This is a genomic window from Streptomyces sp. NPDC093065, from assembly GCF_044754585.1.
Classification (GTDB): Bacteria; Actinomycetota; Actinomycetes; order Streptomycetales; family Streptomycetaceae; genus Streptomyces.
On sequence record NZ_JBIVPJ010000010.1, the window covers coordinates 113,977 to 169,616 of the forward strand.

Consider the following 55,640-nt stretch of genomic DNA (forward strand, 5'->3'; position numbering starts at 1 on the left):
CATCACCTTCGCGGTGGCGGGGCCGAGCACCTTCTTCAGGGGTTCTCGCAGTGCGGGCACGAGATCCATTGCACACCACGCCACTGACAACGGCCCACAGCGGCGCCGCTCTACTCCACGCCGACCAGCAGCAGCGCGCCCTGCCGGCCGCCCCGGTAGACCACCGTGTCGACGGCGAGGTAGGCGTCACGGACCTGGGCCTCCAGGCGGTCGGCGACGCTCTGGGGCGCCTCGTCGCCGACGACGAGAGTGACCAGCTCACCGCCCGCCGACAGCATGCGGTCCAGGACGGTCGCGGCCACCTCCGAGACGTCCGCGCCGATCACGGCGACGTCGCCGTCGATGAGACCGAGCACGTCACCTGCCTGGCAGATGCCCGCCGTGGTCCAGGACTGGCGTTCGGCGACGGTGACCTCGGCGTGACGGGTGGCGCCGGCCGCCGAGGTCATGGCCACCACGTCCTCGTCGAAGCGCCGCCCGGACTCGTGCACGGCGAGCGCGGCGATGCCCTGCACCGCGGAACGGGTCGGGATGAGGGCGACGCGGATGCCCTCGGTGCGGGCCTGCTCGGCCGCCGCCGCGGCGGTGTGGCGCAGTTCGGCGTCGTTGGGCAGCAGCACCACCTCGCGCGCGTGCGCCCGCCGGACGGCCTGGACCAGTTCGCCGCTCGCGGGCGGCTCCCCGGGGCGCGCGAGCAGGGCGGTCGCGCCGGCCTCGGTGTACAGCGCGGCCAGCCCCTCCCCCGGCACGACGGCCACCACGGCGCGCTGGGTCCGCTCCCGGGGCGGGCGCTCGGTCCCGGCGGTGTGCGCGTCGCCCAGCCCGAAGTGGGTGATGCGAATCCGGTACGGCCGCCCGGCCTCGACGCCCGCCTCCACGGCGGCGCCCGCGTCGTCGACGTGCACGTGGACGTTCCACAGGCCGTCGCCGCCCACCACGACGAGCGAGTCCCCGAGCGCGTCGAGACGGTGCCGCAGCCGGGACACGGCCGCGTCCCCGGCCTCCAGGAGGTAGATCACCTCGTAGGCCGGGCCGCTCTCGCCGTTCTCCTCCCCGGCGCACGCCTCTGTGGCCCGCTCCTCCGGGAGGCCGCCACCGCCGTGCTCCACGCGCGTGCGGGGCACGCCGCCCGGCGCCCGGCCCGTGAACGTCTCCACCAGGGCCGCGAGGACCGTCACCAGGCCGTGTCCGCCCGCGTCGACCACGCCGGCCCGCTCCAGGGCGGGCAGCTGGCCCGGCGTGGCGACGAGCGCCGCGCGGGCGCCCTCGTACGCCGCGCGGGCCACCTCGGCGCAGTCGCCCCCGGCCCCGTCGGCCGCGTCGGCGGCGGCCGAGGCGACCGTCAGGACGGTGCCCTCGACCGGGTGGGCCACCGCCTGCCGGGCGGACGTGGCGGCGTGCCGCAGGGCCAGCCGCAGACCGGGGCCCTCGGTGTGGGCGGCCTCACTCCGCGCGGTGAGCACCTGGGCCATGCCGCGCAGGAGCTGCGCCAGGATCGTGCCGGAGTTGCCCCGTGCTCCGATCAGCGCGCCGTGCGCCATGGCGCCCACGGCGTCGGCCAGTGAGGGCCCGCCGCCCGCGATCCCGGCCCCCTCGCCCGCGACCCGAGTCGCCGCGTCCTCGGTCCCGGCGTGCTCGGCCCCCGCGTCCCCGGTCCCCTCGCCGGTGTCCGGGATCCGCCCGTCCGCACCGTCCACCTCGTGCGCCGCGAAGACGGCCTCCACCGCGGCGAAGGCCGACTCGACGGTCAGGTAGAGGTTCGTGCCGGTGTCCCCGTCGGCGACCGGGTAGACGTTGATCGCGTCGATCTCCTCGCGCGCCCGCCCCAGCGCGCGCAGCGACAGACCGCACCAGGTGCGCACCGCCAGAGCGTCGAAGAACCTCTGCGGCACCTGCGCCACCTGCGCCTCCCTGGACTGCGGACGTGGCTGGCAGCGTAGACCTTGGGACGCCGCCCGGCGGAAGAGGGCCGGGACGGGCCCCTGAGCTGCCGTGGTAGTTTCGTTGTACGGGAGCAGCCGTTGTATGCTGCTCCGGTTGCCCGATCCCGATCGGGCTCTCCCCCTGGCACCGCCACTCAGATCCCGGCCCGTTCGCGAGTCCGAGAGCTTGATCCCGGCATGCCGGGATCAACCGTAAGTGCATCTGAAGTCTTTGGAGTGACCCGTGGCTGCCAACTGCGACGTCTGCGGCAAGGGGCCGGGCTTCGGCAACAACATCTCGCACTCGCACCGCCGTACGTCCCGTCGCTGGAACCCGAACATCCAGCGCGTGCGTACCGTGGTCGGCGGGACGCCGAAGCGCGTGAACGCTTGCACCTCGTGCATCAAGGCCGGCAAGGTCTCGCGCTGACGCATCAGCTGAGCGCGCGGCCACTGCCTGGTCCGCTGCACGGAGCCGGTCCACCTCGTGTGGGCCGGCTTTTTGCCGTTCCCGCACTCTCCACCGTGCCAGACTCCCGGCCCCGGGCGCTGCTGACGCTGCTGCTCCTCGACGCCGGCCGCAAGGTCTCCCCGGCCCGGCTGATCGACGGCCTGTACGGCGGCGAGCCGCCCGCCGGTGCCGCGAACGCCCTGCAGTCGCGGATCTCGCGCCTGTGCACACGGCTCGCTCCGCACCCACCCGTCGGGCTCACCGAGAAGGCGGCCACCGGCATCGGGCTCAGGGAGTGTCCGGCCTGAGCGCCCAGCCGTGGTCCACCGGTCCGATGCCGTCGCCCAGCGCGAAGCCCGCCGCGATCGCCCCGGTGACGTAGTCCTTGGCCGCCCCCACCGCGTCCGGCACGGACTGCCCCTTCGCCAGCCCGCAGGCCACGGCCGAGGCGAGGGTGCAGCCCGTGCCGTGCGTGTGCCGGTTGTCGAGGCGGGGGGCGCGCAGCCAGTGTTCCTCGGAGCCGTCGGTGAGCAGGTCGACGGCGTCACCGGACAGATGGCCGCCCTTGATCAGCACCCAGCGCGGGCCGTACTCCAGCACGGCGGCCGCGGCCCGGCGCAGATCGGTGTCGGACTCGACCCGTACACCGGTGAGTTGGGCGACCTCGTCGAGGTTGGGCGTGGCGACGGTGGCGACCGGGAGGAGCCTGGTGCGCACCGAGTCCAGGGCGGAGGCGGCGAGCAGCGCGTCCCCGTGCTTGGAGACGCCGACCGGGTCGACGACGGCGGGCGCGTCGGTGCCGGCAAGCAACTCGGCGACGGTCTCGACCAGTTCGGCGGAGGACAGCATCCCGGTCTTGACCGCCTGGACGCCGATGTCGTCGACGACGCTGCGGTACTGGGCGCGCACCGCGTCCACCGGAAGCTCCCAGGCGCCCTGCACGCCGCGGGAGTTCTGCGCGGTGACCGCGGTGAGGACGCTCATGCCGTGGGTGCCGAGGGCGAGCATCGTCTTGAGGTCGGCCTGGATGCCGGCGCCGCCGCCGGAGTCGGAGCCGGCGACGGTGAGGACCAGGGGCGGGACCACGGGTGGGTTCGGCGCGCTCACGACTCCACGTCCCCGCCGAAGTGGTCCCAGCCGCCCTTGCTGGTCCAGGGTGCCCCGTCCACGGTCACCTGGGGCAGGGCGGAGGGGTTGAGGACCTCGCCGATGACCTTCCAGCGGGCGGGCAGTTTCACGTCCGGCGGGAAGGTCGCCACGATCGCGTGGTCCTCGCCCCCGGTGAGCACCCACTGCATCGGATCGACGCCGACGGCCTGTCCGATGTCGTTCATCTGGGACGGGATGTCGATCTGCCCGGAGCGCACGTCGATCCGGACCTTGCTGGCCTCGGCGATGTGTCCCAGGTCGGCGATCAGTCCGTCGCTCACGTCGCACATGGCGGTGGCGCCGAGGCCCGCGGCGGCCGGGCCCGCGTGGTACGGCGGTTCGGGGCGGCGGTGGGCCTCGACGAAGGCGCGCGGCGAGCGGAAGCCGCGGGACAGGACGGCGAACCCGGCGGCGGACCAGCCCAGCCAGCCGGTCACCGCGACGAGGTCCCCGGGCTGGGCGCCGGCCCGGGTGACGGGTTCCTGGTTGCGCAGGTCGCCCAGCGCGGTGATGGAGACGGTGATGGTGTCGCCGCCCACCACGTCGCCGCCGACCACGGAGGCGCCCGCGACCTGGCACTCGTCGCGCAGCCCGTCCATCAGCTCGGTCGGCCAGGTCACCGGCAGTTCGGCGGGCACGACGAGGCCGAGCAGCAGCGCGGTCGGCACGGCCCCCATGGCGGCGATGTCGGCGAGGTTCTGCGCCGCCGCCTTGCGGCCCACGTCGTACGCGGTGGACCAGTCCCGGCGGAAGTGCCGTCCCTCGACGAGGATGTCGGTGCTGGCCACCACCCTGCGGTCCGGCGCGGCCACCACCGCGGCGTCGTCGCCGGGGCCGACCCGGACCGCGGGGGTGGTGGTGAGACGGGAGGTGAGCTCCCTGATGAGCCCGAACTCCCCCAGCTCACCAACAGTGCCCTTCATCGCCTTGGCTCCCCTTCTGTCCCAGTCCCGGTCCGGGCCCGTGTCCGTGCCCGGTCGCGCGTCGTCTCTGTCCTCGTTACGGTCGAAATGACCGTCGCCACGGTCGGCGTGTTCGTCAACTCGGGTCCCGCGGGCACCCCGACGCGTGAGGCCCGCGGCCCGCGGGTCTCCCCGCGGAGAGCGGCTACGCGATACCGTGGCGTTCCTTTTCCCCACATGATCCTCGTGGCCGCTCTGGAGGTTCCGTGGTACAGGCGTACATCCTGATCCAGACGGAGGTCGGCAAGGCGTCGACCGTCGCCGAGACGATCAGCAAGCTCCCTGGAGTGATCCAGGCCGAGGACGTGACAGGACCCTACGACGTCATCGTCCGCGCCCAGTCCGACACCGTCGACGAACTGGGTCGCATGGTGGTCGCCAAGGTCCAGCAAGTGGACGGCATCACCCGCACTCTGACGTGTCCGGTGGTCCATCTGTAGCCCCCTCTCGCCCGCTCGCCGCACGCTCGTTGCCCACTTGCCCCCGCCCCGCCGATCGCCGTCGCGGGCTGTTCTCCGGCAGACGACAGCGGGTCGGCGGCGGTTCCCGGACTGGAAAACCCGCTGATCATACTGCGAGAAGGCGACCCCCTAGGGGATCGCCTTCTCTGCGCTGCACGGGACGGGCCGGCCAGGCGTCAGCGCAGTCCCGTGGACCGCCGCAGCGCCGCCTGGACCAGCCGGTCCACCAGCTCCGGGTAGCTCACACCGCTCTCCTGCCACATCTGCGGGTACATGGAGATCGGCGTGAAGCCGGGCATGGTGTTGATCTCGTTGATGACGAACTCGTCGTCCTCGGTGAGGAAGAAGTCAGCCCGCACCAGCCCCTCGCAGGAGGCGGCGTCGAACGCCGCCACCGCCAGCCGCTGGACCTCGGCGGTCTCCTCGGCCGTGAGCGGGGCCGGCACGACGCCGGGGGTGGAGTCGATGTACTTGGCCTCGAAGTCGTAGTACGCGTGCTGGGAGGGCGGCGGGATCTCGGCGGGGACGGAGGCCCGGGGGCCGTCCTCGAACTCCAGCACCCCGCACTCGATCTCCCGGCCGCGCAGCGCCGCCTCGACCAGGATCTTGGGGTCGTGGCGCCGGGCCTCCTCGATCGCCTCGTCGAGGCCGGAGAGGTCGTCGACCTTGGTGATGCCGATCGACGAACCCGCGCGGGCCGGCTTCACGAACAGCGGCCAGCCGTGCTCCCCCGCGAAGTCGACGATCCTCTTGCGGGCACCGGAACGGTCCTGCTCCCACTCGCGGGGCCGGATCACCGCGTACGGGCCGACCTTCAGCCCGTAGGAGATGAAGACCGCCTTCATGTACTCCTTGTCCTGGCCGACGGCGGAGGCGAGCACGCCCGCGCCGACATAGGGCACTCCGGACAGCTCCAGCAGGCCCTGGAGGGTGCCGTCCTCGCCGTAGGGGCCGTGCAGCACGGGGAAGACGACGTCGACCTCGCCGAGCGCCTTGGGCACCGAGCCGGGTTCGCTGTAGACGACCTCGCGGTTGGCGGGGTCGACGGGGAGCAGCACGCCGCCCTCGGTCGACTCGGCCAGTTCCTCGACGTCGGGCGTACGGCGTTCGGTGATCGCCATGCGTTCCGGCTCGTCGGCGGTGAGGGCCCAGCGGCCGTCGCGGGTGATGCCGATCGGCAGGACGTCGTAGCGCGTCCGGTCGATGGCCGCGAGGACGGCGCCGGCGGTGACCACGGAGATCCCGTGTTCGGAGCTGCGCCCGCCGAACACGACGGCCACACGCGGCTTGCGGGGCGGCCGCTGAGGGCTCTGCCCGGGGCTCTGGGGGAGGTTCTCGGTGCTCATATCGCGTCGAGAGTACCCGCCCTCGGTGCCGTGAGACAGCGTCGGCGGGGCCGCGTGGCGCGGGTGGCGGACGGGGTTCGGGCCCGGTCCCGCCGCGGTGCCGGCCGGGCGTCGCTCAGCGTCGTTCGGGCTTCGCGCTGCGCGACATCAGTTCCTTCACGGCGACCACCGGGGACTTGCCCTCGTGCACGATGGCGACGACCGTCTCGGTGATCGGCATGTCGACGCCGTGCCGGCGGGCCAGATCCAGCACCGACTCGCAGGACTTGACGCCCTCGGCGGTCTGCTTGGTGACCGCGATGGTCTCCTCCAGGGTCATGCCCTTGCCGAGGTTGGTGCCGAAGGTGTGGTTGCGCGACAGCGGCGAGGAGCAGGTCGCCACCAGGTCGCCGAGCCCGGCCAGTCCGGAGAAGGTCAGCGGGTCGGCGCCGAGCGCGACCCCGAGGCGGGTGGTCTCGGCGAGGCCGCGGGTGATCAGGGAGCCCTTGGCGTTGTCGCCGAGTCCCATGCCGTCCGCGATGCCCACGGCCAGCCCGATCACGTTCTTCACCGCGCCGCCCAGTTCGCAGCCGACCACGTCGGTGTTGGTGTAGGGCCGGAAGTACGGCGTGTGGCAGGCGGTCTGGAGGCGCTGGGCGACCGCTTCGTCGGGGCAGGCGACCACGGCGGCGGCCGGCATGCGGGCGGCGATCTCCCGGGCCAGGTTGGGCCCGGTGACCACGGCGATGCGCTCGGGGCCGGCCTCGGCGACGTCCCCGATCACCTCGCTCATCCGCATCGCGGAGCCGAGTTCGACGCCCTTCATGAGGGAGACCAGGACGGTGCCGGGCGCCAGCAGCGGTGCCCAGTCGGCGAGTCCCGCGCGCAGCGTCTGGGAGGGGACGGCGAGGACGGTGAAGTCGGCGTCCCGCGCGGCCTCGGCGGCGTCGGTGGTGGCCCGCAGGTTCTCGGGGAGCTCCACGCCGGGCAGGTAGTCCGGGTTGGTGCGGGTGGAGTTGACGGCGTCGGCGAGTGCGGCGCGGCGTCCCCACAGGGTGACGTCGCAGCCCGCGTCGGCGAGGACGGTGCCGAAGGCGGTGCCCCAGGATCCGGTGCCGAAGACGGCCGCCTTGACCGGCTTGCTCACGTGCTCTGCCCTTCTGCCTGCGGTCCTTGCGTCCGTGGCGGCGCCGACTGCGCCTGTGCCTGCTGCGTCCGGCGCCGCTGCTCGATCCGCTCGCGGCGCGGGTCGTAGGGGGTTTCGGGCGCCTTCTCGCCGCGGATCTTCTCCAGCTGGTGCGTGACGGCTGCCATGATGACCTCGGTGGCCTCCTTCAGCACCTCCGCGGTCATCTCCTTGTCGTAGAACCGCGACAGGTCGACCGGGGGGCCGGCGAGCACCTGGTGGGTCTTGCGCGGCAGGGGGTTCGGCTTCTTCGCGTACGGCGGCAGCAGTTCGTTGCAGCCCCACTGGGCGACCGGGATCACCGGGCACTTGGTCTGCAGGGCGACGCGCGCGGCACCGGTCTTGGCGGTCATGGGCCAGCCGTCCGGGTCGCGGGTGAGGGTGCCCTCGGGGTAGAACGCGACGCACTCGCCGCGCTCCACGGCGTCGATCGCGGCGCGGAAGGCGCTCAGCGCGTCCGTGCTCTCGCGGTAGACGGGGATCTGTCCGGTGCCCCGCATCGCGGCGCCGACGAAGCCCTTCTTGAAAAGGCCGCTCTTCGCCAGGAATCGCGGGACGCGTCCGGTGTTGTACTGGTAGTGCGCGTACGCGAAGGGGTCGACGTGCGAATTGTGGTTCACGGCGGTGATAAATCCACCCTCGGCCGGAATGTTCTCCATTCCCCGCCAGTCCCGCTTGAGCAGAACCACCAGCGGCGGTTTGCAGATCACTGCGGCCAAGCGGTACCAGAAGCCGATTCTGCGGCGGGGCACGCTGACACCTTTCCTCCAGGGCCTGGGGCCGGACAAGTGTCGCCCCGGGCCGCCCGTCTGTCGAGAACACCGTACGCCCCGAAGAGTGAACCGCCAGGTCTCGCAGGTGACAATGACGGCGACGAGAGAAGGACGGAACGCTCGTGCAGTGGACCTTGGTCGTGCCCGTGAAGACCCTCGCCCGGGCCAAGAGCAGGCTGTCGGACACCGCCGACGACGGGGTGCGGCCGGGGCTCGCGCTGGCGTTCGCACAGGACACGGTGGCAGCCGCGCTGGCCTGCCCGGCGGTCGCGGATGTGGCAGTCGTCACGGACGACGCACGGGCCGGGCGGGAGCTGGCGGCGCTCGGCGCGGGCGTCGTCGCGGACGAGCCCGGCGGCGGACTGAACGCCGCGCTGACCCACGGAGCCGCCGTGGTACGGGCGGCCCGGCCGCAGAGCCCGCTGGCCGCGCTCAACGCCGATCTTCCCGCACTGCGGCCGGCGGAATTGGCGCGGGTGCTGGCCGCGGCGACGCAATTCCCGCGCTCTTTTCTCCCGGACGCGGCCGGAATCGGCACCACCCTGCTGGCCGTGGCTCCGGGCCGGCAATTGGCCCCGGCATTCGGTACGGATTCACGGGCCCGCCACCGCGCGTCCGGCGCGGTGGAACTGTCCCTCGGCGCCGTGGATTCCGTACGGCAGGACGTCGACACCGGCGGTGATCTCCGCTCCGCGCTGGCGCTCGGCGTGGGGCCCCGTACGGCCGCGGTGGCCGCGCGGCTGCTGATCGCCGGGCAGTAGGCTGCGCGCATGCAGGCGACCGCGTACACGTACGACCCCGAGAGCCGCAGCGGGCAGGTGCTGCTCGACGACGGCACGCCCGTGCCCTTCGACGCGGCGGCGTTCGACGCGGGGGGTCTCAGGCTGCTGCGCCCCGGGCAGCGGGTGCGGATCGAGACCGCGGCCGGAACCGAGACCCGGGACGGAACCGAGGGTGCGGGCGCCGGACTCCGGATCACGCTGGTGACGCTGCAGACGTTCTGATCCGCCGGGCCTTTTTGGCAGGGCCTTTCCGACGGTCCCCCGACACGCCGCGGGCCGGACTCCGAGAGGGAGTCCGGCCCGGCGCGTGAGTGCCCTGTGCCCGTTCGCCTGCCGCTGCGCGTCGCCGCCCGCTACTTCTTGCGGGCGGTGGCCTTCTTGGCGGTGGTCTTGCGGGCCGTCGACTTCTTGGCCGGGGCCTTCTTGGCGGTCGCCTTCTTCGCGGGGGCCTTCTTGGCGGCGGTCTTCTTCGCGGCCGCCGTGGTGCTCTTGGCGGCGGACTTCTTGGCGGTGGTCTTCTTCGCCGTCGTCTTCGCGGCCCCGGTGGTCTTCTTCGCGGTCGTCTTCTTCGCCGCCGCGGACGTCTTCTTGGCCGCGCCCGTGGTCTTCTTCGCGGCGCCCGTGGCCTTCTTGGCGGCGGCCTTCTTGCCCGCGGCCTTGGAGATGGTGGGCGGCGGGCCGGACAGGCTGCCCTTGGGGGCCTTCTTGACCGCGATGTCGTTCTTCGGGAGCTTCTTCGACCCGCTCACCAGGTCCTTGAAGCCCTGGCCCGCGCGGAAGCGCGGCACGGAGGTCTTCTTGACCCGAACCCGCTCGCCCGTCTGCGGGTTGCGGGCGTAGCGGGCGGGGCGGTCGACCTTCTCGAAGGAGCCGAAACCGGTGACCGAGACCCGGTCACCCGCGACGACGGCACGGACGAGGGCGTCCAGGACCGCGTCGACGGCGTCGGCGGCCTGCTGCCGGCCTCCCAGCTTGTCGGCAATCGCTTCTACGAGCTGCGCCTTGTTCACGTCTTCCCCTTCGGAGACCTCGCCAGAACGAATGTGTTCAAGCTTTTTCGCACGTTAGGCAGATATATACCGCAAATCAAACACGAAACGGGCTAATCACCCTTGTGCCGCAACGGACTCGGGCTGTCCGGCCGGTTCAGCCTTCCTCTTCGGGGAATCGACCCGCGTCGAGGTCGGCGGTGAACCGATCCAGGCGCCCTGCCGCACCGGCGAGATCGTGTTTGGCCGCGGCCGTAATGACCAGCAGCTTCCGGGTCAGCGCCATCCGTACGCCCTCCGGGACTTGCAGTGCGCGCACTCTTGTGTGCGCTTCCTTGAGCCGGACCGCGACCGCCGCATAGAGCTCGAGTTGGCCGTCGTGTTCCATGCACAGATTGTGCCATCTGGGGCGAGTTGTCGCCTGCGCAGGGGGCAACTGCCGCCTCGAACGGCCTTCCTGGCACTGGCGAGAACCTGTCCTCGACGACACGCGTACCCCGGCAACAACGCCTCTAACGTGGGAAGTTGCGCGCCACTCCGGTGACGGGCGGCCGCGGGCGGAGCCGAAAACGGCCGTACCCCCGATCGGGCTGATCGGGGGTACGGCGGGGGTATTGGGTGGCCGAAACTCGACCTTGTGGAGCCCCGGGGAGACGCGTGGGGGCTCCGCGGATCAGACCTGGAGGGTCTGCGGCTTGAACGACGGGCGCTTCGCCTCGTACGCGGCGATGTCGTCCTCGTTCCGGAGCGTGATCGAGATGTCGTCCAGCCCGTTCAGCAGCCGCCAGCGGGAGTTCTCGTCCAGCTCGAAGGAGGCGGTGACGCCCTCGGCGCGGACCTCGCGGGCCTCCAGGTCGACCGTGATCTCGGCCTGGGGGTCCTGCTCCACCAGCTCCCACAGCGCGTCCACGACCTTCTGGTCGAGGACCACCGTGAGCAGGCCGTTCTTCAGCGAGTTGCCGCGGAAGATGTCGGCGAAGCGGGAGGAGACCACGGCTTTGAAGCCGTAGTTCTGCAGGGCCCAGACGGCGTGCTCGCGGGAGGAGCCGGTGCCGAAGTCGGGACCCGCGACCAGGACGGTGGCACCCTCGCGCTCGGGCCGGTTGAGCACGAACTCCGGGTCCTTGCGCCAGGCCTCGAAGAGCCCGTCCTCGAACCCGTCCCGGGTCACCTTCTTGAGCCAGTGGGCGGGGATGATCTGGTCGGTGTCGACGTTGCTGCGGCGCAGCGGGACGGCCCGGCCGGTGTGCTTGGTGAACGCTTCCATGACTCTCAGACTCCAGCGGGCGTGGGGACGTCGGCGGCGGACAGGTCGGCCGGGGAGGCCAGGTGGCCCAGGACCGCCGTCGCGGCCGCGACCTGCGGCGACACCAGGTGGGTGCGGCCGCCCTTGCCCTGGCGCCCCTCGAAGTTGCGGTTGGAGGTGGACGCGGAGCGCTCACCCGGGGCCAGCTGGTCCGGGTTCATGCCCAGACACATCGAGCAGCCCGCGTGCCGCCATTCGGCGCCGGCCTCCTTGAAGACCACGTCCAGGCCCTCGGAGACGGCCTGCAGACCGACCCGCGCGGACCCCGGGACGACCAGCATGCGTACGCCGTCGGCGACTTTGCGGTCCCGGACGATCCCGGCGGCGGCGCGCAGGTCCTCGATGCGGCCGTTGGTGCAGGAACCCACGAAGACGGTGTCCACCTTGATGGAACGCAGCGGCTGACCGGCCTCCAAGCCCATGTACTCCAGGGCCTTTTCGGCGGCGAAGCGCTCCGAGGCGTCCTCGTAGGACGCCGGGTCGGGGACGGCGGCGGAAAGCGGCGCGCCCTGGCCGGGGTTGGTTCCCCAGGTGACGAACGGGGCCAGCTCGGCGGCGTCGATGACCACCTCGGCGTCGAACTCGGCGTCGTCGTCCGTGCGCAGCGTCTTCCAGTACTCGACCGCCGCGTCCCAGTCCGCGCCCTCGGGGGCGTGCGGGCGGCCCCGGAGGTAGGCGAAGGTGGTCTCGTCGGGGGCGATCATGCCCGCGCGGGCGCCGGCCTCGATCGACATGTTGCAGATGGTCATGCGGGCCTCCATCGAGAGCTTCTCGATGGCCTCGCCGCGGTACTCCAGGATGTAGCCCTGGCCGCCGCCGGTGCCGATCCGCGCGATGATCGCCAGGATCAGGTCCTTGGCGGTGACGCCCTCGGGCAGTTCGCCGTCGACGGTGATCGCCATGGTCTTCGGGCGGGCCATCGGCAGCGTCTGGGTGGCCAGCACGTGCTCGACCTGCGAGGTGCCGATGCCGAACGCCAGGGCGCCGAAGGCACCGTGCGTGGAGGTGTGCGAGTCGCCGCAGACCACGGTGGTGCCGGGCTGGGTCAGACCGAGCTGCGGGCCGACGACGTGCACGACGCCCTGCTCGACGTCGCCCAGCGGGTGCAGCCGGACGCCGAACTCCGCGCAGTTCCCCCGCAGCGTCTCCAGCTGGGCCCGGGAGACCGGGTCCGCGATCGGCTTGTCGATGTCGAGCGTCGGGGTGTTGTGGTCCTCGGTGGCGATGGTCAGGTCGAGCCGGCGCACCGGGCGACCGCTCTTGCGGAGGCCGTCGAAGGCCTGCGGGCTGGTCACCTCGTGCAGCAGGTGCAGATCGATGAAGAGGAGGTCGGGCTCGCCCTCGGCGCGCCGGACGACGTGGTCGTCCCAGACCTTCTCCGCGAGTGTCCTACCCATCGCTTTCCCTTCGGTCGGCGACGAGACGCCGACCCAACTAGTGATCTTGGGGAAGCGGTGCCCGCACCCCTGTGTTTCCGGGCAACCGCCACCAGGCCCTTTCGTCACGGGCCGGTTGTGACTTCGTGCCATCCAGAGTGGCGCGTTCCACGGAAAATTGAACTTGCGTTTCACAGAGTGAGACGGGAGTATCGTTGCATGGACAACAGTAGCGGCGTCGGCGTTCTGGACAAGGCGGCCCTCGTCCTGAGCGCTCTGGAGTCCGGCCCGGCCACCCTCGCGGGACTGGTCGGCGCGACCGGACTGGCACGACCCACGGCCCACCGCCTGGCCGTGGCGCTGGAACACCACCGGATGGTGGCGCGCGACATGCAGGGCCGTTTCATTCTCGGCCCGCGCCTTGCCGAACTGGCGGCGGCGGCCGGCGAGGACCGCCTGCTCGCCACGGCGGGCCCGGTCCTCACCCACCTGCGCGACGTCACCGGCGAGAGCGCCCAGCTCTACCGCCGCCAGGGCGACATGCGCATCTGCGTGGCCGCGGCCGAGCGTCTGTCGGGCCTCAGGGACACGGTCCCGGTCGGCTCCACGCTCACCATGAAGGCCGGCTCCTCGGCGCAGATCCTCATGGCCTGGGAGGAGCCGGAGCGTCTCCACCGCGGCCTCCAGGGCGCCCGCTTCACGGCCACGGCGCTGTCCGGCGTGCGCCGCCGCGGCTGGGCCCAGTCCATCGGCGAGCGCGAGCCCGGCGTCGCGTCCGTCTCCGCGCCGGTGCGCGGCCCCTCCAACCGCGTGGTGGCCGCCGTGTCCGTCTCCGGGCCCATCGAGCGCCTCACCCGCCACCCCGGCCGCATGCACGCGCAGGCCATCATCGACGCCGCCGGCCGCCTCTCCGAGGCCCTGCGCCGCAACGGCTGACCTCCCCGGACACCTCCGACCGGCAACGGGCCCGCCTCAACGCCGCGGCGGGCCCTTCGCCGTTCTCAGGCCCCGTCCGCGGCCTTCCCCGGGGCGACGACCCTCTTCTCCGCCCTCTTCTCCGCCGCGCCCGCCGTCTTCTCCGCCGCGTCCGCCGTCTTCTGCGACCGGTACGCGAAGCGGTCCCGGGCGCGCTTGCCCCGCCGTTCGAGCGACACCCGGCCGTGCGCCGCCGCGAGCCCGAACGCGGGCATGTCGGCGTAGATCGACTCGTACGACCCCTCCGGCACGACGTACGCCTCGTGCCACAGCCCCACGTGCCCGCGCACCCTGCCCTTGCGCTCCTTGCGGTTGATGATCGCCCACGCCCGGTGGTGGAACATGTCGGGCGAGTGCGCGTACCGGTAGAGCTTCTCCTTGGACTCCCAGTACTGGACGACGTAGTACGTCCGCGGCGAGGCCGTCAGCAGGACGTGGCTCAGGAGCCCGCGCTCCGGGTCCTTCGCCAGCTCGCGGAGCATGCGCGGCATGGCGAGGAAGACCGGCACCCAGTGGTGCACGGCCCAGAAGTGGTTGATGCGCATGCCGATGAGCAGGACGGTCACGTCCCCCTCGGCGGCAGCGGTGGTGCGGGTCGCGGTCGCGGTCCTGCCCGGCATGACGCCTCCCCCTGTTGGTGAGCCGCACTGTCCAAGTGCTGCTGCTTAGATAGTGGCGCTATCCGAAGAAGGGCGCAAGGGATGCGACTGGCCGACCTGAGCAAGCGCAGCGGGGTGTCCACCGCGACGATCAAGTACTACCTGCGGGAAGGGCTGTTGCCGCCGGGCCGGCAGATCAACGCGACCACCGCCGAGTACGACGAGGACCATCTGCGCCGGCTGCGGCTGGTGCGGGCGCTGATCCAGGTCGGCAAGGTGCCGGTGGCCACGGCCCGGGAGGTCCTGGGGCACGTCGACGACGAGTCGCTGGGCCGCACCATCCGGCTGGGGGCGGCCCTGTGGGCGCTGCCGCAGGACGCCGAGCCGGACGAGGCGGACCCGGCGGTGGCCGCCGCGCGCACCGAGGTGGACCGGCTGCTTGAGCTGCTGGGCTGGGAAACCTCACGGGAGATGGCTCCGCTCTCCCCCGTGCACCGCTCCCTGGTGGTGGCGGTGGCCGCGCTGCGCCGCCTCGACTATCCGTGGGACGCGGAACTGATGGCGCCCTACGGCGAGTTGATGATGGAGGTGGCCCGACGGGACATGGACTTCATGGAGAGCCACGCCTCGGAGGCGGAGAAGGTCGAGACGGCGGTCGCGGCGGCGGTGCTCTTCCAGCCGGTGCTGCGGGCCCTGCACCGGCTGGCGCAGGAGGAGGAGTCGGCGCGGCGGTACGGCATCGAGTAACGCGGAAGGGGGCTCCCGCGTCAGCGGAAGCCCCCTTCGGACTTCGAGTACCCCCGACCGGATTCGAACCGGCGCTACCGCCTTGAGAGGGCGGCGTGCTAGGCCGCTACACAACGGGGGCGTGGATCTTGCAGGCGTTCAATGCCGCTTCGCCGCAGATCCGAGCTGGTCTACCAGGACTCGAACCTAGACTAACTGAACCAGAATCAGTCGTGCTGCCAATTACACCATAGACCAATGTGGTTTAGACCAGTTCGTACCCCCGACCGGATTCGAACCGGCGCTACCGCCTTGAGAGGGCGGCGTGCTAGGCCGCTACACAACGGGGGCCCTAGCGATCCTGCATCAAGGACAGTGGGAGCGACCCGAACTGTCCTCGCGGGAAGGATCTGTACCCCCGACCGGATTCGAACCGGCGCTACCGCCTTGAGAGGGCGGCGTGCTAGGCCGCTACACAACGGGGGCCTTGCGGATGTGCTCCGCGGCGCAGATAAGCTCTGCGAGCTGGCCTACCAGGACTCGAACCTAGACTAACTGAACCAGAATCAGTCGTGCTGCCAATTACACCATAGGCCACTGGAACGCAAGCCCCGGAGGGGTTCTTGTTCTAGCGTTGCGCTTCCGGTTTCCGGCCCTTCGGCCCGCTCTCCGGCGGCGCAGGAAGAACATTACCCGAAGGTCGACGGGGCTCCAAAACGGGTATCGGCGCCGAGGAGCGCGGGAAGTTCGGAGAGCGAGGCGATACGGCGCGGTCCGGCCGGCGGGTCGACGGCCGCGTAGACGCCGCCGCGGTCGATCCACACGGAGAGCAGCCCGGCGTCGGCGGCGCCGCGTCCGTCGATCTCCGGGTGGTCGCCGACGTAGGCGACCTCGGACGGGTGGAGGCCGAGGGCGTCGCAGGCGGCGAGGAAGGCTCCGGCCTCCGGCTTGGAGACGCCCAGCTCGGCGGCGCACAGGACGGCTTCGAAGCGGTCGTGCACACCGAGGACGCGCAGCTTGCGGTCCTGGACGGTGAGGCTGGAGTTGGAGAGCACGGCGTGCCGGTGGCTGTCGGCGAGGGCGTCCAGGACGGGCATCACGTCCGGGAAGAGGGACCAGGCGGCCTCGTAGTGCGTGACGTAGCGCTGGAACCAGTCGTCGGCCTCGGCATCCGTCAGCTCCGGCCGGCCGAGGAAGACCCGGGTGCGGTCGCGCCGCTGTGTGACGAAGTCCACCTCGCCCGCGGAGAAGCGCGCCCACTGCCGGTCGGTGATCTCCCGCCAGCGCACGAGGGCCTCCTCGGCCGATCCGTACCCGGCGAGCAGTCCCTCGGCGACCAGGTGGGCGCGCATGCCCGCGCGGTCGGCGGTGGTGTAGTCGAAGAGGGTGTCGTCGACGTCCCAGACCACGGCTTTGATCGGCATGGGGCCCAGCGTAGGCGCAGGGGGCGGCCGTGGTCCCGGCTACTGCACGGCCAGGCCCTCGATCTCGACCAGCATCTGCGGGTCGGACAGGGCCCGGACCTCGGCCAGCAGGCTGGCGGGGCGGCAGTCCGCGGCGGCCAGCTCGCTCAGTATGGCGTCGTAGTGGGCCGTCACCGCCTCGATGTCGACGGTGAGGATCCTGATCTGCACGAGGTCGCTCAGGGCGAACCCGGCCTTGTCCAGCGTCTCGGCCAGGCGCCGGAAGGTCAGCCGGATCTGGCCGCGGACGTCGCCCACGGCGGCGATGCCGCCCTCGTCGTCCCGGGCCTCGTGACCGGCGACCACGAGCCAGCGGCGCGGCTGTTCGACGAGTACGGCCCGGTTGTAGGCGAGCCGGTCCCCGAAGAAGCGTGGGTCGATGTCCTCACGGCGCATGCCGTCAGTCTGCGGGCGCCGGGTCGACGGCGCCGGTCGGAGGGGCCCGGGCGGGGTACGGAAAGGGCGGCGCCCCACGCGGACGCCGCCCTTCACACGCGCTGCCGGTTACGCGGTGAGTCGTGCCAGCGCCGCGTCGATGCGCGCCAGTGCCTTCTCCTTGCCCAGGACCTCCAGGGACTCGAAGAGGGGCAGGCCGACCGTGCGGCCGGTGACGGCGACGCGGACGGGGGCCTGGGCCTTGCCGAGCTTGAGGCCGTGGGTCTCGCCGGCGGCCAGGACGGCCTCCTTGAGGGCCTCCGGGGAGGTCCAGTCGGCCGCGTCCAGCTTCTCGCGGGCCGTGCGCAGGAGCGCGTCCGAACCTTCCTTCATGGCCTTGGTCCAGCTCGCCTCGTCGAGGACCGGCTCCGGCAGGAACAGGAAGTCGACGTTGTCGGTGATCTCGGAGAGGACCTTGAGGCGGGTCTGCGCGTGCGGCGCGATCGCCTGCCACTTGGCCTCGTCGAAGTCCTCCGGCGCCCAGGGGGCGACGGGGGCCTTCAGCCAGGGGCGGCAGCGCTCGGTGAAGTCCTTGGTCTCCAGGAGTCGGATGTGGTCGGCGTTGATCGCCTCGCACTTCTTCAGGTCGAAGCGGGCCGGGTTGGGCTGCACGTCGGAGACGTCGAAGGCCGCGACCATCTCCTCGATGGTGAAGATGTCCTGGTCGGCGGAGAGCGACCAGCCGAGGAGGGAGAGGTAGTTGAGCAGGCCCTCGGGCAGGAAGCCGCGCTCGCGGTAGAGGTTGAGGCTCGACTGCGGGTCGCGCTTGGACAGCTTCTTGTTGCCCTCGCCCATGACGTACGGCAGGTGGCCGAAGGCGGGGATCTCCTTGGCGACGCCCAGCTCGATCAGCGCCTTGTACAGGGCGATCTGGCGCGGGGTGGAGGAGAGCAGGTCCTCGCCGCGCAGGACGTGGGTGATCTCCATCAGGGCGTCGTCGACCGGGTTGACGAGCGTGTAGAGGGGGGCTCCGTTGGCGCGGACGATGCCGTAGTCCGGGACGTTCTCCGGGAGGTAGGTGATCTCGCCGCGGACCAGGTCCGTGAAGGTGATCGCCTCGTCGGGCATCCGGAAGCGGACGATGGGCTCGCGGCCCTGGGCCTCGTACTCCTCGACCCGTGCGGCGGTCAGGTCGCGGCAGTGACCGTCGTACCCGGAGGGCTTGCCGGCGGCGCGGGCGGCCTCGCGGCGGGTGTCCAGCTCCTCCTGGGAGCAGTAGCAGCGGTAGGCGTGCCCGGCGTCCAGGAGCTGCTGAGCGACGCCCTTGTAGACGTCCATGCGCTGCGACTGCCGGTACGGGGCGTGCGGGCCGCCGACCTCGGGGCCCTCGTCCCAGTCGAAGCCCAGCCAGCGCATCGAGTCGAGCAGCTGGTCGTACGACTCCTCGGAGTCGCGGGCCGCGTCGGTGTCCTCGATGCGGAAGACCAGCGTGCCCTGGTGGTGGCGCGCGAAGGCCCAGTTGAACAGGGCGGTGCGGACCAGGCCCACGTGGGGGTTGCCGGTGGGGGACGGACAGAAACGGACGCGTACGGAGGAGCCGGATGCGCTAGCCACGCTTGACAACCTTGTTGGTGAGAGTGCCGATGCCTTCGATGGTGACGGCGACCTCGTCGCCGACGTTGAGGGGGCCGACGCCGGCCGGGGTGCCCGTGAGGATCACGTCGCCGGGCAGCAGCGTCATCGCCTCGGAGATGTTGACGATCAGGTCCTCGATGGAGTGGATCATCTCGCCGGTGCGGCCGAGCTGGCGCTGGCCGCCGTTGACCGTGAGCTGGATGGTCACGTCGGACGGGTCCAGGTCGGTCTCCACCCAGGGGCCGAGCGGGCAGGAGGAGTCGAAGCCCTTGGCCCTGGCCCACTGCTTCTCACGGCGCTGCACGTCGCGGGCGGTGACGTCGTTGGCGCAGGTGTAGCCGAAGACGACGTCCTTGACGCGCTCGCGCGGGACCTCGCGGCACATGCGGCCGATGACGACGGCCAGTTCGGCCTCGTGGTGCAGTTCCTCGGTGAAGGAGGGGTACTGGATGGCGTCCCCGGGGCCGATCACGGAGGTGGACGGCTTGAAGAAGGCGAACGGGGCGTCGGGCACCTCGTTGCCCAGTTCCCGGGCGTGCTCGGCGTAGTTGCGGCCGAAGGCGACGACCTTGTTGGGGAGTACCGGCGGCAGGAGCCGCACCTTGCTCAGGGGCACCTTGGTGCCGGAGAGCTCGTAGTCCGCGAACGGGATGCCCTTGATGATGTCGAGGACGAGCTGGTCCGGCTGGTCGCCCTCGACCGCGCCGAAGGCGACGTTCCCGTCGATGGAGAACCTGGCGATGCGCACGGGTTGCTTGGCCCCTTGACTGAGCTGGCTGAAGTCTGACGCTCCAGGCTATCGCGGTGGGCCTGAACCGCCGGGCAAGCCCTCAGGGGCCGGGGCCGCCGCTGAACGCCGGGCGACCGGGTGCCGTACTACTCTGCGACCGATGCCGCGACCGGGGCCTCCATGAGGACGGTGCGGCGGGGGTTGGCGGTCTGGGTGGGGAGCTCGACGGCGTGCTCCGGCTGCTCCGGCGTCTGCAGGTCGTCGGCGTCCTTGAGGTGCGCCAGCGTCGTGCGCCGCGGGTTGGCGATCTTGTGGAACATCGTCGTCGTCTTCACGGTTCTACGGGGCCCTGTCGTGTCCGGGCGCCCGAGAGGCATGGATAGCCCCTGCAAGGGCGCGGGTTGTCGGTTTTGCCTTCTCTGTAAAGCGTCAGGCTAAACATGCGATTCCCCGGCAACCGTGGGGGAGTCCACGATCCGGGTGTGAGTTTCCTCACTTATCAAGGGTCAAACCGGTCAATTGCGACGCCGATGCCACTCCGACTAAACCGACATTGCACACCTGAAGCCATCATTCCGCTGCTGATCATGTCGACTGGGACACGCCTCCCACCTCGACGACTCGCGCACATACGTCCGGTTTGCGGGTGATCATCTTCTACGGCAGGTGACTCGGCCCTCACGTGCTGTCACGTATCTCACGGCCTGCCCCACGGGCCTTGTTGGAGATCCTGCACTGTGCTGGAATTCCACGGACCGCCGCAGGATCGAGCCGGCGCACAGGGGGCGCACACCAGCGCCGAGCGGCGGCGAGAAGGGGGAACCAGCGCCGGTCACTCACGACCAACACAGGGGCGTATTCAGGGCGCCCCCATGACGCCGACACCGTGCCCAGCCGTTCACGCGGAGGGGCGCCTGGTCCAGAGGTTGCGACGCTAGTGCAGGGACGTTTCAAGAGGGATGGCAGCGCTTCGGCGGAGCCGGAGCCGCAGGGCGGGACTGGCCCCAAGGCCGTCAGCTCCTCGCCCCAGCACGCCCAGAACCCGGGCCAGACCCAGTCCGGCGACGGTGGGGAGCGCGCCGGTCAGGCGGCGGACTCCTCCGCACCCGGCCAGCAGCCGCCCGCGAAGCCGGCCAAGGGCTCGACCGGCCCCGGCCCGCGCATAGCCTTGCGCAACTGGCGGATCTCCACCCGTCTGGTCTCGCTGCTGGCGCTTCCGGTGGTCGCGGCGACCTCGCTGGGCGCGCTGCGCATCAACCAGTCGATCGACGACATCGAGCAGCTCGAGAACATGAAGCTGCTCACCGAGATGACCAAGCAGGCCACCGAGCTGGCTCACGCGCTCCAGGAGGAGCGCGACCAGTCCGCCGGCCCGCTGGCCCACGGCTCGAAGTCGAGCGCGATCGCCGTCAAGGGCGACCGCGAGCAGACCGACCGCGCCCTGAAGAACTTCCTCGACAAGTCCGAGCAGATCGACGCGGCGAGCAAGGACGGCAAGCTGGTCGGCGTCCGCGACAGCCTCGTCGGCATCGCGAGCGACCTGAACGACCTGACCAAGATCCGCAGCACGGCGTACACGGCGAAGGACAACTCGACCCAGACGGTCGAGTCCTACCACCGCCTGATCACCCACCTGCTCGACCTCTCGCAGGACATGGCGGAGGCGACCAGCAACTCCGACATGATCCAGCGCACGCGCGCCCTGTCGGCCTTCTCCTCCGCCAAGGAGTACGCGTCCATCCAGCGCGCGGTCCTCGCGGCGGCGCTGCCCGCGAACAACACGGACAAGGGCGACCTCGCCGAGAACGACCGGCTGTACGCCCAGTCCGCGCTGCAGAGCCAGACGTCGGAGATCCGCAGCTTCTCCAGCATCTACGGCGACGGCGCCGAGGACCTGCTCAAGCCGATCACCGAGGGCAACCCGGTGATCGAGGCGTCCGACCAGTACGCGGGCCGCGCGCTCAGCAAGACCAAGGGTCTGGAGAGCCTGAAGTCCCGGTCCTACCAGGACTGGCTGGACGACAGCTCCACCAAGATCCAGCAGATGAAGAACATCGAGCTGAAGCTGCTGGAGGACATGGAGCAGCAGGCCCGTGAGCTGCGCAACGAGTCCGAGCAAGAGGCCATCATCTCCGGTGTCCTCATCCTGCTCGTGCTCGGCGTCTCGCTGGTCGGCGCGTTCGTCGTGGCGCGGTCCATGATCCGCTCGCTGCGCCGCCTGGAGGACACCGCGACCAAGGTCGCCCAGGACCGTCTGCCCGAGCTGGTCAAGCAGCTTTCCGAGACCGACCCGCAGGACGTCGACACCTCGGTGGAGTCGGTCGGTGTGCACTCCCGGGACGAGATCGGCCGAGTGGCCGCGGCCTTCGACGACGTGCACCGCGAGGCGGTCCGCCTCGCCGCCGAGCAGGCCCTGCTGCGGGGCAACGTCAACGCGATGTTCACCAACCTCTCGCGCCGCTCCCAGGGCCTCATCCAGCGTCAGCTCTCGCTCATCTCCGAACTGGAGTCCCGCGAGGCCGACCCGGACCAGCTGTCCTCGCTGTTCAAGCTCGACCACCTCGCCACGCGCATGCGCCGTAACGGTGAGAACCTCCTCGTCCTCGCCGGTGAGGAGCCGGGCCGGCGCTGGACCCGCCCGGTCCCGCTGGTCGACGTGCTCCGTGCCGCCGCCTCCGAGGTGGAGCAGTACGAGCGCATCGAGCTGGCCTCCGTGCCGAGCACCGAGGTCGCCGGCCGCGTCGTCAACGACCTCGTGCACCTGCTCGCCGAGCTGCTGGAGAACGCGACCTCGTTCTCCTCACCGCAGACCAAGGTCAAGGTCACCGGTCACGCGCTGCCCGACGGCCGGGTGCTGATCGAGATCCACGACACCGGTATCGGCCTCTCGCCGGAGGACCTGGCCGCGATCAACGAGCGGCTCGCCTCGCCGCCCACCGTGGACGTCTCCGTCTCCCGCCGCATGGGTCTGTTCGTGGTCGGCCGTCTGTCGCAGCGCCACGGCATCCGCATCCAGCTGCGTCCGTCCGACTCCGGCGGTACGACCGCGCTGGTCATGCTGCCCGTCGACGTCGCCCAGGGCGGCCGCAAGCCGCAGCCCAAGCCCGGCCAGCCCGGCGCGGGCAGTGGTGGTCCGGCCGCGGCCCAGGCGGCAGCCGGTGTCGCCGCGGCCCGCCGTGGCGGCCAGGGCGGCGGTGCCTTCGGCGGCGGTGGCGGTGCCCTCGGCGCGGGTGCGCCGGGCGGCAGGCTCGGCGCCGGTCAGGGACCGCGGGCCGCACTGCCCGGACGTGACCCGGGCGGGCGCCCGGGTGCGCCCGGCGGCGCGCACGGACCCCAGGCCCCGGCGACCCCGGGCCGGCAGAACCGCCCGGCTCCGGCCGGCGCGGGAGCCGGTGCCGGTCAGGCGCCCGGTGCCCCGCAGGGCCTGCAGGCCGCGGGCATGAACGCGCCGCAGGGCAACGCCCCCGCGAACAACGCCCCGCAGGGTCAGGACATGTTCGGCGGCACCCGCACTCCCGCCACGCCGCCGCAGCGCGGCAAGCGCGGCGCGGGCGGCGACGCCGAGCAGGGCCGTCGTCCGCAGCTGCCGCCGCGTGGCGGCCCGCGGGCCGAACTGCCCGGCGGCAACCCGCAGCCCCGCGTGCCCAGCTGGAGCGACGAGAACGCGCAGCCGCCCGCGCCGCGTGCCTCGCTGGACGCCCCGCGCGGCCACGACGAGCCGAACGGCTCCCGCGCCGACCTGACCCCGCGCCTCGACGAGCGGCAGGGTCCTGGCGCGACCGCCGAGATGCCGGCGGTGCCCCGGTTCGGCGAGCCCCAGTCCCCCGCGGCCACGGCCGAGTTCGCCCGTCCCGACTTCGACGCCCCGGCGCCGCGACGGGACGAGCCGCAGGACACGGGCCAGTTCGCCCAGCCCGGCCAGGACCAGTACGGCGGTCGGAGCCAGTACGACGACCAGAACCAGTACGGCGGTCAGAACCAGTACCAGGACCAGTTCGGGCAGAGCCAGTACGGTCAGGGTCAGTACGGCCAGGACGCCCCGCAGAACGACCAGTTCGCGCGGCCCGAGCCGGCCGCCCCGCAGCAGGGCGGCGCCCCCTTCGTCCGCTCGGACGTCTTCGGCGGGCAGCCCGCCCCGAACAACCCGGCCCAGGACCGGTTCGCCGGCGCCCAGGGCTACGGCAGCGGCTCGACCGGGCAGCACGACCTGTCGGCCCGTCAGAACCCGGCGGCCACCGGTCAGTTCGAGCGCCCCCAGGCAGGCGGCACGCAGGGCGGGAACGACTTCGGCGCCCCGCGTCCGCCGGCCCCGCAGCGGCCGGTCGCGCCGGAGCCCGCGAGCCAGAACGCCAACGGCACCCCCGCGCAGCGGCCCGGAGACGGATGGGCGCTGCCCCCGGCCTCCGGTCCCGGTGACGGACGTACGCCGCTGTACGACACGCTGGAGACCAACTGGTTCCACGGGGACCGCGAGGCGAGGGCGCCGCAGGCCGCCCCGGCCGCGTCCCCGGAGCCGCAGGCTCCCCAGCCCCAGACCCCGGCGGCCCCCCAGCGGCCGGCCACCTCGGCCTGGCGCAGCTCGCCGAACGACGACCTCGTCCGGCAGGCGGAGCGCGTAAGGCAGCCGGCCGCGGGCGGAGTCACCACCTCCGGCCTTCCGCGCCGGGTACCCCGGGCCAACCTCGTCCCGGGGACGGCTCAGCAGCAGTCGCACCAGAACGGTCCGCAGGTTTCGCGTGCGCCCGACGAGGTGCGCGGCCGGCTGACCAATCTCCGTCGGGGAATCGCACAGGGCCGTCAGGCCGGTACCAACCAGACCGGCAGCTACCCGCGGCCCACTCACCAGCAGGAGCGTTAGTTGAGCCCGATGAGCCAGGCGGCACAGAACCTCAACTGGTTGATCACGAATTTCGTGGACAACACCCCAGGGGTGTCCCACACCGTCGTCGTGTCCGCGGACGGACTTCTCCTGGCGATGTCGGAGGGCTTCCCTCGCGACCGCGCCGACCAGCTCGCGGCAGTCGCCTCGGGGCTGACCTCGCTGACCGCCGGGGCCTCCCGGATCTTCGAGGGCGGCAACGTGGCGCAGACGGTCGTGGAGATGGAGCGGGGATTCCTCTTCCTCATGTCCGTCTCGGACGGCTCGTCCCTGGCCGTCCTCGCGCACCCGGAGTGCGACATCGGCCTCGTCGGCTACGAGATGGCGCTCCTGGTCGACCGCGCGGGCGCGGTCCTCACACCCGACCTGCGCGCCGAACTACAAGGCAGTCTGCTCCACTGATCGGCCCCGGCACCACCCGTGTTACCAAATCACCGTCCGGCCGCCACAATCCCCCCACCGGCCTCGTCAGACGGCTTGACTGACCGACTTGCTGTCCCGCCCGGAGGATTCATGACCCCGCCCACCGCCTCTCATGATCCGTACGCGGAGCCGTACGAGGACGAGGGCGACCAGCCGCTGGTCCGTCCCTACGCGATGACCGGTGGCCGGACCAGGCCGCGCTATCAGCTCGCCATCGAGGCACTGATCAGTACGACGGCCGACCCGGCAGCGCTCATGGGGCTGCTCCCCGAGCACCAGCGGATCTGCCACTTGTGCCGCGAGGTGAAATCGGTGGCCGAGGTGTCGGCCCTGCTGGCGATGCCGCTCGGCGTGGCGCGGATCCTGGTCGCGGACCTCGCGGAGGCCGGGATGGTCGCGATCCACCAGCCTGGCGGAGACGAGAACAACGGCGGTGCGCCGGACGTGACACTGCTCGAAAGGGTGCTCAGTGGACTTCGAAAGCTCTGACGGAGGGCGGGCGACCACCTCCGCGAAGATCGTGGTGGCCGGCGGCTTCGGCGTCGGCAAGACCACGTTCGTGGGCGCCGTCTCCGAGATCAACCCCCTGCGTACCGAGGCCGTGATGACTTCGGCCAGTGCCGGGATCGACGACCTCACGCACGCGGGGGACAAGACGACCACGACGGTCGCCATGGACTTCGGCCGCATCACGCTGGACCAGGACCTGATCCTGTACCTGTTCGGTACGCCGGGCCAGGACCGCTTCTGGTTCATGTGGGACGACCTGGTGCGCGGCGCCATCGGCGCGGTCGTGCTGTGCGACACCCGCCGGCTGGCCGACTGCTTCCCGGCCGTCGACTACTTCGAGAACAGCGGTCTGCCGTTCGTCGTCGCGCTCAACGGCTTCGACGGGCAGCAGCCGTACTCCCCGGACGAGGTCCGCGAGGCGCTGCAGATCGGGCCCGACACCCCGATCATCACGACCGACGCCCGGCATCGCGCCGACGCGAAGTCGGCGCTGATCACACTGGTCGAGCACGCGCTGATGGCCCGCCTGCGGTAGGTCCACCGACCGTCGCAGCCAAGTCGGCAGGTCTCTACGGCACTTGTCGTAGACGGGACGGAGCCGACTGTGTCCTTTGACACGGTCGGCTCCGCTGTTCATAACGTTTCGGCAGAGGAATCGGGTGGTACCGACACGCGACGCGGTCAGCTGGTCTCGCTGCGCGCACGAACACCCCGTCTTTTGACGGGCCTCGCTCTTTATGACCGTTTTACGTGGGGCTTACATCACGTGTAACCCCCGCGTTCCACTGTTTGGAAGAGCGCTGGTCGCCGTGCTGGAATGCCAGAACTGCCCAATGGTCAAAGACGTACTCAGCAGTAGCGCGTACTCGATGACGGACTGGGTTCTGAGACACAGCGGCACGACACAGGTGCCGACCGCCGAGAGGTTGTTGGTCGAGTGAGGCGAAGCAAGAACAGTCCCGAGCCATCGGCCCGGGGCAACTTCACCCCGCCGCCGCGCACAGCGGCGCCCGCCCCCGCCCCCGCCGCGGAACCCAAGGCCGAGCCGCCCGCGCCGAGCGGTGGCCGTTTCACGCCGCGCAACTGGCGGGTGACCACCCGGCTGAACGCGATCCTGCTCATACCCGTGCTGGTCGGCCTGGTCATGGGCGGCTTCCAGGTGAAGAGTTCGATCGACACCTGGCAGGACGCCGAGGACGCCGAGAGCACCGCGCGTCTGGTGCGCGCCTCCCTCGGCTACGCCAACGCCCTCTACAACGAGCGCGACGTCACGGCCGCCCCGCTGCTGCAGGGCAAGGGTGAGAAGGACTCCACCGTCGCCCAGGCCCGCCGGACCACCGACGACACGGCCGACGCCTTCGACCGGGCGGCCCAGGGCATGCCCGAAAAGGCGGGCCTCGAACGCCGGCTGAAGGTGTTCCGCGAGCAGGAGCCCAAGCTCCAGACGCTGCGGGCGGCCGCGTACACCTCCAAGCTCAGGGGCGTGGAGACCGAGGAGGGCTACACCGGTGTCGCCCACCCCCTGATGGAGTTCGCCAACGAGCTCGGTCTGGGCACCGGCAACATCACCTCCTACGGCCGTACCGTCTACGCGATCTCCCTGACCAAGGCCGCGCTCTCCCTGGAGCGTTCCATCGGCATGCACATGCTGGTCAAGCCCGGTCCTGAGCCCGGCCACCTCGCCAGCCAGCGCGTCGCGCTCTCCTCGTACGCCTACCTTGAGCGCATCGCGATCGAGGAGTACATCGGCGGCGGCACCGAGGCGGACGCGCAGAAGCTCGAGGACTCGCAGGCCGAGCTCAAGGAGGACGGCGCGGCCATGGCCAAGGAGGCCAAGGCCAAGGACCCGGACTACGTTCCGCCGCCGTCCAACCCGACGACGATGATCTCGGAGCTGGCCGGGCTCGGCTCCACGGACACCGGCGCGCGTGCCGAGCTGGCCCAGCAGGGCATCACGCCGGAAAACTGGTGGGCGGTCAACACCCTCAAGTTCGACGCCTACGAGAAGATCGAGACGGACCTGGCCGACAAGGCGGTGTCCGAGGCGTCCGCGATCGCCGACGACGCCGAGCGCGACGCCTACATCACCGGTGCCGCGGTCGTGATCGCGCTGCTCGCCGCGTTCGTCCTGGCCGGCATGGTGGCCCGCCAGATGAGCCGCTCCATGCGCCAACTGCGCAACGCCGCCTTCGGCATCGCCGAGCAGCGCCTGCCGATGCTGGTCGACCAGCTCTCGCGCACCGAGCCCGGCCGGGTCGACACCCGGGTGCAGCCCATCCCGATCGCCTCGACCGACGAGATCGGCGAGGTCGCCCGGGCCTTCGACCAGGTGCACCGCGAGGCGGTCCGGCTCGCCTCCGAGCAGGCCCTGCTGCGGGGCAACATCAACGCGATCTTCACCAACCTGTCGCGCCGCAACCAGTCGCTGATCGAGGGCCAGCTGAGCCTGATCACCGACCTGGAGAACAACGAGGCCGACCCCGACCAGCTGGAGAACCTCTTCCGGCTCGACCACCTGGCCACCCGTATGCGCCGCAACGGCGAGAACCTCCTGGTCCTCGCCGGCGAGGAGCCCGGCCGCCGCTGGGACCAGCCGGTTCCGCTGGTGGACGTGCTGCGTGCCGCCTCCTCCGAGGTGGAGCAGTACGAGCGCATCGAGCTGTCCGGTGTGCCGGAGGCCGAGATCCACGGCCGCGCCGTGACCGACCTCGTGCACCTCCTCGCCGAGCTCCTGGAGAACGCCACCACCTTCTCCTCCCCGCAGACCAAGGTCCGCGTCACCGCGACCCGGCTGCCCGACGGCCGCGTGATGGTCGAGATCCACGACAAGGGCATCGGCCTGACCGCCGAGGACTTCGCGGACATCAACCACAAGCTCGCCAACCCGCCGACCGTGGACGCCGCGATCTCGCAGCGCATGGGCCTGTTCGTGGTCGGCCGGCTCTCCGACCGGCACGGCATCCGCGTCCAGCTGCGCCCCTCCGGCGAGCAGGCGGGCACCACCTCGCTGGTCATGCTCCCGGACGCCATCACCCACGGTGGTGGCGGCGAGCAGCAGCCGCGCGACGAGTTCACCGTCTCGCAGATCATCCCGGAGCAGAACTTCCAGGGCGAGAGCTTCACCCAGGTCGGCCAGCCCATGCGGACCGCCGCGGAGCTGGGCTTCGACGACAGCCGGTACTCCGAGGTCCCCGACGACATCCGCGAGCTCGACCCGGTCGGCCGCTCGCTGATGCGCGAGGAGCGCCGCGCGGCCCTCGAGGCCCAGTCGCCCCCCGAACTGCCGGGTCCGGCGGACCGGGGCGAGGACCAGAACCCCGAGGCCGCCGGCTTCCAGGACCAGTTCACCGGGCAGCAGCCGGGCTACGACCAGGCTCTCGACGGCTACCAGCAGCAGCCGAACGGCGCGTACCAGGAGCCGGTGAACGGTGCCTACCAGGAGCCGGTGAACGGCGGGTACGACCAGCAGTCGGCGTACGCCGATCAGCAGCAGGCCTACCAGGAACCGCAGCAGGCGTCGTACGACGAGCAGTACTACGCGCCGAACGGCGGCGCGCCGGAGAACGGGAGCTACTCCCCCTTCGAACAGCGGCGCCACCAGGACGACTGGCCGCAGCAGGACGGATACCAGAACGGATATCCGGACCAGTACGCCGCGGGCGCCCCGCAGGCGCAATCCGCCCAGGCCGCTGACGTGAACGAGGCGGACCGCGTAGGCTTCGACCGTCCGGGGCCGGTCCCCTCCGCCGCCCACGAGCTGACCGACGCCGGTCTTCCCCGCCGCGGATCCACCGCGAGCGGCGCGGGCGATGCGGGGCACGTGGGCCAGGAGACGCCGGCCGCCGCACCGGGGGCGGGCGGCGAGGACACCTGGCGGTCGGCCAACGACGACCGCTGGCAGCAGGCCTCGGCGCTGCGCAGGCCCAAGGCGGGCGGGGTGACCTCCTCGGGACTGCCTCGGCGGGTGCCCAAGGCCAACCTGGTCGAGGGCGCGGCCGAGACCACTCCCCAGGGAGGCCCCCAGGTCTCCCGCGCTCCGGAGGACGTCCGGGGCAGGCTGAGCAACCTGCGGCGCGGCGTCGAGCGAGGCCGCAACGCAGGCAGTGAAACGAACGGCCAGGACACAAGGAATGAACACCGTGGTCCTGACAGCACCTACAACCAGGAGCGTTAGTGTGAGCCCGATGAGCCAGGCGGCGCAGAACCTGAACTGGTTGATCACCAACTTCGTGGACAACACCCCGGGGGTGTCCCACACGGTGGTGGTCTCCGCCGACGGACTCCTTCTGGCGATGTCCGAAGGGTTCCCGCGCGACCGAGCCGATCAGCTCGCGGCCGTCGCCTCCGGCCTGACCTCGCTGACCGCCGGTGCCTCGCGCATCTTCGAGGGCGGCAGCGTGAACCAGACGGTTGTGGAGATGGAGCGCGGATTCCTCTTCATCATGTCCATCTCCGACGGCTCGTCCCTCGCGGTTCTCGCACACCCCGAGGCGGACATCGGCCTCATTGGGTACGAGATGGCCCTTCTCGTGGACCGTGCGGGCACGGTCCTCACCCCTGATCTGCGGGCGGAGCTCCAAGGGAGCCTTCTCAACTAAAGGACAGACGGTGCGTTTTGGCGTCCCGTGGCCGTAAAGTTTCGGGACGCGGCTCCACAGCGATGGGTGCCAGGCACAGTCGGAGGAGGAAAAAGTGGGAACACCCCCAGGCGGTCCGTCATCGGGCAACTGGTCGTACGGCCCTGGTCAGGGCCAAGGCGACGGCTCGGCGAACGGGTACGGCTACCCCTCCGTGCCGAGCCACCGGCAGCCGTACGCGCCGCAGGGCCCCGGTCCTTCGCCGTACGACCAGCCGCAGGCTCCACGCATCCAGCCCGTGCAGCCGCAGCGCCGCACCCCTGAGCCGGCGCCCGCCGGGGCGTCGAACAATCCCCTGGTGCGCCCGTACGCCATGACGGGCGGCCGCACCAGGCCCCGGTACCAGCTCGCCATCGAGGCGCTGGTGCACACCACCGCGCAGCCGCACCAGATGCAGGGCCAGCTGCCCGAGCATCAGCGGATCTGCAACCTCTGCCGGGAGATCAAGTCGGTGGCCGAGATCTCGGCCCTCCTGACGATCCCTCTCGGCGTGGCCAGGATCCTCGTCGCCGACTTGGCGGAGGCGGGACTGGTCGCCATCCATCAGCCCGGCGGCGACGAGAGCGCCGGCGGCCAGCCAGACGTGACACTGCTCGAAAGGGTGCTCAGTGGACTTCGCAAGCTCTAGCGGCGGTCCTTCCCGCTCCACCACTTCCGCGAAGATCGTGGTGGCGGGCGGCTTCGGCGTGGGCAAGACCACGTTCGTCGGCGCTGTCTCGGAGATCAATCCGCTGCGCACAGAGGCCGTGATGACATCCGCGTCGGCGGGCATCGACGACCTCACCCACACGGGGGACAAGACGACCACGACGGTCGCCATGGACTTCGGCCGCATCACGCTCGACCAGGACCTGATCCTTTACCTGTTCGGTACGCCGGGCCAGGACCGGTTCTGGTTCATGTGGGACGACCTGGTGCGCGGCGCCATCGGGGCGATCGTGCTGGTCGACACGAGGCGGCTGGCCGACTGCTTCCCGGCCGTCGACTACTTCGAGAACAGCGGCCTGCCGTTCGTGATCGCCCTCAACGGCTTCGACGGACAGCAGCCGTACAACCCGGACGAGGTCCGGGAGGCGCTGCAGATCGGCCCGGACACGCCGATCATCACGACGGACGCGCGGCACCGCGCCGACGCGAAGTCGGCGCTCATCACTCTCGTGGAGCACGCGCTGATGGCCCGCCTGCGCTGACCCGCCGCCGAGCGTGGTGGAGGGTGGGCGCAGGCGGCACCCTGTCGGCGCCGGGTTGCGCGACGCCCCCTGCGGCCACTGGGCTGCCGGGGGCGGTCTCGTTGCCGGGTGAGGGTGCGTCGTGGCTGGTCGCGCAGTTCCCCGCGCCCCTGGGGCGTTCACCGAGCCCGGCGTAACGAGAGAGGCCCCTCCGAGTGGAGGGGCCTCTCTCGTTGCTCGGGTCAGCGCCAGCTGTGCGGGGCGCGGAAGCCCGGCTCGCGCTCCAGGCGGCGCCAGCCCGCGCGGGCTCGGCCGCCGCCGTGGGTCGGGGCGGTCTCGGCGGGGCGGGCGGCGGCGCGGGCCAGGAGGAGGGCCGTGATGGCGGCGACTTCCTCGGGCTCGGCGTGGCCCTTCTCGACGCGGATGTCGGCAGTGGACATGGACGTGGCTCCTCGGGTCACTGCGGCGGGTTGCCGTGCTTGCGGGAGGGCAGGTCGGCGTGCTTGGTGTGGAGCATCGCCAGGGACTTGATCAGCACCTCGCGCGTTTCCGCGGGGTCGACGACGTCGTCGACCAGGCCGCGTTCGGCCGCGTAGTAGGGGTGCATCAGCTCGGACTTGTACTCCTTGACCATGCGGGCCCGCATGGCCTCGGGGTCCTCGGCACCGGCGATCTGCCGGCGGAAGATGACGTTGGCGGCACCCTCCGCGCCCATCACCGCGATCTCGTTGGTCGGCCAGGCGTAGGTGAGGTCGGCGCCGATGGACTGGCTGTCCATGACGATGTAAGCACCCCCGTACGCCTTGCGCAGGATGAGCGAGATCCGCGGCACGGTCGCGTTGCAGTACGCGTAGAGGAGCTTGGCGCCGTGGCGGATGATGCCGCCGTGCTCCTGGTCGACGCCGGGCAGGAAGCCGGGTACGTCCAGAAGGGTGATGATCGGGATGTTGAAGGCGTCGCACATCTGGACGAAGCGGGCCGCCTTCTCCGACGCCTCGATGTCCAGGACGCCGGCCAGGGCCTGCGGCTGGTTGGCGACGATGCCGACGACCTGTCCGTCGAGGCGGGCCAGGGCGCAGATGATGTTGCGGGCCCAGCGCTCGTGGACCTCCAGGTACTCGCCGTCGTCGACGATCTCCTCGATGACCTTGGCCATGTCGTACGGCCGGTTGCCGTCCGCCGGGACCAGGTCGAGGAGCACGTCCGAGCGCCGGTCCACGGGGTCCGAGGACTCGGCACGGGGCGGGTTCTCGCGGTTGTTCTGCGGGAGGAGCGAGAGGAGGTAGCGGACCTCGGCGAGGCAGGTCTCCTCGTCGTCGTAGGCGAAGTGGGCGACGCCGGAGGTCTCGGCGTGGACGTCGGCGCCGCCGAGGCCGTTCTGGGTGATCTCCTCGCCGGTGACGGCCTTGACCACGTCCGGGCCGGTGATGAACATCTGCGAGGTGTCGCGGACCATGAAGACGAAGTCGGTCAGGGCGGGGCTGTAGGCCGCGCCGCCCGCGCACGGGCCGAGCATCACGCTGATCTGCGGGATGACACCGGACGCCCTGGTGTTGCGCTGGAAGATGCCGCCGTACCCGGCGAGCGCGGAGACACCCTCCTGGATGCGGGCACCGGCACCGTCGTTCAGGGAGACCAGCGGGGCACCGGCCGCGATGGCCATGTCCATGATCTTGTGGATCTTCGTGGCGTGCGCCTCGCCCAGCGCACCCCCGAAGATGCGGAAGTCGTGCGCGTAGACGAAGACCGTACGGCCCTCCACCGTGCCCCAGCCGGTGACGACACCGTCCGTGTACGGCTTCTTCTCCTCCAGCCCGAACCCGGTCGCCCGGTGCCGGCGCAGCTGCTCGACCTCACGGAACGAATCCGGGTCCAGAAGCAGCTCAATACGCTCACGCGCCGTCAGCTTGCCCTTGGCGTGCTGCGCCGCCGTCGCCTTCTCGCTCGGCCCGGCCAGCGCCTGCGCACGGATCCCGTGCAGCTCGGCCACTCGCCCGCGCGCGTCCGTCGGCTCACCCGGCGCCTCATCCAAAACGGTCATGTAGCGACTCTACGAAGCCGACCAAGGATTGCGAGCCGTCGACTCCGTACAGTCTCCGGCCCGTTTTCCTGGTAGCACTGAACAGAACCCCCACCCCATGCAGCCTTTTCGACTGCTCAGAGGGCCTCAAGCTTGTAGAGGTCACACAAAGTCATCAGCTGAGAGTCACCTCACATTCGTGGGTGGTACATACCACCCCTGGGGTGACGCGGAGACGCAGTCGGCGGCCCGTCGCGACGATCTCGACCGTCTCGTCGGCCCGCGACACCGCTCCCACCGGGTGGTCCCAGACGATCTCCAGGGGTTGTCCGGTGCGCGGCGGTTCACTCACGCAGAGCGTAGCCGAGCGCCCCTTGCGGCGGACCAGCACACTCGCCCCGGCCGTCGCGGTGAGCGGGCCCGCCGTGCCGGCCTGCCAGAAGTTGGCGGCCGTGAGGCCGAGGGAGGGGACCGCCAGTGCCTGCCGGTGGCCGTCGTTGGCGAGGACGTTCAGCCAGCGGCGGTCGGCGGCCCGGCGCGCCACGGCTCCGCGGGAGGCGCCCGGCATGACGGCGTAGACGTAGTCGGCGTCGGCCGGGTCCGTGCCGTGGTCGAGCCAGAGACTCTGCCAGCGCCGGGTGCGGCGCTCGGTCGTGCCGGTGGTGTTGATGTCGGACCAGGCGCCGGTGCGGTCCTCGCGCAGGGTCCTGAGGTCGCCCCCGGGCACGATCCAGCCCCCGTGGCCCTCCAGGTGGGCCCAGTGCCGGCCGCGTACGAGGGCCTGGGTGCCGCCCTCCCCCAGGTTGCGGTTGTCGACGACGGTCTCGACGGGGACGCCGTCGGCGCATGTGATGCCTGCGCCGAGGCAGACCACCGCGTCGTCTAGGAAGAACCAGGACTTGCGCGCCCGAAGGGTCGAGCCGAGGCCCTTGAGGTGCTGGCCGACTGCCGCGTACGTGCCGTCGGTCGTGCCGCCGACCCAGCGCACGTCGGGTTTGGGCTCGCCCCATTCGCCGCCCGCCCGGTCGGGCAGACGCTTGGTGGAGACGGTGGTGCCGGGCAGCCGGTACCAGTCGACGGTCGGCCAGAACCAGTCCGTGTACTGGTCGGACGTGCTCCCGTTCGCCCACCAGGTGAGCATCCCCGCGCCGGTGTGCCAGCCGCGCGGGTTCTCGCCGTTGCCGCACTCGTAGTGGGTGATGCGGTCACTGGCCATGGCGAGGCCCGCGGTGAAGGCGGGACGCCGGTGGACGGCACGGTCCATGGCCGCGAAGAGGTGGTGCCCGGCGGGTTCCGGCGCGGCCCCGCCCGGGGCGTCGGCGATCGCGTGCAGCCGGGCCAGGTCGGCGACCGGGAACTCGGGCGCCGTGAGGACCGGGGTGACGGTGTCCCGTTCGATCCACCCCTTGATCCGGGCGTGCCAGCGCTCCCGCTCGGCGTCGCCCGCGCCGCCCGCGAGGACCGCCATGGCGGCGACGAGCTGGCGGCCGTGGAAGTGGTCGCCGCGCATCACGTGCAGGTCGTCGCTCTGGAGGTAACCCCGGCTGATCGCACGGCCGTTGACGATGTCCATGACCAGGCCGTCGTGGATCAGGGGCGCGTAGGCGTGCTCGACGCTGTCGAGGACGATCTGCCTGCCCGGGTCCGTGACCTCCCACTCGGACCCGGCGAGCAGGGTGAACAGCCGGCCCAGTCCGTCCAGCATGACCTGGCCGTACGTCCCCGAGTAGGCGACCCAGGTGTGCTGGACGAACGAGCCGTCGGCGTGGAGCCCGTCGCCCTCGGTGACGTACGGGAAGACCGGCGAGAGGGCGTCGCGGGCCAGGGCGATCTTGTCGGGGGCCCGGCCCAGGACGCCGCGCAGGGCGACGGAGCGGCACAGGTCGACGCGGTTGGCGCCGGTGGAGGTGCCGGAGTAGTCGCCGAGCACGGCGTCGGGGACGAAGTGGTCGACGGCGGCACACGCGGCGGCGACGCGGTCGGCGCCGAGGTGGTCGTACAGGGCGGCCGTGATGTCCATCAGGAGGCGGGGGCTGCCGATCTGCCATTCCCACCAGTTGCCGTAGCGGGCGGTGCCGGGGTGGTAGACGGTGGCCGAGAGGTGGTCGAGCCCGCGCAGGATGTCGGCGAGGAGCGCGGGGTCGCCGGTGGAGCCGGTGCCCTCCTGGACGTAGGCCTCGGTCATGGTCCACAGGCGGCCGTAGGCGAAGGTGATGCCGGCGGGCGGGTCGAACGGGTGGCCGGGCCACAGGGAGGTGGGGGTGGGGGCCATGGTGGCGCGGTGGTCGCGGGCGCGTTGGCCGGTCTCGGCGAGACGGGAGGCGTACGGCTCGGCGGCCGGGTCGTAGCCGGTGCCGAGGGCGATGCCGAGCCAACGCCGGCGGAGGGCGTCGTAGGGGTCGGCGGCCGCTGCGGCGGGGCGGGGGACGGCCGTGAGAGCGGCGGCCGCGGCCGCCGTGAGCAGGACCGCGCGGCGGGTGGGTGCGGTGGGGCGCTGTGGGGTCATGCTCATGCCGTCTATCACGCCGGGGGCGCGAGGGGAACGGCGCCGCGACACGTGGAGCGAAGTGGTTGATGGGCGCTTGGAATAGGTCTAGAGTCGAGCACGTTGGACTGGTTGAACATTCAACATCAACGCCTTCTTCGGAGGACACCATGACCACCACCCCCGACCTCTCCACGCTCACCGGCGACTACACGGTCGACCCCGCCCACACGACGATCGGCTTCACGGCGCGCCACGCCATGGTCACCAACGTCAAGGGCAAGTTCCTCGACTTCACCGGCACGCTGCACCTGGACGGCACCGACCCGTCCCGTTCCACGGCGTCCCTCGACATCACGATGGACAGCATCGACACGGGCTCCCCCGACCGTGACGGCCACCTGAAGAGCTCGGACTTCTTCAACACGGCCGAGCACCCGAAGATGACCTTCCGCTCCACCGAGGCGGAGTCCCTGGGCGGCGACGACTACCGCATCACCGGTGACCTGTCGATCCTCGGCACGACCAAGCCGATCACGATCGACCTGGAGTTCAACGGCGCCGCCAAGGACCCGTTCGGCAACGAGCGCGTCGGTTTCGAGGGCAAGGCGGAGATCAAGCGCTCGGAGTGGGGGCTCACCTGGAACGCGGCCCTGGAGACGGGCGGCGTGCTGGTCTCCGACAAGATCAAGCTGAACTTCGACATCTCGGCGATCAGGCAGGCCTGACGCCCGGCGCCCCCTCGGGGGCGGCGAAGTCCACGTCGGCGGCGGCCCGGACCCGGATACGGCGACCGGGCCAGCCCATCACACGGTAGACCGCGTTGCAGTGGGCGATCGAGCGGTCCGCCGGGGCGAGGCCGTCGGCGTCCTCCCCGGTCCGCACCGACGTGGTGTGCCCGTCGGCGACGACGACCAGGTCGTACCCCCGGCTCAGCGCCTGCCGCGCCGTGGTGTCCACGCACACCTCCGTGGCGAACCCGGTCACGATCACCTCGGTGACGCCCAGCGCCCGCAGGGTCTCGTCGAGGCCGGTGCCCAGGAAGCTGTCCGGGGCCGTCTTGTCGACGACCGGTTCGCCTTCCCTCGGGGCCAGTTCGGGCACCACCCGCCAGCCCTCGGTTCCGGGCACCATCCCCTCGTCCCGCTGCCGCACGGTCACCACCGGCACCCCGGCCGCGCGGGCCCGCGCGCTCAGCCCTGCGATCGCGGCGACCGTGCCGGCGGCCCGGTGCGCCATGGCGACCGTGGTGTTCTGCATGTCGATGACGAGAAGCGCGGTGGCGGACGGCATGTGCTCACCGTAGCGGGGCGGCCCTCCCGTGCGCCGCCGCGTTTTCCAGCAACTGCCGCGCCCGGTCGAGCGCCTGGCCGAACGGGTCGGGCATGACCCCCAGCCCGTAGGAGACCAGGGCGCCCTCGTGCAGCAGCATCAGCGTGCGGCCGAGGCTCTCCGCGCCGGCCGCGTCGACCTCCCCGGCGAGCCGGGTGAACAGGTCGAGCATCCACCGCTTCTGCCCCGTGATGACCCGGTACGCCGGATGGGCCGGGTCACTGATCTCGGCATGCGCGTTGATCATGCTGCACCCCTTGCGCCCGTTGTCCTGCGCCCACAGGCGCGAGGCCTCGAACACCTCCAGGATCCGGGCGGCCGGCCCCTGCCCCGCGGTCGCCTCCAGACGACCCGCGAGCAGTTCGCGCCAGCGCTCGTCGCGTCCGGCCAGGTACTCCACGACGATCTGCTCCTTCGAGCCGAACCGGTCGTACAGCGTCTTCTTGGTCACCCCGGCCTCGGCGGCGACGAGGTCGACGCCCACGGCATGGATGCCACGCTCGTAGAACAGCCGCTCGGCCGCCTCCAGCACCCGCCGGGCGCCGGGCGTCATCCGGACGCGGCGCGGCTTCTCTTCTGGACCCATGACGCAAGTATACCGGTCTGTATAGTGGACACCCGAGACGAGTAAACCGATCTGTCTACCTCGGACTCCGGATGTGGTCCACGTGAACGTCCTGCTCTCCGTCGCTTTCGTCCTGTGCTGGAGCTCCGGCTTCATCGGCGCCAAGCTCGGCGCGGGGACCGCCGACGCCGGCACGCTGCTGATGTGGCGGTTCCTCCCGCTCGCCGCGGTCCTGCTGACCGCCGCGGCCTTCTCCCGGCCGGCGTGGCGGGGCCTGACGCCGCGGGACGCCGGCCGGCAGGTCGCCGTCGGCGCGCTCTCCCAGAGCGGCTATCTGCTGAGCGTCTACTACGCCATCCAGCTCGGCGTCTCCAGCGGCACCACCGCCCTGATCGACGGCGTCCAGCCGCTCGTGGCCGGCGCGCTCGCCGGGCCGCTGCTGCGCCAGTACGTCTCGCGCCGGCAGTGGCTCGGCCTCTGGCTGGGGCTGGCCGGCGTCGCCACGGTCACCCTGGCCGACGCCGGGGCGGCGGGGTCGGAGGTGCCCTGGTGGGCGTACTTCGTACCCTTCCTCGGCATGCTGTCGCTGGTGGCGGCGACCTTCCTGGAGAGCCGCTCGCGCACGCAGGCCGCGCCCCGGGTGTCGCTGACCGTCCACTGCGCGACCAGTGCCGTCCTCTTCTCCGCCCTGGCGGTCGGGACCGGGTCCGCCGTCCCGCCCGCGGACTCCTCGTTCTGGCTGGCGACCGCCTGGCTGGTGGTGCTCCCCACCTTCGGCGGATACGGCCTGTACTGGCTGATCCTGCGCCGGTCCGGGGTCACCGAGGTGAACACGCTCATGTTCCTCATGGCTCCGGTCACGGCCGTGTGGGGTGCCCTCGCGTTCGGCGAGCCCTTCGGCCCCCAGACCGCCCTCGGCCTGACGGCCGGCCTCGCCGCCGTGGTCGTGGTCCGGCGCGGGCGCGGTGCGAACCGCGCCCGGCGGGCCGCCGGCTCCGGCGCGGAGCGTCCGGCGGCTGCGAGGCCGACGGCGGCCGGACGATGACCCGGACGGCCGCGCGCTGTGCAGGCGGCCAGGGGCCGACGCCCCGTCGCGCGTGCCTCAGAAGCCGCCGCCGAAGTCTCCGCCGCCACCGCCGAAGCCGCCGCCACCACCGAAGTCACCGCCGCCGAAGCCGCCCCCGAAGTCGCCCGGATCGAAGTCGCCGCCCGAGACGTCGCCGCCCTCGTAGCCGCCGAAGTCGCCGTATCCGGTGCCGTAGCCGGCCCCGTAGGCGGGGCCGGCCATCACGCTGCCCAGCATGGTGCCGACCAGCAGACCGGGCAGGATGCCGCCGCCGAAGTAGCCGCCCGCCCAGGGTCCGTAGGCCGGGCCCGCGTCCCAGTAGGGGCGGCGGCCGTACTCGGTGTCCACCTCGCGGATCATCGGGTCCCGTCCGTCGGACAGCCGGGCCCGGTCGGCGGCGCAGACCGGGACCTGGCGGGTCGTGCCGCCCGGCGGGGTCCAGGTGGCGTCGGCGACCGACGGGCCGTGGCGCGGGTCGAAGAAGCAGGGCGGACGACGTTCGGGCAGCGGCTTGCCCTCACGCCGGGCGGCGAGCTGCGCGAGCGAGAAACGGCCGTCCTCCACCGCCTGGGTGACGGCCCGCACGTCCTCCGGTTTGCGGGCGTCCGCCATGTACGCCTTCGCCTGCTCGTAGGCGTCGAGCGCGCGTTCGTAGTCGGCCCGCATCGCGTCGTCGGCGCCCGGTTCCGCCGGGTGGAAGTCCAGGCGGTCCAGTTCCTCCCCGAACGCCGTGATGTCCTCGTCGACCACCACCCGCAGCCGCTCCAGCGACTCCCGCTGCTCCTGCTCGCGGCGGTGGCGGTTGCGCCGGGACAGCGCGTAGACGCCCGCGCCGCCGATCACCACCACCGCACCGGCGGTGATCAGGGCGCCCGTGGGCGCGGAGCCGCCGCCGGAGTCCCAGGAGGAGGGGGCCGAGCCGCGCACGCTGCGCAGCGCGTCGTCGACGAAGTCGTTCAGCTGGGCCTTGGGATCACCAGCTCCCTGGACCGCGGTGACGAGGTTGTGCACGCCCTGGCGGCTCAGCACGCTGCTGTCGGCGCGGGCGTCGAAGCGGTCGCCGAGGCGGACGCCGTACAGACCGGTGATGCCGGTCTCGGTGCGGAGGTTCTGGAAGAGGTTCTCGGTCGGGTACCCGGCCGGGAGGACCGCGACGAAGACGGGGTCGCCCGCGTCCTCGATCTTGTCGGCGAGCGCGTCCGCGTCGGACTTCGACAGCAGGTCCGAGGCGTCCGGGTCCACGTACACGGGACTCTCGCGCAGGGCCGCGCCGATCTCGGAGACATCGGTCTGCGCCTGGACGCCGGGCGCACCGGACGCACCGGACGCACCGGTCAGCAGCACCGCCAGCGCGGCCACGACCGGCGCGACCAGGAGACGTATGAGGACCTGCACACGAACGCCGCTCATACGTTCGGCGTACCCGAATGTCCCTCAATCAGACATAGGGGGCCTTCCTCACTCGGCGGGTGCGACCCCCGCCCGCAGCAGCCCGTACGTGTAGGCGTCCTCCAGGGCCTGCCACGAGGCGGCGATGACGTTCTCCGCGACGCCCACCGTGGCCCACTCCCCCGCGCCGTCCGACGTGGAGATGAGGACCCTGGTCGTGGACTGGGTGCCGTGCACGCCCTCCAGGATGCGGACCTTGTAGTCGACCAGGTCGAGCTTGGCCAGCTCCGGGTAGATCTTCTCCAGGGCGACGCGCAGGGACCGGTCCAGGGCGTTGACCGGGCCGTTGCCCTCGGCGGTGGCGACGATGCGCTCGCCCTTGGCCCAGAGCTTGACCGTGGCCTCGTTGGCGTGGCTGCCGTCGGGGCGGTCCTCGGTGATCGCGCGCCAGGACTCGACGTCGAAGTACTTCAGCGGCCTGCCCTCGGCCTCGGCGCGCAGCAGCAGCTCGAAGCTCGCGTCGGCGGCCTCGTAGGTGTAGCCCGCCAGCTCGCGTTCCTTGACCCGCTCCACGACCCGGCCCACCAGCTCGCGGTCGCCGCCGAGGTCGATGCCGAGCTCCTTGCCCTTCAGCTCGATGGAGGCACGGCCGGCCATGTCGGAGACCAGCATCCGCATGGTGTTGCCGACCAGCTCGGGGTCGATGTGCTGGTAGAGGTCCGGGTCGACCTTGATCGCGGAGGCGTGCAGGCCGGCCTTGTGGGCGAAGGCGGAGACGCCCACGTAGGGCTGGTGGGTGGAGGGGGTGAGGTTGACGACCTCGGCGATGGCGTGGGAGATGCGGGTCATCTCGCGCAGCCGGCCCTCGGGCAGCACCTTCTTGCCGTACTTCAGCTCGAGGGCGGCCACGACCGGGAACAGGTTGGCGTTGCCGACCCGCTCGCCGTATCCGTTGGCCGTGCACTGGACGTGGGTCGCACCCGCGTCGACGGCGGCGAGGGTGTTGGCGACGGCGCAGCCGGTGTCGTCCTGGGCGTGGATGCCGAGCCGGGCGCCGGTGTCGGCGAGCACCGTGGCGACCACGGCCTGGATCTGCGCGGGGAGCATGCCGCCGTTGGTGTCGCACAGGACGACGACGTCGGCACCGGCCTCGGAGGCGGTGCGTACGACCGACTTCGCGTACTCGGGGTTGGCGCGGTAGCCGTCGAAGAAGTGCTCGCAGTCGACGAAGACCCGGCGGCCCTGGGCCTTGAGGTGGGAGACCGTGTCGGCGACCATCGCCAGGTTCTCGTCCAGCGTGGTGCGCAGGGCCAGTTCGACGTGCCGGTCGTGCGACTTGGCGACCAGGGTGATCACCTCGGCGCCGGACTCCAGCAGTGCCCTGACCTGGTGGTCCTCGGCGGCGGTGGCGCCCGCGCGGCGGGTGGAGCCGAAGGCGACCAGCCGGGCGTGCTTGAAGTCGATCTCCTGCTGGGCGCGGGCGAAGAACTCGGTGTCCCGCGGGTTGGCGCCGGGCCAGCCGCCCTCGATGAAGCCCACACCGAAGTCGTCCAGGTGCCGTGCGATGGCCAGCTTGTCCGCGACCGTGAGGTTGATGCCCTCGCGCTGCGCGCCGTCGCGCAGGGTGGTGTCGAAGACGTGGAACGAATCGTCGAGTTCGCTGGTTTCGGTCATGATCTGAAGGCTCCTGTATGGGATCTCGGTCTACCGGAATGACCGGTTCCACCGTTCCTCCATGATCCCTCGCGCTCTCTTCCCGGCTCGGGGTGGGCCAGGAAAGCGAAAAACCTCTCGCGGGTGCGAGAGGTCTGCGCGCGGGTCGAGGACGACGGTGTCCACCCGTACCTGGTCGTACGTGGTGGTCACTGCGGACCGGCGCGCCTGCTGCCAATAATCATGGCGAACGAGAGCACGGGGGAAGTCTGGCACATTCCGTCCTGCGCTCACCGTCCGTCTCAGGATGCGAGCGGTGGGCGTCCGGATCACGCCGGCCAGGACTGCCGGAACCGCTCGGGGCGGACTGCGGCTTCCTGCTGTCGGGGCCGGGTGGCCGGGGGCAAAGCCCCCGGCGGGGCCGGCCCCCGGACGGACCGCGTCAGGCCAGCGTGTGCATCCACCCGTGCGTGTCCTCGACGGTCCCGCGCTGGATGTCCAGCAGCGCGTCCCGCAGCCGCTGCGTCACCTCACCCGTCTCGCCCCCGCTCTGCTGCCACTCGGCACCGCTCCGCTTGACCGTGCCCACCGGCGTGATCACGGCCGCGGTGCCGCAGGCGAAGACCTCGGTGAGGGTGCCGTTCTCCGAGTCGCGCTGCCACTGGTCGACCGAAACGCGGCCCTCCTCCGCCTCGTAGCCGAGGTCGCGGGCGACGGTGAGGAGGGAGTCACGGGTGACGCCCTCGAGAATGGAGCCGGTGAGGGTGGGCGTGACGATCTTGTCGCCGTACACGAAGTACAGGTTCATGCCGCCCAGTTCCTCGACCCACTTGCGCTCGATGGCGTCGAGGTAGCAGACCTGGTCGCAGCCCTTGGCGGCGGCCTCGGCCTGGGCGAGCAGGGAGGCCGCGTAGTTTCCGCCGGTCTTGGCGTCGCCCATGCCGCCGGGGACGGCGCGGACGCGGTCCTCGGAGACCCAGATGGAGACCGGCTTGACGCCGCCCGGGAAGTAGGCGCCGGCCGGGGAGGCGATGACGAGGAAGAGGTACTCGTTGGCCGGCTTGACGCCCAGGCCGACCTCGGTGGCGATCATGAAGGGGCGCAGGTACAGGGACTCCTCGCCGCCGTGCGCCGGGACCCACTTCTCGTCCTGCTTGACCAGCGCGTCGCAGGCCTCGATGAAGGTGTCGACCGGAAGCTCGGGCATGCCCAGGCGGCGCGAGGAGGCCTGGAAGCGGGCGCCGTTCTTCTCCGGGCGGAAGGTGGCGACGGAGCCGTCGGGCCGCCGGTAGGCCTTCAGTCCCTCGAAGATCTCCTGGGCGTAGTGCAGGACCATGGTGGCCGGGTCGAGGGAGAGCGGCGCGTACGGCACGAGCTGGCCGTCGTGCCAGCCGCGGCCCTCGGTCCACTTGATCGTCACCATGTGGTCGGTGAAGTGGCGGCCGAACCCGGGGCCGGCCAGGATCGCCGCGCGCTCGGAGTCCGAGAGCGGGTTGGCGGAGGGCTTGAGCTCGATTGTGGGCGTCGTCATGAGGTGAATGTCCTTCGCTTCCTGGCAGACGTGCGGGCGGCGTCCGTGTCCGGCCGGGGTCCGGGGGCCGTCCCCCGGGATGTGCGGTACCGGTGTCGGTTGTGACGGGCCGCGGTCACGCCCGTACGGCCGGTGGCCGGTGCCAGGACGTCCGGGCATTCCCTCGAATCGCGGCTTCGCGTCCGATTATCGCGCGCGGCCCACGAGGGGCGAAACGGGGTGACTGCGGCCCAGGGTTCGATGGTCGCACCTGGCGGACGCAGGAGAAAGCCGCCGGGTGCCTTGTTTTTGGACCCGGCGGCTTCGAAACGGATTCGATCGAGTGGCGCGGCGGGTGTCAGCCGGCTACTCGTACGGCGAGTGCGTCGCCGATCTCCGAGGTGGAGCGGGCGGGCAGGCCGCCGCGCTCGCCGAGGTCGGCAGCGACCGCGTCCTCGATGCGGGCCGCCCCGGCCTCGTATCCGAGGTGACGCAGCAGCAGGGCGACGGACAGGACCGTGGCGGTGGGGTCGGCCTTGCCCTGGCCGGCGATGTCGGGCGCGGAGCCGTGCACCGGTTCGAACATCGAGGGGAATGCCCCGGACGGGTTGATGTTCCCGCTGGCGGCGACGCCGATGCCGCCGGAGACGGCCGCGGCGAGGTCGGTGATGATGTCGCCGAACAGGTTGTCGGTGACGATCACGTCGAAGCGGGCCGGGTCGGTGACCAGGTAGATGGTCGCGGCGTCGACGTGGATGTAGTCGGTGGTGACCTCGGGGTACTCCGCGGCCACCTTGTTGAAGACGTCGGTCCACAGGTGGCCCGCGAAGGTCAGCACGTTGTTCTTGTGGACCAGCGTGAGCTTCTTGCGGGAGCGGGCCTGAGCGCGGGCGAAGGCGTCGCGGACGACGCGCTCGACGCCGTAGGCCGTGTTGACGGACACCTCGGTGGCGACCTCGTGCTCGGTGCCCTTGCGGATGGTGCCGCCGTTGCCCGTGTAGGGGCCCTCGGTGCCCTCGCGGACGACCACGAAGTCGATCTCGGGCTGGCCTGCGAGCGGGGTGGCGACGCCGGGCAGGAGCTTGCTCGGCCGCAGGTTGACGTGGTGGTCGAAGGCGAAGCGGAGCTTGAGCAGGAAGCCGCGCTCCAGCACGCCGGACGGCACCGACGGGTCGCCGATCGCGCCGAGCAGGATGGCGTCGTGCGCCTTGAGGGCGTCGAGGTCGGCGTCGGTGAGGGTCTCACCGGTGGCGTGGTAGCGCCGGGCGCCGAAGTCGAACTCCTTGGTCTCCAGCTTCACATCCTGCGGAAGGACGGCGGAGAGGACCTTCAGACCTTCGGCCACGACCTCCTGGCCGATGCCGTCACCGGGAATTACTGCGAGATTGATGCTGCGAGCCATGGCGGCACCCTACTCCTCGTCCCACGGGATGACACGAGGCGTCCGGCATGCGGACGCCAGGGTCGTCCGCGCGGTTCAGTGGCCGGTGGCGCCGCCGTTGTCCCGGCGGTCGAGGGCGCGCTGCAGGGCGGCCGCGGCGTTCTTGCGGTCGGAGTCGCTGGTACGGGAGAGGTGGCGGACTCGGCGGCGGGCGGTGGTCTCGGCCATGGGAATCGACTCCTTCGGCACAGCACACGGGGTGCGGAGAAAGGGGATTGCGTGAGGCCGGAAGGGGCGGGGAGCACGGTGCCGCAGGGGTTGCCTGCACGGGGCACGGACTCACGGCCGCCCTTCGCTCGATCGAGCGGGACGTTCGGCTCCTACAAAGTTAAGGGAGCCCGCCGTGTCTGTCTCCACAATTACTCGGACTTCCTACTATCTGAGACGGTGGACTCGGTCACACGGCGCTGACCTGCGAACTCACCGGTCGGCCGTCTCCGGTCGACCACACGGCTGATCCTTGGCCCCGGCAGGTGGCACCGGGGCGCCGGAGCGGGAACGGTGCGGGCATGACCGACACGGCCAAGGCACTTCTCGAAGGCGGCCCGCAGGACCTGCCCGAGCGGATCGTCCCCGCCCCGCCCCCCGGCGAGGACGTCAAGATCGAACTGCGCAACGGCTACGAGCACTTCCGGCCCGCCGGCCGCGAGGCGGACACCGCCGGGGGCCGGCTGCCGGTCTACGAGTGGTGGGAACGGACGGAGATGCCCGGCTAGGCGGGCACGCGAAGGGCCCCGGACACGCCGACGGGCCGGGTCGGACGACCTGGCCCGTCGGGACGCCGTTCGCGCGCGGGTGTCAGCCCATGTGCGGGTACGTGTAGTCGGTCGGCGCGACCAGCGTCTCCTTGATGGCGCGGGTCAGCGTCCAGCGCATCAGGTTCTGCGGCGCACCGGCCTTGTCGTTGGTGCCGGAGGCGCGGCCGCCGCCGAAGGGCTGCTGGCCGACCACGGCACCGGTCGACTTGTCGTTGATGTAGAAGTTGCCGGCCGCGTAGCGCAGCTTCTCCATCGTGTACGCGGCCGCCGCACGGTCGTTGGAGACGACCGAGCCGGTGAGCGCGTAGTCCGACACCGACTCCATCTGGGTCAGCATCGCGTCGTAGGCGTCGTCGGCGCTGTCGTCGTACACGTGGACGGCGAGGAACGGGCCGAAGTACTCGGTGCGGAAGACCTCGTTCTCCGGGTCGGTGCACTCGACGACGGTCGGGCGGACGAAGTAGCCGACCGAGTCGTCGTAGGAGCCGCCCGCGACGATGGTGCAGGTCTCGTCGGCCTTGGCGCGGTCGATGGCCGCCTTGTTCTTGGCGAAGGACCGCTCGTCGATGACGGCGCCCATGAAGTTCGACAGGTCGGTGACGTCACCCATGGTGAGGTAGTCGACCTCGGCGGCGAACTCCTCCTTGAACCCGTCGTTCCAGATGGACGCCGGGATGTAGGCGCGCGAGGTGGCGCTGCACTTCTGGCCCTGGTACTCGAAGGCACCGCGGGTCAGCGCGGTCTTGAGCACCGCGTGGTCCGCGCTCGGGTGGGCGACGAGGAAGTCCTTGCCGCCGGTCTCGCCGACCAGGCGCGGGTAGGTGCGGTACTTCTCGATGTTGTTGCCGACCGTCTTCCACAGGTGCTGGAAGGTCCTGGTCGAGCCGGTGAAGTGGATGCCCGCCAGGTCCCGGTGCTCCAGGGCGACCTCGGAGACCGCGATGCCGTCGCCGGTGACCAGGTTGATGACGCCCTTGGGCAGCCCGGCCTCCTCCAGCAGCCGCATGAGCAGCACGGCGGCGTGGGTCTGGGTCGGGGACGGCTTCCAGACCACCACGTTGCCCATCAGGGCCGGGGCGGTGGGCAGGTTGGCCGCGATCGCGCTGAAGTTGAAGGGCGTGATCGCGTAGACGAAGCCCTCCAGCGGGCGGTGGTCCATGCGGTTCCACACGCCCTGGGAGTTGGCCGGCGGCTGCTCGGCCAGGATGTTCCGCGCGTAGTGGACGTTGAAGCGCCAGAAGTCGATCAGCTCGCAGGGGCTGTCGATCTCGGCCTGCTGGGCGGTCTTGGACTGGCCGAGCATGGTGGAGGCGGCGATGGTCTCGCGCCACGGACCCGACAGCAGTTCGGCGGCGCGCAGGATGATCGCCGCGCGGTCGTCGAAGGACATCGCGCGCCATGCGGGGGCGGCGGCCAGGGCGGCGTCGATCGCGTCCTGGGCGTCCTGCTGGGTGGCGTTGGCGTAGGTGCCCAGGCGCGCCTTGTGGTTGTGCGGCTGCACGACGTCGAAGCGCTCACCGCCGCCCATCCGCTTCACACCGCCGATGGTGCAGGGCAGGTCGACGGGGTTGTCGGCCAGCTCCTTGAGCTTGGCCTCCAGACGGGCACGCTCGGGCGAACCGGGCGCGTAGCCGTGCACCGGCTCGTTGACGGGGGTGGGGACCTGGGTCACAGCGTCCATGGGTTCCGTTACTCCTTTACTGAGCGGTCTTGCGAGCGGGTGGGCTCAGCCCTTGCTGACCATCGAGCGGGCGAAGAACCGGAGGTTCGCCGGCTTCTCCGCCAGACGGCGCATGCTGTGCCTTCCCGGGGGGCGACCCCCGGACCCCCGGCAGTCACCGCGGCACAGCCCGGACGTATCAGCCATGGCCGATCACGCTCCTGGCGAAGAACCGGAGGTTGGCCGGCTTCTCCGCCAGACGGCGCATGAAGTAGCCGTACCAGTCGGTGCCGTAGGCGGTGTAGACGCGCATGCGGTGGCCCTCGGCGGCGAGCCGCAGGTGCTCGTCGCCGCGGATGCCGTACAGCATCTGGAACTCGTACTCGTCGAGCTTGCGCCCGGCGGTGCGGGCCAGCTCCTGGCCGATGGAGATCAGGCGCGGGTCGTGCGACCCGATCATCGGGTAGCCCTCGCCCTCCATCAGGGTGCGCAGGATGCGGACGTACGCCTTGTCGATCTCGTGGCGCTGCTGGTACGCGACCTCTGCGGGCTCCTTGTAGGCGCCCTTCACCAACCGTACGCGAGAGCCGCTGTCGGCGAGGCGGCGCGCGTCGGCCTCGGTGCGGAAGAGGTAGGCCTGGATGACGCAGCCGGTCTGCGGGAAGTCCTTCCGCAGTTCCTCGTGGATGGCGAACATCGAGTCGAGGGTGGTGTGGTCCTCGGCGTCGAGCGTGACCGTGGTGCCGATCTCGGCGGCGGCCTCGACGACCGGGCGGACGTTCGCGGCAGCCAGTTCGTGGCCGGCGTCCAGCGCCTGGCCGAACATCGACAGCTTGACCGACATCTCGGCGCGGGTGCCCAGCTCCAGCGGCTTGAGCCGGTCGATCAGCTCCAGGTAGGCGTCGCGGGCGGCCTCGGCCTGCGCGGGGGTGGTGATGTCCTCGCCGACGACGTCCATCGTCAGCTCCAGGCCCTGATCGGTGAGGTCCCGGACGATCGGCACGATCTGGTCGACCGTCTCGCCGGGGATGAACCGGTCGACGACCGGCTTGGTCACGGGCGCGGCCGAGACGAGACGGCGCATCCGGTCGCTGCGCGACGCGGCGAGAATCACGGGACCCAGCACGGGGCACCTCCACTTACCAACCAACACAGGGGCCGCTGCCCGACGTAGGGGGAACGGCACGGAGAACCACCGTGAAATCTAAGGATCCCCCCGATCGTCGACCATCGACAGCTGTCACGCATCCGTGCCGCGGATCTCAGACATGTGTATGAAGGCGGCGCTCAAATGCGGCAGAATGCCCGGGTGACGACGGATTCGAAGGGTGACTACCAGGAGCTGGTCGACGAGCTCTCCGAGCTGCTGGGCGCGCCCGCGACCCTGGAGAACCGCGACTTCGAGCTGATCGCCTTCGGCGCGTACGACAGCGAGGGCGACCTGGACCCCTCCGCCCTGGACCCGGTGCGCACCCGCTCGATCCTCACCCGCCGCTCCACCGCCGCGGTCCGGGCGTGGTTCGAGAGCTTCGGCATCACCCGCGCGACCGGCCCGGTCCGCATCCCGCCGACCCCCGAGGCGGGGGTGTACCGGGGACGCACCTGTCTGCCGGTACGCCATCGGGGTGTGGTCCTCGGCTATGTCTGGCTGCTGGACACCGACCCGGGGCCGACCGACCGGCAGCTGGCGGCGGCCATGGAGGTCACGGCGCGGATCGGCGCACTGCTCGCCGACGAGGCGCAGCACGGCGCGGACCTGAGCCGGGAGCTGCGGGCGGTGCTGACGGCGGAGCGGGACTGGCAGCGGGACATGGCGGTGGCGGAGCTGCGCAGCGCGCTGGGCGCCCGGGCCGAGACCCCGCACGCGGTGGTGTGCGTGGCGCCCTGGCCCTCGGCCGACCCCGACGACGCGCCGTCGGTCCGTACGGTCCCGGGCGCCACGGCACTGTGCACGGTGCCGTGGGGAGCCTCGGCCGTGTCGCTGGCGCTGCTGGTCCGGCTGCGCTCGGCGGAGGTGCGGAGCCCGGCGACGTCGGCGGCGGGGCGGCTGATGGAGCGGGCTGGGGCGGCCACGGGCCGGGGCGGGCCGGCGGGTGGCATCGCGGCCGGTGTCTCCGCGCCGCGCACGGGCCTCGCCGACCTGGGGACGGCCTGGTCGGAGGCGTCGGCGGCGGCCCGGACGGCGCGGGCGGAGGCACGGTTCGGGCCGGTGGCCCAGTGGACGTCGATCGGGGCGTTCCGCCTGCTGACCTCGCTGCCCCCGCGCTCCGCCGACGATCCCGCCGTACGGGCACTGCTCTCCCCCGCCCACCGCGAACTCGCCCGCACGGCGGAGGTGTACCTGGACTGCGCGGGCCAGGCCGGCCGCACCGCCGCCGAACTGGGCGTCCACCGCCAGACGCTCTACTACCGGCTGTCCCGCGTCGAACAGCTCACGGGCCTGGACCTGGACGACGGCGAGGACCGGCTGCTGCTGCACATGGCGCTCAAGGCGCGTCGCCTGTAGCGGCCCCGATCACCCGGCGCAGGCCCTCGGTCAGCGCGTCGGCGTCGGGGGCGCTCTTCGGGTCGAAGTTCCACTGGGCGATGAGGCCGGTCATCAGGGTGACGTAGAACGCGCCCAGGGTGTCCGTCGTCTCGTCCGTGACGTCCTCCTCCCTGCCGCCCATGAGCAGGGGGATGATGCCGCGTCCCGCCTCGCGCTGGGCGCGGCCGAGGTGGTTGCGCAGCTCGGGCATCCGGTCGCCCATGACCAGCACTTCCATGCTGAGGCGCCAGACGGAGCCGGGCTCGCGCATGGTGCCGATGATGTTGGACCACACCTGCCGGAACCGCTCGACCGAGCCCGGTTCGGTGTCGTCCAGAGCGGGGCCCTCCCCCTCGAAGGCGCCCCCCATCCCCTCGATCAGCTCGATGTACGCCTGGGCGAGCAGGACGTCCTTCGACCCGTAGTGGTAGCCGATGGACGCCAGGTTGGTCCCCGACTCCTTGACGATGTCCCGCGCGGTCGTGCGCGTGAACCCCTTCTCCAGCAGGCAGCGCTTGGCGCCTTCGAGCAGATCCTCACGGTGTCCCATGCCGTCACCCTAACCATCTGTCCATACGGACGTCTTAAACAACCTTTCCATACGATCGTTCTAGACAAGCGTATAAGACGTGCGTACAGTCTCTCGCATGACAACGAACCCGTCCCTGGCCGGCCGTCGCGAGTGGACCGCGCTGGGCGTACTGATGCTTCCGCTCCTCCTGGTCTCGATGGACGTCTCGGTCCTCTACTTCGCTATCCCGGCGATCAGCGCGGACCTGGAGCCGACCGGCACCCAGCAGCTGTGGATCTTCGACATCTACGGCTTCGTCCTGGCCGGCCTGCTGATGACGATGGGCTCCGTCGGCGACCGCATCGGCCGCCGGCGGCTGCTGCTGGCCGGCGCTGCGGCCTTCGGCACGGCCTCCCTGGTGGCGGCGTACGCGAACAGCGCCGAGACCCTGATCGCGGCCCGCGCCGTCCTCGGCATCGGCGGCGCGACCCTGATGCCGTCGACGCTGGCCCTGGTGCGCACGATGTTCGCCGACCCGGCCCAGCGCGCGAAGGCCATCGCCCTGTGGTCCGGCGTGATGACGGCCGGCGTGGCACTGGGCTCGGTGCTGAGCGGGGTCCTGGTGGAGTACTTCTGGTGGGGCTCGGTCTTCCTGGTCAACCTGCCCGCGATGGCGCTGCTGCTGGTCCTCGGCCCGTTCCTGCTGCCCGAGTCGAAGGACCCGGCCCCGGGCCGCTTCGACTGGCCGAGCGTCCCGCTGTCCATGGCCGCGGTGCTCCCCGTCGTCTACGGCCTCAAGGAGATCCCCTCCGAGGGCTGGAACGTCCGCTACGTCGTCTCGGTCACCGTCGGTCTGCTCTTCGCGGCCCTCTTCGTGCACCGGCAGCGCACGACGGCGTCACCGATGATCTCCCCGGCGCTGTTCCGCGGACACGGCTTCGCCCCGGCCGTCACGCTGAACCTCGTGTCGGCCTTCGGGATGATGGGCTCGGCGTTCTTCACCACGCAGTACCTGCAGTCGGTGCTCGGCAAGAGCGCGATGGAGGCGGCCCTGTGGGCGCTGCTGCCCTCGGTGCCGATCGGCTTCGCCGCCCCGGTGGCGACCTCGCTGGTGCAGCGGGGCGTGCACCGCGCCCACGTCGTCACGGCCGGCTTCGCGATCGCCGCGTGCGGCTACGGCCTGCTGGCCCTCGCCGGTACGGACTCGATGTGGCTGGTGCTCACCGCGTGCGGCGTCCTCGCGTCCGGGATCGTCATGGTGATGTCCCAGCTGATGGACCTGGCCCTGGGCACCGTGCCGGTGGAGCGGGCGGGCTCGGCGTCCTCGCTGATGGAGACCGGCACGGAGTTCGGCGGGGCGCTCGGCATGGCGGTCCTCGGCTCCATCGGCACCGCCGTCTACCGCCACGGTGTCCCCGACTCGGCCCCGGCCGCGGCCCACGAGACGCTGGGCGGCGCGCTGGCCGTCGCCGACGGACTGCCGGGGCGCGCGGGAGACGCCCTGGCTACGGCGGCACGGGAGGCGTTCACGCAGGGGATGCAGGGTGCGGCGATCGCGGGTGCGGCGATTCTGGTCGGCGCGGCGGTCCTGACGACGGCGACTCTGCGCCGGGTGCGAGTACGCGAGGAGGCGGCCGCGGAAGACGCCGGACAGGCCGGCTCACTCACCCCGCTCGGGGGCGCCCCTTCTGCGGGACTTTGACGAGGAGGCCCGTGCAGGGCCGTGTGCGTGGGCCCCGGGAGCTGCCGCTCCCGGGGCCCACGCACACCTCAGACGAGGTTGACGGACCGGGCCGACGTCGCCCCGATCTCCGCCGAGACCTCCGCCATGACCCCGGAAGGCACCGTGTCGTCGACGGTCAGGACGGCCAGCGCCTCGCCGCCCACCGTCGCACGGGCGACCTGCATGCCGGCGATGTTGATGCCGGCCTCGCCGATGACGCGGCCGACGGTGCCGACGACGCCGGGACGGTCCTCGTAGCGCAGGACGACCATGTGGTCGGCGAGGGCGAGGTCCACGTCGTACTCGCCCACGGCGACGATCTTCTGCAGGTGCTTCGGGCCGGCCAGCGTGCCGGAGACCGACACCTCCTCGCCGTCCGCGAGGGTGCCGCGCACGGTCACCACGTTGCGGTGCTCCGGGGACTCCGAGCTGGTGGTCAGCCGGACCTCGACGCCGCGCTCCTGGGCGAACAGCGGGGCGTTGACGTACGACACCGTCTCGTCGACGACGTCCTCGAAGACGCCCTTGAGGGCGGACAGCTCCAGCACCTTCACGTCGTGCTGGGTGATCTCGCCGTAGACCTCGACGTCGAGGCGGACGGCCACCTCGCCGGCGAGCGCGGTGAAGATGCGGCCGAGGCGCTCGGCGAGCGGCAGACCCGGCTTGACGTCCTCGGCGATGACGCCGCCCTGGACGTTGACCGCGTCGGGGACCAGCTCACCGGCGAGGGCCAGACGCACCGACTTGGCGACGGCGATGCCGGCCTTCTCCTGGGCCTCGTCGGTGGAGGCGCCGAGGTGCGGGGTGCAGACCACCTGGTCGAACTCGAACAGCGGCGAGTCGGTGCACGGCTCCTTGGCGTACACGTCGAGGCCGGCGCCGGCCACGCGGCCCTCCTTGAGCGCCGAGTACAGCGCCTCCTCGTCCACGATGCCGCCGCGCGCGGCGTTGACGATGCGGACGCTCGGCTTGACCTTGCGCAGCGCCTCGTCGCCGATCAGGCCGAGGGTCTCGGGGGTCTTGGGCAGGTGGACGGTGATGAAGTCGGAGACCTCGAGCAGCTCGTCGAGGGACAGCACCTTGACGCCCATCTGCGCGGCCCGCGCGGGCTGCACGTAGGGGTCGTAGGCGACGACCTTCATGCCGAAGGCCGACATGCGCTGCGCGACGAGGGCGCCGATGCGGCCGAGGCCGACGACGCCGAGGGTCTTCTCGGCCAGCTCGACACCGGTGTACTTGCTGCGCTTCCACTCGCCGTTCTTCAGCGCGGCGTTGGCCTGCGGGATGTTGCGGGCGGTGGCGACGATCAGGCCGCAGGCCAGCTCGGCGGCGGTGACGATGTTGGAGGTCGGGGCGTTGACCACCATCACGCCGGCCTTGGTGGCGGCGGAGACGTCCACGTTGTCCAGGCCGACCCCGGCGCGGGCGACGACCTTGAGCTTCTTGGCGGCGGCCACGGCCTCGGCGTCGACCTTGGTGGCGGAGCGGACCAGGATCGCGTCCACGTCGGCGATGGCGGGGAGCAGTTCGGCCCGGTCCGCGCCGTTGCACTGGCGGATCTCGAAGTCGGGGCCGAGCGCGTCCACGGTCGCGGGCGACAGCTCTTCGGCGATGAGTACGACGGGTTTCGAGCTCACGTGAGTCCTCACAAGTCCAATGCGGACGGCCGTCCCGACGGCCGCATGCGGAGGGTTGCTAGCCGCGTGGAAGACGCACGACGCTGTGGGCCTGACGCGTATGTGTTCAGCAGTCTAGTGGCGTGGCGGGCAGTGTCCTGCGCCCCTGCGGAAGCATCACCCGGAAGTGGATCCCGCGGGGGTGTCCAGCGTGCCGGACACCCCCGCGGGGCAAAGACCTACGCCTCTTCGTCGACCCAGCTCATGAGCTTGCGCAGCTCCTTGCCGGTGGTCTCCAGGAGGTGCTCGGAGTCCTGCTTCTTGTACTCGTTGTACTTCTTCAGACCGCCGTGGTACTCGTCCATCCAGTTCTTGGCGAAGGTGCCGTCCTGGATCTCGGCGAGGACCTTCTTCATCTCGGCCTTGGTGGCGTCGGTGACGATGCGCGGGCCGGTGACGTAGTCGCCCCACTCGGCGGTCTCGGAGATCGACCAGCGCATCTTCTCCAGGCCGCCCTCGTACATGAGGTCCACGATCAGCTTCAGCTCGTGCAGGCACTCGAAGTAGGCGATCTCCGGCTGGTAACCGGCCTCGGTCAGGGTCTCGAAGCCCGCCTTCACCAGCGCGGCCGTGCCGCCGCACAGGACGGCCTGCTCACCGAACAGGTCGGTCTCGGTCTCCTCGGTGAAGGTCGTCTTGATGACGCCGGCGCGGGTGCCGCCGATGCCCTTCGCGTACGACAGGGCCAGCGCGAAGCCGTTGCCCGTGGCGTCCTGCTCGACGGCGGCGATGCAGGGAACGCCGCGGCCCTCCTCGTACTGACGGCGCACCAGGTGGCCCGGACCCTTGGGGGCGACCATGCAGACGTCCACACCGGCCGGGGGCTTGACGAAGCCGTAGCGGATGTTCAGGCCGTGGCCGAAGAACAGCGCGTCGCCGTCCTTCAGGTTGTCCTTGATGTCCTTCTCGTAGACCTCGCCCTGGATGGGGTCCGGGACCAGGATCATGATGACGTCGGCCTCGGCGGCGGCCTCGGACGGGCTCACCACGCGCAGGCCCTGCTCCTCGGCCTTGGCCTTGGACTTGGAGCCCTCGTGCAGACCGACGCGCACGTCGACACCGGAGTCGCGCAGCGACAGGGCGTGGGCGTGGCCCTGGCTGCCGTACCCGATGACCGCGACCTTGCGGCCCTGGATGATGGACAGGTCGGCGTCGGCGTCGTAGAACAGCTCGGCCACTGGGTTCTCTCCTTGTGTGCAGGCGTTGCGTCCCACCGTATGCCGGTGGGGGGAGGGGAAGTTTCGGGGTCTCGGAATTTGGGCGGCCGGCGGTGTCCGCGGCCGCCCGTTTCCGTCGTTATGCGGACCGGTCGAGTGCGCGCAGCGAGCGGTCGGTGATCGAACGGGCGCCGCGGCCGATGGCGATCGTGCCGGACTGGACGAGCTCCTTGATGCCGTACGGTTCCAGCATCCTGAGCATGGCGGTCAGCTTGTCGCTGCTGCCGGTGGCCTCGATGGTGACGGCCTCCGGGGAGACGTCGACCGTCTTGGCGCGGAACAGCTGGACGATCTCGACGATCTGGGAGCGCGTCTCGTTGTCGGAGCGCACCTTCACCAGAACGAGTTCGCGCTGGACGGCCTGGGTGGGCTCCAGCTCGACGATCTTGAGCACGTTGACCAGCTTGTTGAGCTGCTTGGTCACCTGCTCCAGCGGGAAGTCCTCGACGCTCACCACGATGGTGATGCGGGAGATGTCGGCGTGCTCGGTGACGCCGACGGCGAGCGAGTCGATGTTGAACCCGCGGCGGGAGAACAGCGCGGTGATCCGTGCCAGGACGCCGGGGGTGTTCTCCACCAGGACGGAGAGCGTGTGCTTGGACATGGTCTCTTCGGTCTCTCTCGCTCAGTCGTCTTCGTTGTCGCCGAAGTCGGGGCGGACGTCCCGGGCGGCCATGATCTCGTCGTTGGAGGTGCCGGCGGCGACCATCGGCCAGACCATCGCGTCCTCGTGGACGACGAAGTCGACGACGACGGGGCGGTCGTTGATGGAGTTGGCCTCCTCGATCACCTTGTCGAGGTCGGCGGGGTCCTCGCAGCGGATGGCGTAGCAGCCCATGGCCTCCGACAGCTTGACGAAGTCGGGGACCCGGGTGCCGCGGGCCTGAGGGTTGACGTCGTCCGGGCCGGAGTGCAGCACCGTGTTGGAGTACCGCTGGTTGTAGAACAGGGTCTGCCACTGGCGGACCATCCCGAGGGCGCCGTTGTTGATGACGGCGACCTTGATCGGGATGTTGTTCAGGGCGCAGGTGGTCAGTTCCTGGTTGGTCATCTGGAAGCAGCCGTCGCCGTCGATCGCCCAGACGGTGCGGTCGGGCATGCCGGCCTGGGCGCCCATGGCGGCCGGGACGGCGTAGCCCATGGTTCCGGCGCCGCCGGAATTCAGCCAGGTGGCGGGCTTGTCGTACTGGACGAAGTGCGCCGCCCACATCTGGTGCTGGCCGACACCGGCCGCGAAGATCGTGCCCTCGGGCGCCAGCTGCCCGACCCGCTCGATGACCTGCTGCGGGGAGAGCGAACCGTCC

At 71.2% G+C, this 55,640-nt stretch carries 53 protein-coding genes, 5 tRNA genes and 1 pseudogene (2 of these 59 only partly in view); 20 read left to right on the forward strand and 39 right to left on the reverse strand.

The features are described 5' to 3' along the window. Together recG and ACIQFU_RS19290 are read right to left on the reverse strand one after the other, a co-directional pair. Positions 1-69, reverse strand: partial view of an ATP-dependent DNA helicase RecG gene (gene recG / locus ACIQFU_RS19285; protein WP_402552942.1) — the start only. Its footprint begins 2,151 nt before the window's first position; 69 of the gene's 2,220 nt are visible here — the first part of the coding sequence; the start codon lies at positions 67-69; the stop codon falls past the left edge of the window. 41 nt (positions 70-110) lie between these two features. Next, the gene (locus ACIQFU_RS19290) at positions 111-1,901 is read right to left on the reverse strand and encodes a DAK2 domain-containing protein (protein ID WP_402552944.1); all 1,791 of its coding nucleotides are present in this window, start codon (positions 1,899-1,901) and stop codon (positions 111-113) included. A gap of 265 nt (positions 1,902-2,166) precedes the next feature. On the opposite strand from ACIQFU_RS19290, the gene rpmB reads away from it, so the two are divergent. Continuing rightward, positions 2,167-2,352: a 50S ribosomal protein L28 gene (gene rpmB, locus ACIQFU_RS19295; RefSeq protein ID WP_003993230.1), complete on the forward strand. Its 186-nt coding sequence runs from the start codon at positions 2,167-2,169 to the stop codon at positions 2,350-2,352. A gap of 59 nt (positions 2,353-2,411) precedes the next feature. Then, positions 2,412-2,627 (forward strand): annotated as a pseudogene (locus tag ACIQFU_RS19300) (hypothetical protein); the annotation flags it as partial. Between the two features lie 34 nt (positions 2,628-2,661). On the opposite strand, the gene thiD reads toward ACIQFU_RS19300, so the two are convergent. After that, positions 2,662-3,480 carry a bifunctional hydroxymethylpyrimidine kinase/phosphomethylpyrimidine kinase gene (thiD, locus tag ACIQFU_RS19305; protein WP_402552945.1) on the reverse strand — a complete coding sequence of 273 codons (819 nt, stop codon included), beginning with the start codon at positions 3,478-3,480 and terminating at the stop codon, positions 2,662-2,664. Beyond that, the gene (locus ACIQFU_RS19310; protein ID WP_398329158.1) at positions 3,477-4,445 is read right to left on the reverse strand and encodes a thiamine-phosphate kinase; all 969 of its coding nucleotides are present in this window, start codon (positions 4,443-4,445) and stop codon (positions 3,477-3,479) included. Before ACIQFU_RS19310 ends, thiD begins: the two co-directional genes overlap by 4 nt. A 245-nt stretch (positions 4,446-4,690) precedes the next feature. On the opposite strand from ACIQFU_RS19310, the gene ACIQFU_RS19315 reads away from it, so the two are divergent. Then, a complete protein-coding gene (locus tag ACIQFU_RS19315) occupies positions 4,691-4,924 on the forward strand; it encodes an Lrp/AsnC family transcriptional regulator (protein ID WP_003973433.1) in 234 nt (77 codons plus the stop codon). Between the two features lie 197 nt (positions 4,925-5,121). On the opposite strand, the gene ACIQFU_RS19320 is transcribed toward ACIQFU_RS19315, so the two are convergent. From ACIQFU_RS19320 to ACIQFU_RS19330, 3 genes are all read right to left on the reverse strand, one after another. Continuing rightward, positions 5,122-6,291, reverse strand: coding sequence for a D-alanine--D-alanine ligase family protein (locus ACIQFU_RS19320; protein ID WP_402552947.1), 1,170 nt, complete (start codon positions 6,289-6,291; stop codon positions 5,122-5,124). 115 nt (positions 6,292-6,406) lie between these two features. Beyond that, a complete protein-coding gene (locus ACIQFU_RS19325) occupies positions 6,407-7,417 on the reverse strand; it encodes an NAD(P)H-dependent glycerol-3-phosphate dehydrogenase (protein WP_402552948.1) in 1,011 nt (336 codons plus the stop codon). Beyond that, the gene (locus ACIQFU_RS19330; protein WP_402552950.1) at positions 7,414-8,208 is read right to left on the reverse strand and encodes a lysophospholipid acyltransferase family protein; all 795 of its coding nucleotides are present in this window, start codon (positions 8,206-8,208) and stop codon (positions 7,414-7,416) included. The genes ACIQFU_RS19325 and ACIQFU_RS19330 overlap by 4 nt, the downstream gene beginning before the upstream one ends. Positions 8,209-8,351: 143 nt before the next feature. On the opposite strand from ACIQFU_RS19330, the gene cofC reads away from it, so the two are divergent. Together cofC and ACIQFU_RS19340 are read left to right on the forward strand one after the other, a co-directional pair. Continuing rightward, positions 8,352-8,990 (forward strand): 2-phospho-L-lactate guanylyltransferase, encoded by a 639-nt coding sequence (gene cofC / locus ACIQFU_RS19335; protein ID WP_402552952.1) that lies wholly within the window; start codon positions 8,352-8,354, stop codon positions 8,988-8,990. A 9-nt stretch (positions 8,991-8,999) separates the two neighbouring features. Further along, positions 9,000-9,233, forward strand: coding sequence for a hypothetical protein (locus tag ACIQFU_RS19340; RefSeq protein ID WP_402552954.1), 234 nt, complete (start codon positions 9,000-9,002; stop codon positions 9,231-9,233). A 131-nt stretch (positions 9,234-9,364) separates the two neighbouring features. Here the strand turns inward: ACIQFU_RS19340 and ACIQFU_RS19345 are convergent, their stop codons facing one another. From ACIQFU_RS19345 to leuC, 4 genes are all read right to left on the reverse strand, one after another. Then, positions 9,365-10,021 (reverse strand): HU family DNA-binding protein, encoded by a 657-nt coding sequence (locus ACIQFU_RS19345; protein WP_031086277.1) that lies wholly within the window; start codon positions 10,019-10,021, stop codon positions 9,365-9,367. Between the two features lie 136 nt (positions 10,022-10,157). After that, positions 10,158-10,388 carry a hypothetical protein gene (locus ACIQFU_RS19350; protein ID WP_402552955.1) on the reverse strand — a complete coding sequence of 77 codons (231 nt, stop codon included), beginning with the start codon at positions 10,386-10,388 and terminating at the stop codon, positions 10,158-10,160. Positions 10,389-10,673: 285 nt separating this feature from the next. Then, positions 10,674-11,267, reverse strand: coding sequence for a 3-isopropylmalate dehydratase small subunit (leuD, locus tag ACIQFU_RS19355; protein ID WP_402552957.1), 594 nt, complete (start codon positions 11,265-11,267; stop codon positions 10,674-10,676). Between the two features lie 5 nt (positions 11,268-11,272). Then, positions 11,273-12,703 (reverse strand): 3-isopropylmalate dehydratase large subunit, encoded by a 1,431-nt coding sequence (gene leuC, locus ACIQFU_RS19360; RefSeq protein WP_402552958.1) that lies wholly within the window; start codon positions 12,701-12,703, stop codon positions 11,273-11,275. Between the two features lie 198 nt (positions 12,704-12,901). Here leuC and ndgR point away from each other — a divergent pair, with 198 nt between their 5' ends. Further along, entirely contained in the window at positions 12,902-13,618 is a 717-nt protein-coding gene (gene ndgR / locus ACIQFU_RS19365) for an IclR family transcriptional regulator NdgR (RefSeq protein WP_011030305.1), read from the forward strand. A 65-nt stretch (positions 13,619-13,683) separates the two neighbouring features. On the opposite strand, the gene ACIQFU_RS19370 is transcribed toward ndgR, so the two are convergent. After that, entirely contained in the window at positions 13,684-14,277 is a 594-nt protein-coding gene (locus tag ACIQFU_RS19370; RefSeq protein WP_402552959.1) for a DUF4188 domain-containing protein, read from the reverse strand. A gap of 81 nt (positions 14,278-14,358) precedes the next feature. On the opposite strand from ACIQFU_RS19370, the gene ACIQFU_RS19375 reads away from it, so the two are divergent. Next, positions 14,359-15,003 carry a MerR family transcriptional regulator gene (locus ACIQFU_RS19375; RefSeq protein WP_402552960.1) on the forward strand — a complete coding sequence of 215 codons (645 nt, stop codon included), beginning with the start codon at positions 14,359-14,361 and terminating at the stop codon, positions 15,001-15,003. 48 nt (positions 15,004-15,051) lie between these two features. On the opposite strand, the gene ACIQFU_RS19380 is transcribed toward ACIQFU_RS19375, so the two are convergent. From ACIQFU_RS19380 to ACIQFU_RS19425, 10 genes are all read right to left on the reverse strand, one after another. After that, positions 15,052-15,124: transfer RNA gene (locus ACIQFU_RS19380), tRNA-Glu, on the reverse strand. A 44-nt stretch (positions 15,125-15,168) separates the two neighbouring features. Continuing rightward, positions 15,169-15,240, reverse strand: a tRNA-Gln gene (locus ACIQFU_RS19385). A 20-nt stretch (positions 15,241-15,260) separates the two neighbouring features. Beyond that, positions 15,261-15,333, reverse strand: a tRNA-Glu gene (locus ACIQFU_RS19390). 62 nt (positions 15,334-15,395) lie between these two features. Next, a tRNA-Glu gene (locus ACIQFU_RS19395) sits at positions 15,396-15,468 on the reverse strand. 39 nt (positions 15,469-15,507) lie between these two features. Then, positions 15,508-15,579 (reverse strand) — tRNA-Gln (locus ACIQFU_RS19400). Positions 15,580-15,671: 92 nt separating this feature from the next. Further along, positions 15,672-16,406: an HAD family hydrolase gene (locus ACIQFU_RS19405; RefSeq protein WP_402552961.1), complete on the reverse strand. Its 735-nt coding sequence runs from the start codon at positions 16,404-16,406 to the stop codon at positions 15,672-15,674. 39 nt (positions 16,407-16,445) lie between these two features. Further along, positions 16,446-16,841 carry a RidA family protein gene (locus ACIQFU_RS19410; RefSeq protein ID WP_402552963.1) on the reverse strand — a complete coding sequence of 132 codons (396 nt, stop codon included), beginning with the start codon at positions 16,839-16,841 and terminating at the stop codon, positions 16,446-16,448. Between the two features lie 108 nt (positions 16,842-16,949). Continuing rightward, positions 16,950-18,434: a glutamate--tRNA ligase gene (gene gltX / locus ACIQFU_RS19415; protein WP_402552965.1), complete on the reverse strand. Its 1,485-nt coding sequence runs from the start codon at positions 18,432-18,434 to the stop codon at positions 16,950-16,952. Further along, positions 18,427-19,203: a fumarylacetoacetate hydrolase family protein gene (locus ACIQFU_RS19420; protein ID WP_402552966.1), complete on the reverse strand. Its 777-nt coding sequence runs from the start codon at positions 19,201-19,203 to the stop codon at positions 18,427-18,429. The genes gltX and ACIQFU_RS19420 overlap by 8 nt, the downstream gene beginning before the upstream one ends. A 128-nt stretch (positions 19,204-19,331) precedes the next feature. After that, positions 19,332-19,520 carry a hypothetical protein gene (locus tag ACIQFU_RS19425; protein WP_402553129.1) on the reverse strand — a complete coding sequence of 63 codons (189 nt, stop codon included), beginning with the start codon at positions 19,518-19,520 and terminating at the stop codon, positions 19,332-19,334. Between the two features lie 602 nt (positions 19,521-20,122). Here ACIQFU_RS19425 and ACIQFU_RS19430 point away from each other — a divergent pair. The 8 genes from ACIQFU_RS19430 (at position 20,123) to ACIQFU_RS19465 (ending at position 30,824) form a co-directional block, all read left to right on the forward strand. Beyond that, entirely contained in the window at positions 20,123-24,043 is a 3,921-nt protein-coding gene (locus ACIQFU_RS19430) for a nitrate- and nitrite sensing domain-containing protein (RefSeq protein WP_402552967.1), read from the forward strand. A 9-nt stretch (positions 24,044-24,052) separates the two neighbouring features. Then, complete coding sequence (locus tag ACIQFU_RS19435) at positions 24,053-24,466, forward strand: roadblock/LC7 domain-containing protein (RefSeq protein ID WP_003973453.1); 414 nt, start codon at positions 24,053-24,055, stop codon at positions 24,464-24,466. A 111-nt stretch (positions 24,467-24,577) separates the two neighbouring features. Beyond that, positions 24,578-24,976 carry a DUF742 domain-containing protein gene (locus ACIQFU_RS19440; RefSeq protein ID WP_153177787.1) on the forward strand — a complete coding sequence of 133 codons (399 nt, stop codon included), beginning with the start codon at positions 24,578-24,580 and terminating at the stop codon, positions 24,974-24,976. Further along, positions 24,957-25,532: an ATP/GTP-binding protein gene (locus tag ACIQFU_RS19445; RefSeq protein WP_003973455.1), complete on the forward strand. Its 576-nt coding sequence runs from the start codon at positions 24,957-24,959 to the stop codon at positions 25,530-25,532. Before ACIQFU_RS19440 ends, ACIQFU_RS19445 begins: the two co-directional genes overlap by 20 nt. 402 nt (positions 25,533-25,934) lie before the next feature. Further along, the gene (locus ACIQFU_RS19450; RefSeq protein WP_402552969.1) at positions 25,935-29,171 is read left to right on the forward strand and encodes a nitrate- and nitrite sensing domain-containing protein; all 3,237 of its coding nucleotides are present in this window, start codon (positions 25,935-25,937) and stop codon (positions 29,169-29,171) included. 10 nt (positions 29,172-29,181) lie between these two features. Further along, entirely contained in the window at positions 29,182-29,595 is a 414-nt protein-coding gene (locus tag ACIQFU_RS19455) for a roadblock/LC7 domain-containing protein (RefSeq protein ID WP_004983065.1), read from the forward strand. A gap of 94 nt (positions 29,596-29,689) precedes the next feature. Then, positions 29,690-30,262: a DUF742 domain-containing protein gene (locus ACIQFU_RS19460; RefSeq protein ID WP_402552970.1), complete on the forward strand. Its 573-nt coding sequence runs from the start codon at positions 29,690-29,692 to the stop codon at positions 30,260-30,262. Continuing rightward, entirely contained in the window at positions 30,243-30,824 is a 582-nt protein-coding gene (locus ACIQFU_RS19465; RefSeq protein ID WP_009314218.1) for an ATP/GTP-binding protein, read from the forward strand. Before ACIQFU_RS19460 ends, ACIQFU_RS19465 begins: the two co-directional genes overlap by 20 nt. 221 nt (positions 30,825-31,045) lie before the next feature. On the opposite strand, the gene ACIQFU_RS19470 is transcribed toward ACIQFU_RS19465, so the two are convergent. From ACIQFU_RS19470 to ACIQFU_RS19480, 3 genes are all read right to left on the reverse strand, one after another. Beyond that, a complete protein-coding gene (locus ACIQFU_RS19470; RefSeq protein WP_402552972.1) occupies positions 31,046-31,243 on the reverse strand; it encodes an acyl-CoA carboxylase epsilon subunit in 198 nt (65 codons plus the stop codon). 17 nt (positions 31,244-31,260) lie between these two features. Further along, complete coding sequence (locus ACIQFU_RS19475) at positions 31,261-32,844, reverse strand: acyl-CoA carboxylase subunit beta (protein WP_402552974.1); 1,584 nt, start codon at positions 32,842-32,844, stop codon at positions 31,261-31,263. A gap of 154 nt (positions 32,845-32,998) precedes the next feature. Continuing rightward, positions 32,999-35,329 carry a polysaccharide lyase 8 family protein gene (locus tag ACIQFU_RS19480; protein WP_402553122.1) on the reverse strand — a complete coding sequence of 777 codons (2,331 nt, stop codon included), beginning with the start codon at positions 35,327-35,329 and terminating at the stop codon, positions 32,999-33,001. A gap of 149 nt (positions 35,330-35,478) precedes the next feature. On the opposite strand from ACIQFU_RS19480, the gene ACIQFU_RS19485 reads away from it, so the two are divergent. Next, entirely contained in the window at positions 35,479-36,036 is a 558-nt protein-coding gene (locus ACIQFU_RS19485; protein WP_402552975.1) for a YceI family protein, read from the forward strand. Here the strand turns inward: ACIQFU_RS19485 and ACIQFU_RS19490 are convergent. Then, positions 36,023-36,601, reverse strand: a complete 579-nt coding sequence (locus ACIQFU_RS19490; protein ID WP_402552976.1) for a cysteine hydrolase family protein — start codon at positions 36,599-36,601, stop codon at positions 36,023-36,025. The genes ACIQFU_RS19485 and ACIQFU_RS19490 overlap by 14 nt on opposite strands. 4 nt (positions 36,602-36,605) lie before the next feature. Next, positions 36,606-37,226: a TetR/AcrR family transcriptional regulator gene (locus ACIQFU_RS19495; protein ID WP_402552978.1), complete on the reverse strand. Its 621-nt coding sequence runs from the start codon at positions 37,224-37,226 to the stop codon at positions 36,606-36,608. An 82-nt stretch (positions 37,227-37,308) separates the two neighbouring features. On the opposite strand from ACIQFU_RS19495, the gene ACIQFU_RS19500 reads away from it, so the two are divergent. Further along, positions 37,309-38,250, forward strand: coding sequence for a DMT family transporter (locus ACIQFU_RS19500; protein WP_402552980.1), 942 nt, complete (start codon positions 37,309-37,311; stop codon positions 38,248-38,250). Between the two features lie 57 nt (positions 38,251-38,307). Here ACIQFU_RS19500 and ACIQFU_RS19505 read toward each other — a convergent pair whose 3' ends face one another. The 5 genes from ACIQFU_RS19505 to ACIQFU_RS19525 form a co-directional block, all read right to left on the reverse strand. Next, on the reverse strand, positions 38,308-39,681 hold the full coding sequence (locus ACIQFU_RS19505) for a hypothetical protein (RefSeq protein ID WP_402552982.1): 1,374 nt from the start codon (positions 39,679-39,681) through the stop codon (positions 38,308-38,310). A 48-nt stretch (positions 39,682-39,729) separates the two neighbouring features. Further along, positions 39,730-41,334 (reverse strand): citramalate synthase, encoded by a 1,605-nt coding sequence (gene cimA, locus ACIQFU_RS19510; protein ID WP_402552983.1) that lies wholly within the window; start codon positions 41,332-41,334, stop codon positions 39,730-39,732. 421 nt (positions 41,335-41,755) lie between these two features. Then, on the reverse strand, positions 41,756-42,844 hold the full coding sequence (locus tag ACIQFU_RS19515; RefSeq protein WP_402552985.1) for a branched-chain amino acid aminotransferase: 1,089 nt from the start codon (positions 42,842-42,844) through the stop codon (positions 41,756-41,758). 337 nt (positions 42,845-43,181) lie between these two features. Next, complete coding sequence (locus ACIQFU_RS19520; RefSeq protein WP_402552987.1) at positions 43,182-44,225, reverse strand: 3-isopropylmalate dehydrogenase; 1,044 nt, start codon at positions 44,223-44,225, stop codon at positions 43,182-43,184. A gap of 75 nt (positions 44,226-44,300) precedes the next feature. After that, positions 44,301-44,432, reverse strand: coding sequence for a hypothetical protein (locus tag ACIQFU_RS19525; protein WP_365548567.1), 132 nt, complete (start codon positions 44,430-44,432; stop codon positions 44,301-44,303). Between the two features lie 341 nt (positions 44,433-44,773). On the opposite strand from ACIQFU_RS19525, the gene ACIQFU_RS19530 reads away from it, so the two are divergent. Further along, complete coding sequence (locus ACIQFU_RS19530; RefSeq protein ID WP_402552989.1) at positions 44,774-44,980, forward strand: DUF5988 family protein; 207 nt, start codon at positions 44,774-44,776, stop codon at positions 44,978-44,980. Positions 44,981-45,062: 82 nt separating this feature from the next. Here the strand turns inward: ACIQFU_RS19530 and pruA are convergent, their stop codons facing one another. After that, entirely contained in the window at positions 45,063-46,703 is a 1,641-nt protein-coding gene (gene pruA, locus ACIQFU_RS19535) for an L-glutamate gamma-semialdehyde dehydrogenase (protein WP_402552990.1), read from the reverse strand. A gap of 178 nt (positions 46,704-46,881) precedes the next feature. Then, positions 46,882-47,808 carry a proline dehydrogenase family protein gene (locus ACIQFU_RS19540; RefSeq protein ID WP_402552991.1) on the reverse strand — a complete coding sequence of 309 codons (927 nt, stop codon included), beginning with the start codon at positions 47,806-47,808 and terminating at the stop codon, positions 46,882-46,884. A gap of 165 nt (positions 47,809-47,973) precedes the next feature. On the opposite strand from ACIQFU_RS19540, the gene ACIQFU_RS19545 reads away from it, so the two are divergent. Beyond that, positions 47,974-49,188 carry a PucR family transcriptional regulator gene (locus tag ACIQFU_RS19545; RefSeq protein ID WP_402552993.1) on the forward strand — a complete coding sequence of 405 codons (1,215 nt, stop codon included), beginning with the start codon at positions 47,974-47,976 and terminating at the stop codon, positions 49,186-49,188. Here ACIQFU_RS19545 and ACIQFU_RS19550 read toward each other — a convergent pair. Further along, positions 49,169-49,759, reverse strand: a complete 591-nt coding sequence (locus ACIQFU_RS19550) for a TetR/AcrR family transcriptional regulator (RefSeq protein ID WP_402552995.1) — start codon at positions 49,757-49,759, stop codon at positions 49,169-49,171. The two genes, ACIQFU_RS19545 and ACIQFU_RS19550, sit on opposite strands and share 20 nt — an antisense overlap. A gap of 97 nt (positions 49,760-49,856) precedes the next feature. Here ACIQFU_RS19550 and ACIQFU_RS19555 point away from each other — a divergent pair, with 97 nt between their 5' ends. Further along, complete coding sequence (locus ACIQFU_RS19555) at positions 49,857-51,422, forward strand: MFS transporter (protein WP_402552996.1); 1,566 nt, start codon at positions 49,857-49,859, stop codon at positions 51,420-51,422. Between the two features lie 68 nt (positions 51,423-51,490). Here the strand turns inward: ACIQFU_RS19555 and serA are convergent, their stop codons facing one another. The 4 genes from serA to ACIQFU_RS19575 form a co-directional block, all read right to left on the reverse strand. Next, the gene (serA, locus tag ACIQFU_RS19560; RefSeq protein ID WP_402552997.1) at positions 51,491-53,080 is read right to left on the reverse strand and encodes a phosphoglycerate dehydrogenase; all 1,590 of its coding nucleotides are present in this window, start codon (positions 53,078-53,080) and stop codon (positions 51,491-51,493) included. A 218-nt stretch (positions 53,081-53,298) separates the two neighbouring features. Then, positions 53,299-54,297: a ketol-acid reductoisomerase gene (ilvC, locus tag ACIQFU_RS19565; protein ID WP_402552998.1), complete on the reverse strand. Its 999-nt coding sequence runs from the start codon at positions 54,295-54,297 to the stop codon at positions 53,299-53,301. 118 nt (positions 54,298-54,415) lie between these two features. Continuing rightward, on the reverse strand, positions 54,416-54,940 hold the full coding sequence (ilvN, locus tag ACIQFU_RS19570) for an acetolactate synthase small subunit (RefSeq protein ID WP_031039333.1): 525 nt from the start codon (positions 54,938-54,940) through the stop codon (positions 54,416-54,418). A 21-nt stretch (positions 54,941-54,961) separates the two neighbouring features. Then, positions 54,962-55,640, reverse strand: the final stretch of a protein-coding gene (locus ACIQFU_RS19575; protein WP_402553000.1) for an acetolactate synthase large subunit. Its footprint extends 1,163 nt past the window's final position; only the last 679 of its 1,842 coding nucleotides appear in the window; its start codon lies off the right edge, out of view; its stop codon occupies positions 54,962-54,964.

What these genes read in the sequence shown, in the direction of transcription:
- ACIQFU_RS19310 (WP_398329158.1), bottom strand. Translation starts at nt 4,445, where the DNA reads ATGAAGGGCACTGTTGGTGAGCTGGGGGAGTTCGGGCTCATCAGGGAG.
- ACIQFU_RS19320 (WP_402552947.1), bottom strand. Translation starts at nt 6,291, where the DNA reads ATGAGCACCGAGAACCTCCCCCAGAGCCCCGGGCAGAGCCCTCAGCGG.
- ACIQFU_RS19340 (WP_402552954.1), top strand. Translation starts at nt 9,000, where the DNA reads ATGCAGGCGACCGCGTACACGTACGACCCCGAGAGCCGCAGCGGGCAG.
- ACIQFU_RS19350 (WP_402552955.1), bottom strand. Translation starts at nt 10,388, where the DNA reads ATGGAACACGACGGCCAACTCGAGCTCTATGCGGCGGTCGCGGTCCGG.
- leuD (WP_402552957.1), bottom strand. Translation starts at nt 11,267, where the DNA reads ATGGAAGCGTTCACCAAGCACACCGGCCGGGCCGTCCCGCTGCGCCGC.
- leuC (WP_402552958.1), bottom strand. Translation starts at nt 12,703, where the DNA reads ATGGGTAGGACACTCGCGGAGAAGGTCTGGGACGACCACGTCGTCCGG.
- ndgR (WP_011030305.1), top strand. Translation starts at nt 12,902, where the DNA reads ATGGACAACAGTAGCGGCGTCGGCGTTCTGGACAAGGCGGCCCTCGTC.
- ACIQFU_RS19370 (WP_402552959.1), bottom strand. Translation starts at nt 14,277, where the DNA reads ATGCCGGGCAGGACCGCGACCGCGACCCGCACCACCGCTGCCGCCGAG.
- ACIQFU_RS19375 (WP_402552960.1), top strand. Translation starts at nt 14,359, where the DNA reads ATGCGACTGGCCGACCTGAGCAAGCGCAGCGGGGTGTCCACCGCGACG.
- ACIQFU_RS19405 (WP_402552961.1), bottom strand. Translation starts at nt 16,406, where the DNA reads ATGCCGATCAAAGCCGTGGTCTGGGACGTCGACGACACCCTCTTCGAC.
- ACIQFU_RS19410 (WP_402552963.1), bottom strand. Translation starts at nt 16,841, where the DNA reads ATGCGCCGTGAGGACATCGACCCACGCTTCTTCGGGGACCGGCTCGCC.
- ACIQFU_RS19435 (WP_003973453.1), top strand. Translation starts at nt 24,053, where the DNA reads ATGAGCCAGGCGGCACAGAACCTCAACTGGTTGATCACGAATTTCGTG.
- ACIQFU_RS19440 (WP_153177787.1), top strand. Translation starts at nt 24,578, where the DNA reads ATGACCCCGCCCACCGCCTCTCATGATCCGTACGCGGAGCCGTACGAG.
- ACIQFU_RS19455 (WP_004983065.1), top strand. Translation starts at nt 29,182, where the DNA reads ATGAGCCAGGCGGCGCAGAACCTGAACTGGTTGATCACCAACTTCGTG.
- ACIQFU_RS19470 (WP_402552972.1), bottom strand. Translation starts at nt 31,243, where the DNA reads ATGTCCACTGCCGACATCCGCGTCGAGAAGGGCCACGCCGAGCCCGAG.
- ACIQFU_RS19475 (WP_402552974.1), bottom strand. Translation starts at nt 32,844, where the DNA reads ATGACCGTTTTGGATGAGGCGCCGGGTGAGCCGACGGACGCGCGCGGG.
- ACIQFU_RS19480 (WP_402553122.1), bottom strand. Translation starts at nt 35,329, where the DNA reads ATGACCCCACAGCGCCCCACCGCACCCACCCGCCGCGCGGTCCTGCTC.
- ACIQFU_RS19485 (WP_402552975.1), top strand. Translation starts at nt 35,479, where the DNA reads ATGACCACCACCCCCGACCTCTCCACGCTCACCGGCGACTACACGGTC.
- ACIQFU_RS19490 (WP_402552976.1), bottom strand. Translation starts at nt 36,601, where the DNA reads ATGCCGTCCGCCACCGCGCTTCTCGTCATCGACATGCAGAACACCACG.
- ACIQFU_RS19495 (WP_402552978.1), bottom strand. Translation starts at nt 37,226, where the DNA reads ATGGGTCCAGAAGAGAAGCCGCGCCGCGTCCGGATGACGCCCGGCGCC.
- ACIQFU_RS19505 (WP_402552982.1), bottom strand. Translation starts at nt 39,681, where the DNA reads ATGAGCGGCGTTCGTGTGCAGGTCCTCATACGTCTCCTGGTCGCGCCG.
- cimA (WP_402552983.1), bottom strand. Translation starts at nt 41,334, where the DNA reads ATGACCGAAACCAGCGAACTCGACGATTCGTTCCACGTCTTCGACACC.
- ACIQFU_RS19515 (WP_402552985.1), bottom strand. Translation starts at nt 42,844, where the DNA reads ATGACGACGCCCACAATCGAGCTCAAGCCCTCCGCCAACCCGCTCTCG.
- ACIQFU_RS19520 (WP_402552987.1), bottom strand. Translation starts at nt 44,225, where the DNA reads ATGGCTCGCAGCATCAATCTCGCAGTAATTCCCGGTGACGGCATCGGC.
- ACIQFU_RS19525 (WP_365548567.1), bottom strand. Translation starts at nt 44,432, where the DNA reads ATGGCCGAGACCACCGCCCGCCGCCGAGTCCGCCACCTCTCCCGTACC.
- ACIQFU_RS19530 (WP_402552989.1), top strand. Translation starts at nt 44,774, where the DNA reads ATGACCGACACGGCCAAGGCACTTCTCGAAGGCGGCCCGCAGGACCTG.
- pruA (WP_402552990.1), bottom strand. Translation starts at nt 46,703, where the DNA reads ATGGACGCTGTGACCCAGGTCCCCACCCCCGTCAACGAGCCGGTGCAC.
- ACIQFU_RS19545 (WP_402552993.1), top strand. Translation starts at nt 47,974, where the DNA reads ATGCGGCAGAATGCCCGGGTGACGACGGATTCGAAGGGTGACTACCAG.
- ACIQFU_RS19550 (WP_402552995.1), bottom strand. Translation starts at nt 49,759, where the DNA reads ATGGGACACCGTGAGGATCTGCTCGAAGGCGCCAAGCGCTGCCTGCTG.
- ACIQFU_RS19555 (WP_402552996.1), top strand. Translation starts at nt 49,857, where the DNA reads ATGACAACGAACCCGTCCCTGGCCGGCCGTCGCGAGTGGACCGCGCTG.
- ilvN (WP_031039333.1), bottom strand. Translation starts at nt 54,940, where the DNA reads ATGTCCAAGCACACGCTCTCCGTCCTGGTGGAGAACACCCCCGGCGTC.